The organism is Paenibacillus gorillae (genome assembly GCF_000513275.1).
GTDB classification, from domain to species: domain Bacteria; phylum Bacillota; class Bacilli; order Paenibacillales; family Paenibacillaceae; genus Pristimantibacillus; species Pristimantibacillus gorillae.
Map to the genome: position 1 here is coordinate 115,344 of NZ_CBVJ010000095.1, position 57,671 is coordinate 173,014.

Sequence of the window (57,671 nt, forward strand, 5' to 3'; positions counted from 1 at the left end):
GCCTTCCACCATCTTCTCCGAATTATATGTGACGCTAGGCAGACCGCTCGGCGTCTCTTCGCCAAAGCTCAGATAGCCTTTGATCTTCTTGTCGGCAATGGCTGCCTTCAAAGCCTTTTCCGCTTCTTGCGCATTTGCCGCCTTCGCAACCTCAATAAATTCTACCCCTGGATTCTCCTGGGATGCAAAATAGCTTTTCAACTGCTCGGCAAGCTTCGTTCCTGCAGGATCATCGGCTTGCGCCGCATAACCAATTTGAATGGTTTTGCCGCTATCGCCTTTATCAAATAGAGAGATAATAGCTGGAAGATTAACTCCGATCGACATAATAATCGCCATAATGAGTGTAGTAATGAGAAAAGATTTAGCTCTCAATTTATTACGAACCGTAAAGCCGACGACTGTCCAAAATTTATTCATGTCTCTCACCTACCGTTTTTATAAAGATTTCGTTGAGCGTTGGCTCCAGCACTTCAAAACGTTGAATGTTCGTTTGTCCAATTGCTAGTCGCAAAATCTCTCCTGCCGCTTCCTCTTTGGCAATATGAATCTCATAGCCGTATTCATGACGATTAGCTTTCGTTACGCCGCTGATGGCATCCAGCCCATTAACGTCTCCATCTGTTTTCAGAATGACGCGTTCACGCGGATAACGGCTCTTAATTTCTTTCAAGCTTCCCTGCACAACAGCGTTGGAGCGGTGAAGAATCGTTATGTTCCGACAGAGCTCCTCAACATGCTCCATACGGTGCGTCGAGAACAGCATCGTCGTACCGTTATCACGCAGCTCTTTTACCGTAGATTTAAGCAGCTCTACATTGACCGGATCAAGACCGCTGAACGCTTCGTCCAAAATAACAATTTGCGGATTATGGATGACCGAGGCGATAAACTGGATTTTTTGCTGATTGCCCTTCGAGAGCTCTTCTACCCGTTTGTTATAATACTCCGGCACTTCAAATCGCTCTAGCCAGCGCTTTAAGCTGCTGTCTGCGTCCCGCTTACTCATGCCGCGAAGCTCAGCCAGATAGATAAGCTGATCGCTGACCTTGATACGCGGATATAGCCCTCTCTCTTCCGGCAAATAGCCGAGCAATTGCAGCTGCTCCTTGGAATAAGGCTTGCCGTTGTAGAGAACCTGCCCCCCATCCGGAAAGATCAACCCGAGGACCATCCTCATCGTCGTTGTTTTCCCTGCGCCATTAGCGCCCAGCAGTCCATATATTTCCCCTTGTCCAACCTCGAAGCTGATTCCGTTTACCGCTGATTTTTTCCCCATATTGCTTATAAATTTGATCGACCTTTAAAGGCTTCATACTACCCAATCTCCCCTCAGCATTCTATATAAAATGATTACATCCTGCTATGACCTTACACGCAGCCGTTCCTGCTCGATGAGCACTGCCAGAATATCGTCCAGATTGAGCGGCTGGCGGCCAACAAGACGCAAACCTGCTTGCTCTAGCCATTGCTCGGCGGCAAGTGCCTCCTTGCTCACGACTCGAATCGTACCGCCGCCGGTCTCTTCAATGACGCATTGCCCCGGAATGGATTCGGCATCCTTTCTTGTAACACTATGAATGTAAAAGGCATGCCAGTTGCTGAATAACTCATCCTTCTCGTATACGCCAAGCACCCGCCCATGCCCCATGAATACAATATAATCGGCGAGCCGCTTTACCTCCTCCACAATGTGGGAGGCCATTAATATCGTCCGCTCTCCGCTGTCCATAAAGCGATGCAGCACATCCAGCATTGTCCGCCAAGCGAGCGGATCTAGTCCGGATGAAGGCTCGTCGAGCAGCAGCAGCTCCGGATGATGCGCCAGGGCGAGAGCAAGCTCATACTTGCGCCGTGTCCCCTTGGACATGCTGCCCAGACGCAAGCTGTCATCAACTTCGAATACACGCAGAAGCTCTCGATAGCGGTTCAAATCCCACTCCGGGTACCAGCGTCTGTTGAACGCTGTTTTGTAGGAACCTCGCATCCCCTTGTCATGCACACCGAACAGCTCCGGTACATACCCGATTCGCTGCTTTAGCTTCGTATCCTCCCCATCACCATACCCAAGCCGATGACCAAGAATCGTAATGTCACCCTTATCCGGTCTCGCCAACTCAAGCAAGAGCCGGAACGTTGAGCTTTTGCCTGAACCGTTGGGACCCACGATTGCTGTTACGTATCCTTTTGGAATATCGAGCGTAATGGGCCCAAGCTGAAAATGAGGACGGCTTTGCTCGACATGACTCAAACGAATTGCAGCTTCTTCCGACATCCCCTTCACCTCGTTGTCCTGTTATATCGATCTAGTTCCCGTAATGTTTATCCAGCGCCTCGCGGAACAAATCCGCAAGCTCTTCCTTAGAGCATTGTACAAGCTTCCCTGCCGCTACCGCTCCTTCAATTGCATCAATGACAGCTTCCAATCGATGACGATCCATCTCTCTTTGTTCCACCCTCGCTACATAGGTTCCGGTTCCTTGTCTTGTCCGCAGCAATCCTTCCGACTCCAGGTCCTGGTAAACCCGGCGAACGGTAATGACGCTGCATTTCAGCAGTTGAGCCAGTTCCCTTATGGATGGAAGCAGCGTTCCTTCGGAAAGCTGTCCGCTCACAATTAATGCCCGAAGCTGCACCTCAATCTGATAGTAAAGCGGTTCGGCGCTTTGTTCGTTAATTTGTATCGGCAGCCACACGGCTTCACCTTCTTTATTAAAGACTTGAATTCAATCCATCTGTTTTCTGAATTATCCCAGCTTGATGCTCTCCTTATTAATAAAACTGCGCTTCCTGAGCCTTTTCACAATGATCGCGTAGCCTGCTGCCAGAGAAGTTACGGCGTATAGTATAGCACCAGCCGTATACCACCAATGTCCAGCTTGAAGCTCTCTTAACAGCCCAAGTACAACATTGACACCAGCCAGCTTAATCGCTATTAATAGAGAGCCCACGATAATCATCAATACAATGCAATAAATCGAGTACAATCTGCTGGAATAGCCAAGCTCAAAGAAAATGTAAGTAACAGCAATTCCGATGGCAAAACAGAACCAGAATAGTGCGAACAAGCTATAAGCGCCAAGATCGATGTTTTCACGCAAGCTCGCTACGGACAAATACTGAATAGAGAAAAACAACACGACCATCGGCAGCAAAATAATGAAAAACTGCAGCATACGTCCCAGTATCAAGTCCTTTAATGGAATTGGCATCGATCTCCACTCCGCCAGCTTGTCAGTGAAGCCATCCTCTTTCCATGCGCGCATTGTCGTCCTGTTGAACGCGAAACCAAAGTTTGGAAAAATAAGGATGAATGTATAGTCCAAAAACCAAATCACCGAATCAGGTACTTTCTCCTCAAATTGAAAAAATCCCATCGTAACGATAGCCATGTATACACAAAACGCGATGGTGAAAAGCAGGCCGTATTTATCTCTTACCAGCTCATGTTTCGCAATGTGCCATGCACCCTGCCAAGCGTTCAATCCGCTATCCCCTTCCTGTCTTCCTTCACTCTGTATATACTGTATATATCTTTATACACAGTATAGTCACACCTCTATAAAGTGTCAACCATTTCCATCAAATTCTTTTTAAAGCTTATCCCGCATAAAAAAAGAGCTTCCCTGACCGCCGTATAACGGCTTAAGGAAAGCTCTTAATTATCTTACCAGCCAAATATCGCATCGATGACCGGCCTCGTATGGCCGCCTGGATACATCAGATAAAGCAATACGTAGACGGCAACGCCTGTAATCGCTGTGAAAAACCAGATGATCGAAGTAATTCTGCCCCACTTGCGATGCTTGGCGTATTTGCTCTTAAAGCCTAGCACAAGCGTTGTAATACCAAACACTGCAGCAACGGTCGCAAGCACGATATGGAACAGCAGGAAGGTCAAATAGTAAGGCTTCAGACTATCTGGCCCGCCCCATGCCGTATTGCCGATGATCACCGTCCGGGAAGAATAAATAATAAAGAAGATAATCGCTGCAATTGCAGCGGCAATCATCACTTTCTTATGCGCATCGAGCCTGCGCTTGATCGCGAGGCCCCAGCCGATCGCAACCAGCACCGCGCTGATGACGATGAAGGTAGTGCTGACTGTAGGGAAAATAAAATACCAATCCAATGTTCATCCCACCTGTACCGATAATTATAGTAACAAACTACGCCGTGCCCGGGTTTGAGTTTGGAAGCTCGTCATCCTTATGCTCGCGTTTAAACCAGTGAGTAAAAATATAGCCCAAGATGATTCCGTACATGAGCTCCTGAACAAGCTTCATCACGATGCCTCCGAGCTGTTGATCCTCAACAGGGCTCATCAAATTGAAAAACTGCGGCCCGTCGAACAGATCCAGCAATCTCGAAGGGTCGCCCGATACGCAATAGCCCATAGCCTGTACCCAAACTAGCGGATCGCTATAAATCGCGTACATAGGCGAGCTGGCAAAAATAATCAACGCACAGGCAGGCGTAAGCAGAATGCCATTAGCAAATACGTAAGCCAGCTTCTTCAAATCCGTCAAGCGATTCCACTCCGGCACCGGGCAGGCAATCTGCCACCACATCATAGAAGCTGTGATGAACAGAATCAAGTAGTACAACCGGTGAACGAAGAAATTTGTCATCACATAATCATGAACCATAGGGACATGATAAATGGAGAACAGCAAGTTAAACAGAATCAGCGTCGAGATCGGATTCATCAGAAACCGCAATTTGCTCCATACGGGACGCGAAAATACTTTGCGCCATACGAAAGCCGGAATGGACAGCAGCAGCATCGGTGGCACAATGAGATAAGAGATGGACATGTTCACCATATGGAACGTAAACATCAAATGTCCCAGCAGGTTCAACGGACCTCCGTGCGAGAGATATAACAAGAGCGCCGACGCCACGAACATCAACTTTTGCAGCACCGTTGCTGAAGGCTCTGCAGCCGCGTGCTTCTCCCTCCATGGCCCTATTACATAGAAGTAAAGAATGACGAGAGCCGCCATCCCAAACAGGAACCACGGGGTCCACACTTCTTCGAAGCTGAAATATTGTAAGCCTAGCATTTGTGGAAGCTCCTTTCACACTCATCTTGCAAAAGAGGAGGGACCCAGCCTTAGGGACCCTCCTCTTTTTAGTTGAATTTTTACCACCAAGCCCAGTATTCCGCCATAATCACGCAAGTGAATACGATGAACACACCGAACAGGATAGCAACGGTTGCATAAGCATGGCCGCGGTCTTTCATATGCATCCATACAGCCATCTGTACGAATACTTGCAGAATCGCACAACCGATAAGAATGATGTAGATAAAGTCGGTGTTAATCTCGCCGGAAGCGACTGTCGCGAAGGCAATCAGCGTCAACAAAACGGATAGAATAAACGATACGATCGCTTTCTGCGGCCCCTCAAGCTTATGACGAACGGGGCGTTTTTCTTCAGCGGAATGATTGCTTGACATGGATTAAACCACCTTTCCCATCAAGTAAACGACGGTGAAGATAAATACCCAGACTACGTCGATAAAGTGCCAATACAGACCCGCCACATACGCCTTAGGCGCAGTAACGACCGTTAGGCCTTTCTTAGCCAACTGGCCGATCAGAAGCGAGATCCACACGATACCGAGTGCTACGTGAGCACCGTGGAAGCCGACAAGCGTATAGAACGAGGAGCTGAATGCACTCGTTGTAAAGCCGTGGCCTTCATGCACATAGTGATAGAACTCATAAATCTCCAGACACAGGAAGCCTAAACCGAGCAAGACCGTAACAATAAGCCAGGTAATCAGCTTCTTGTTGTCGTGGCGGTGCAGCGCCTGAGTAGCGAATACACTCGTCAACGACGAGGTTAGCAGGAGCGCTGTAGCAATCGCTACGAGCGGCAGTGAGAACAGCTCATGAGCCGGAGGCCCGTCGAGAACTTGATGGCGGAGTGCCAGGAACGCCGAGAACAGCGTTCCGAACAATACCGTTTCACCGCCTAGGAAAAGCCAGAAACCAAGAACTTTATTGCGTCCCTCAAGGGTCGCCTTTTCGGGCTCATGAGGCAATTGCCCTTCTACGTGTGCACTCATGCTTTTACCCCCCCGTCATGCTGATCTTCAGGCTCGATATGGAAACCATGATCATCGTATAAAGAACGAAGGATCATACAAGTAAATGTTACGAGCAAACCAACTGCTCCAATAACGTATCCCGTGTCGATACCTGCAACGCTGCCCCATGTGCCATCGGAGTAAAGCAAGCCGAAGCCTGTAATGAACAAGCCAAGCGACATGAAGAACGGAAGAATCGAAGGTGAAGGCATATGGATCGAACCGATTGGCTCGGCAGGCGTCATGCCTTTTTTGCCATCCATTTTCTCTTTCCAGAATGCATCATAACCGCGAACGAGCGGCGTTTGCTGGAAGTTGTACTCTGGCGGCGGCGAAGGAATCGTCCACTCCAGCGTACGTCCGTCTTCCCAAGGATCGTTTACAGCATTTTTCGGTTTGAAAGCTGTAATCGTCACGTTCAGAAGGAAGAAGATCGTGCCAAGACCCATCAGAATGGCGCCAATTGTACTAATCAAGTTCATTTCATTGAAGCCCAGTCCGTCCAGGTACGTCCAAATCCGGCGCGGCATGCCGAGCAAGCCAAGGAAATGCTGTACGAAGAACGTCATATGGAAACCAATGAAGAATGTCCAGAACGTCAACTTGCCGATCGTTTCGTTCAGCATGCGTCCGAACATTTTCGGCCACCAGTAGTGCAGGCCGGAGAAAATACCAAGGATCAAACCGCCTACGATAACGTAGTGGAAATGCGCGACAACGAAGTACGAGTCATGGTACTGGAAGTCGGCAGGCGCGGCTGCCAGCATAACGCCGGTAACGCCGCCCATTACGAAGGTCGGGATAAAGCCGACTGCAAACAAATTCGCTGTCGTGAACTTAATGGAACCGCCCCACATCGTAAACAGCCAGTTGAAGATTTTAATACCAGTCGGTACTGCGATCAACATCGTCGCAATGGAAAAGAGAGAGTTCGCTATCGGTCCAAGACCGGTTGTGAACATGTGATGCGCCCATACCATGAAGCCCAAGAAACCGATCAGAATCGTAGCGAATACCATGGAGCTGTATCCGAACAGACGCTTTCTTGAGAATGTACTAATAACGTCGGAGATAACGCCGAATGCCGGCAAGATGAGGATATAAACCTCAGGATGTCCGAATATCCAGAAAATATGCTCCCATAGTACGGTATTGCCGCCGCCGGAAGGATCGAAGAAATTCGCATCGAAGATCCGGTCGAACATCAGTGCCGCTAAGCCTACAGTCAGTGCAGGGAAAGCGAACAGGATCAGCGCCGAAGTAATGAACGACGCCCAAGTGAACATCGGCATGCGCATGAAAGTCATGCCTGGCGCACGCATGTTGATAATCGTTACGAGGAAGTTGATGCCCCCGATGAGGGTACCAATACCTGCGATCTGCAAGCCGATAACATAATAGTCCATACCATGTCCGGGACTATAAGTCGTTCCGGCAAGCGGAGCATATGCTGTCCAGCCAGCTTCAGGAGCACTGCCAGCAAACCAGCTGACATTAAGAAGCACTGCACCGAAGAAGAAAGTCCAGAAACCAAGTGCGTTAACAAAAGGGAATGCAACGTCGCGCGCGCCGATCTGCAGCGGCACAATCGCATTCATCAAAGCAAAGAGCATCGGCATCGCTGCCAGAAAGATCATTGTCGTGCCGTGCATTGTCAATAGTTCGTTGTATGTATCCGCGCCTACGAAATCGTTAAGCGGTTTCCATAATTGAATCCGAATAAGCAACGCTTCCAAGCCGCCGACAAGAAAGAAAAAACCGCCGGCGATCAAATACAAGATGCCGATTTTTTTGTGGTCAACCGTTGTCAGCCAATCCATCAGGCCGGTATGACGTTTAACCGCATGTCCATGAGCCAAGGTAGGTACCTCCTTCAATCACCGATGATTTATTGTTGATAGTCAAGCGTCAAATCAGACAAATATTTTGCAATGCCATCGAGCTCTTGTTCTGTCAAGTCGACTTTAGGCATTTGGTTGCCAGGTTTGACAGCTTGAGGATCTTTAATCCAACGATGCAGGTTTTCTTCAACCGAACCTTCGTTGGAATATTTAGGATCGTCGGTGTTGACAAGGATACCGCCTACAGTCTGACGACTGCCGATACCTGTCAAGTTAGGGAAAGCAGGACCGCCTTGATCGCCTACAGCATGGCAAGTCAAGCATTTGCTTACAAAAGCTTCTTTAACGGCAGGATCGCTAGGAAGAGCAACGGGTTCTTGCAGAGCTGCTGTCCAACGATCAAACGAAGACTCGTCCACCGATTTTACTTTAAAGTCCATCAGGCCGTGAGAAGGTCCGCAAAGCTCGGCACATTTGCCCAAGTAAACGCCTTCTTTTGGAGCTGAGAAGTACATAATATTTACGTTCGCGCCAGGGTTTGTATCAATCTTGCCGGCAAGCGACGGAATCCAGAACGAGTGAAGCACGTCTGCCGATTTCGCTTCGATCGAGATTGTTTTGCCTGTAGGAATGATTAGTTCCTGCGCAGTTTTAATGCCAAGCTCCGGATATTCGAATTCCCACCAGTATTGGTGCGAAGTCACGATTACTTTAACCGCATCCGGGTCCTTCGTGTAGTCCTTGGCTAAGTTAAATACCGATTGTACCGTCGGTACGCCAAGAATGATAAGCATAATAATTGGAATTACCGTCCAGATAATTTCCAGCTTGTGGCTGCCTTCCACTTGCTTTGGAATCGTTTTGTCTCCGGGACGACGGCGGAAACGAATAATTACGTAGAAAGAAATCGCAAATACGACTACAATCACGATCAACATGATTGAAATCGCCAGCTTCATCAGTCCGAATTGCTCTTGCGCTACAGGACCTTGGGGATTCAACGTGGACAAGTCACTTCGTCCGCACGCCGACAGCACCAGAACCATCAAGGCCAGAAGCGGCGCAAGCCGTTTTACAAACTGCCACCGATTCATTAATTAATCAACCCCACTTTTGACGTTTTCGCAGCTGAAAAATTCGCATAATTAAGCGATAAACTGCGTGTTTTCACAGATGTTTTGACAACTCCTGCAACTTAAATCACTTTATTAAATATAAAGTTGAAGCCCTTATTTGTCAATGTTCCACAGAGAGTTCACAAATTGTTCGCAAAGCTGTCAAAAACGTTCATTTTCAAGGCTTTTTTGCTTCTCGAAGGACTTGCTTTTATCGTTTTTGGCATCTCGCACAGCTGCCCGTACGTGATGTCAATTCCTATCCTACATTGTGCACCAAACCCATGGTCAATTATGTATGGACTTCAGAGCGTATATTTAATCGTTCCCTACAGAAGCTATTCCTATAACTGCCCGAATGGAGGCTGATTTCAATGAACAAACACATTGCCGGAACTCTTGCCCTCACTCTGCTGCTGCTCGTCTCCCTAACGACTGCATGCGGCTATGAGAAGCGTATCCAGAACAGTGATCACGATTACGGCAGCCGTAAGGCAGGTGATCCGAAGAACGCCCTTTCTGCCAAGATGTATGGATCAGGGGCAGGCAAAAACAATCTCAAGCAGCATGACAACGCCTTTTTCGAATACAGCAATACACTCTCTAACAAAGTGACCCAATTAAACGGTATTGGCACCGCCATCGTGATGCTTACGGATAAGAATGCCTATGTCGGACTTGCGCTGGACTGGACGGCTGTCGGTACGAAAAGTACGGGCCGCACCAATGAGCAGAGCAATGGCGATGCTGTGTACAATACGGATACAGGCAGCAACTATTGGGACAATCGGCAGTTGATTACGCCTTACAACTCCTACTTCTCGGTCAACGATCATTCACAGCTTTCTCATGAGCTGAAACAGACGGTCGCTACGCGGGTCAGGGAATATGCTCCCACCGTTCAAGAGGTGCATATTTCGGCGAATATGGACTTTGTGAATCAGCTTAATGAATACGCCAAGCAAGCATGGATGAACCGCTCTCTTGTGCCTTGGACTGAAGACTTCAACAACCTGGTGAAGCATCAGTTTGCCGGCGGAGACAAGATGCCTTCGCAAATTATCGAGTATGAAAAAATGCGGGCAAAAAGCCGTCGCGGAGAGTCCATCATTCCCTATTCGCGATAGAAGAATTTGACGGCGGCGACAGGTTTTATGACAAAAAATTCAATTTTAAAAAAATCTCTTCCTATTATATAGCGTATATTTAGAATTAGCTTCATAACCGGTTCAGCTAGCTGCAAAAAGCTGTTTCTCTCAGGCCCGTTGTTAAAGGCCTTGGAAACAGCTTTTTTCACTCTATATTTACCCTCTCGCTTTAGGATGGCGGCGGATAGAAATGCATGGCCTCCTTCAGCTTATTAATAGCATCGCGGTAATCTATCTTATCATCCTCATTCATCGCGAATCTCTCCAGCATATACAGCTCATCCTCGTACTGCTTCAACAGTTCAGCAATTTGATCCTTAGGCTTCGTTGACGGATTATGGGCTTTGCTTTCCGTACCGGTCTGGATGGCCAGCTGTCCTTGCGAATCAAGCTGAGCGAGAAAGACATCTTCCATCTTGACCCTTTGCTTCTCAAGCTGCCTTTTCAGCCAGTTTCGGTCCTTGCCAGCAACCTCTAGCGCCCGGTCCACAGCATGACCGTCCATCACTACGGTTTGCGGCTCTATTTCTTGAGGCAGACGCCAGCCCAGCATATCGGGAGTCAGCGGCTGATGCTCTTTTTTAAGCATGACATTAATTTCTCCGCTTTGCTCCATAATAGCAAATTCCACATCAGCTACCCGGTACACATCTTTTTTCCGAAGCTGCTCCAGCATCTCGTCGAGCGTAATCCTCTCCTTGCGCATGTTTTTACGAAGCAGAACACCCTTGTCGATAAGCACAGTCCCTCTCCCGTCAACAACATCGCGGATTGATTTGCTCTTTAATGTAATAAACTCCATTGCAACCGAAATGCCGACCCATACAACCAAAGAGACGATGCCGAGGTACCAGTCATTGTCCAGATCAAGGGAAATATATGCCGCGATATTACCCATTGTAATCCCGGTTATGTATTCGAATAGAGACAATTGAGATATTTGTCTTTTGCCAAGAAGCTTCGTTATGATGAACAAAATCACAACCGAGGATAAGGTGCGAAGCGATATTTCTAACCAATCAGGCATTGCAATTCCTCCTAATAGTGTGCTATAATAGATCTCGTGTTATATTTAACCCCGCATATCCCTCAAGAAAACTAGATTATTTCCTCGGATTTTGATTTTCTTTTCCGTTAATTTCACAACAAGGTTAATCCAGCAAGCAGTTTCTTTGATTCACACTGGCGCGGTCATCGGAGCCGTAAGGACGGAAGAGAGGCAGGGCTTCCGTTGTTTTGAAGTATGCGAAGATTTGATGGCAAGAGCTTTGCTCCTCTGGCCATAATTAACAAGGGGTATCAAGCGTTATCGCTTCTAACACGAACCTTCCCATGATTGGAAGGGCATCGGTTAAATATAAGTCACATTCGACGGCATCCGTATACGGGTGCCGTTATCCATTTTCTCTTCTGCATTAACCCGCTGAACTTAAGCTTCCTTCATTGTAGTCTGCCTATATTCTCGAAGGCTGAAGTAGATACACATCAATAGGAAACATGCATATACAACTCCGCTGACAATGCCATAATACCCCCTCACAGAGCCATAGAAGGTTCCAAAACCTATCGCCAGCAAGCAGCCGATTAATCCAATCCATACCCCCGTCCCATAGCCGCCCGATTGTTTATCATCTGCTATGCTTCTTATGCTTGAACGTCTTATTGCCAGAGCAATGACCAAGCATCCGAAGAATACAATTTGCACGCCAATTGAAATCGTCATAATGCCATAATTGTTGAACATGACCACTTCATCCATATTGCTGAAAAGTATATCCGTTAGCATGGCAATCAGCAGGCCTGTTAATACGTTGATCGAATCATAATTTTTCTTCTTCGTATACGAAGCTAAACCGGTCAGCATGCCCGTGTATAAAATAGCAAGCTTGATCAAAATGACAGGCACATATAGTGAAATAAGAAACAAATCGACCCGGTCCAAGAAATCCGTAATATGAATTTGTTGAACAACAATCCAGCCTACATAGATCATCCGCGACGCAATGAGTGGACTAAGCACGCTTACGACACAGAACAACCATATGGTTAACATGAACGCAGAGAAAATGACGCCTGTTTTGACGGCAAAATAAATATCTCTAGGCTTCCTGACATGGTGTAAAAAAGCGCCCATAACGATCAAATCGCCAAAGAGTCCTACGGCCAGCATCCCTCCTTTAAGAGGCGGAAGAACACCGTTGCTCAAGATCGGCTCAAGCTTCTGCATGTCGATTTCGTTAAGCAGAAGAATCGGCAGCGAAATATAGAACAAGATGAAGACTGCGACAAATACGACGTTCGCGCGGGCGAGATGCTCTGACGATCCGGTCGCAATGTACATCAAGAGCACGACAGTCAAGAGTACGACATACTCAGAGGGTGTCCGGAGCAAAATCGATGCGCTGAAAAAATCACCATACAAACGAAGCTGGCTAATTAAGTCTAGCGCCAAATAGCCAATCAGCAATGCATTTAGCAAGCCTCCAAACCATTTGCCGCCAGCAAGCTTCGCCATTTCAAACACATTTTTACCAGGCATCGCTCTTGCAAGCCTCCAAAATAGATAGGCCATTCCAATCCCATAGGGAATCGATAAAACAAAAGAGAACCATGCATCCTGACGAGAGCTCTCCGTCAGTGCCATTGGCAAGCTCGTCATATTGGAGGCCACGAGCAGCGAACAGACAAGCAGCATTAATTGCATCGTTGAAATCGTCATTTTGTCCTTCAACCAGAGTCACCTCTTCATCATTCTCATGATCTCTTTCACGCAATAGTAGATGAACGCATTTTCCATCAATGATATTTCAAGCTCCATCTCGTGAAGCACCAGCAGCCCAAGTGCAAGACAGACCAGCAAGTAAAAAAACAGTTTATTGGCCCCGCCTTTTAACTGCTTCCGCTTCACTGCTACCGTAATCACAACAATGACAATAATGATCAACGCATAGGCACTATCCATTTTCTTCCTTATCCTTTTTCGCTAAATTTTCACGGTTCATGCCGATTCGGAAAAGGTCTGCATCCACTTTCACTGTAAATTCGCATTTCGGAAATACCGTCTCCCATTGCGATTTCCATTCTTTTTTCCATTTCCCCGGGTATGCCCGGTTCAAATACCGCCCAAATCCGATGACATCGGTATCGGATTTTTGCATAATGGCGATGGCCTTCTTAATATCGTTTTCTGCTTTTTGCTCAAATAGCTTCTCGATATGTGTTCTTTGACCGATATCATTATAGTTTCGATTGAGATCGGAATCCTCGTTGATGCTGAATTGAATATCCGTTCGAATATCGAAACGGGCAATCCCGTCGATCATTGTGGATTTAACTTTTAGTTTGCAGGTATTGACCGCAATTGTAATCGCATGATTGCCATCCACGATGGTCTCCCGATAGGGGCGGAATTGATTGCTGAGCAGCCGGACACCGTTAGCAGCATCATCCTTCGCCGCCGTTTTCATAACTCCGTTATGTGTCAGCGCAAAACCAATTACATCAATATCTTCTGATTCGTGCCCCTTCAGGTTTGTCTTCTTCTTCTGCAAGTAAGGCAGCATGGCATCTTCCCCTGCCGCAACGATACTGGAGGCAACGTCCTTCAACGACACTCGGATACTGGAATCGGACTGCAGCACTTCCCTGATCGATTCCACCGAAAACCGCTCAAGCCGAACATCAGCATTCATTACATCAAGTGCAGAACCTTTGGAGATGGCAACAAAAGCAGTCAATCGGTTTTCAGGCATTCTTGTGATCGCATCGATAATTGGCGATAAGCCAACTGTCTGTGCGAGCCGGTCGCTAATAACGAGGACGCGGCGATGTCCGAAATAGAGCCAGCGCGGAAGACTTTTTTGCAGCAAGTCGATCGCTTCCTTGATCGTTTTTCCGCGTGAAGTTTTGATCGTGAACGGTTTTTGCCCGCCACCGCCACCGCCGCCTCCTACCGCGCCTCCCATATTGCCGGGAAGAGGAATAAGAACGGACACCTCGAAATCACCGTCTTCCGTAATGTCAAGACCGCTGCCGAGCACGAAAGCCACGTCATTGATTTCGCGCCGATCCCAGCAGCCGGTGAGCAGCATACTTATACAAGTCACTACTATCGTTAGGCATAGGCTTTTTCTCCAGCTTCTTCTCAATTGCTGCTGCCTCCTTTCTTGTTATTCGCTCGGTCTCCTACTTCTGCCTGGTTCTGTCCTGCGGATACAAATAGGCTGGTCTGCGCTTCATCTTGGACCAAGGGGCTCTAAATAATACATCCTTCCAGTCCGAGGCCGAGATCGGTGATGCCGGAGCAACATAGGGTATACCAAAGGAAGTGATTTTGGATAGATGCGATACGATAGCGACAACTCCAAGAATGATGCCGAGAAGACCAAAGATGGAAGCCAGCAGCATTAATGGAAAGCGGAGCAGACGAATGGCAATTGCCGCATTATATCTTGGCAGTGTGAACGAGGCGATGCCTGTGATGGATACGACAATGACCATCGCCGCCGACACGATACCCGCCTGTACAGCCGCCTGCCCGACGACAAGCGCACCCAAGATACTGACCGCTTGACCTACTGTCTTCGGGAGCCTAACACCCGCCTCACGCAGCGCCTCGAACGAAAGTTCCATAATAAGCGCCTCTACAACGGCAGGAAATGGAATTGATTCCCTCGAAGCAGCAATGCTTAGCAGCAAGTTGGTCGGAATCATTTCGGGATGATAGGTTGAGACTGCAATATATATCGCAGGCGCCATCAAGGCGAGAAACAGACAGACCATTCGCAGCATCCGGGTAAGGGTCGCAACGATAAACCTCTCGTAATAGTCCTCGCTGGCATGCAGCCATTGCCAGAATCCAAACGGTGCAACAAGGGCAAACGGTGTACCATCGACCAGTATCGCTACCCTTCCTTCCAGAACGGCTGCCGCTACTGTATCCGGCCTTTCCGTATTTTGAATTTGCGGAAACGGCGACATGACTTGATCCTGTATAAGTTCTTCGATATAGCCGCTCTCCAAAATGCCGTCAATTTCGATGGCATTCAGTCTTCGCTCTACTTCCTCTACCAGCTTTGGATTGGCGATGCCTGCCATATAGGTCACAACAACGTTCGTATTCGTCTCCGTCCCAATTACGAACGGCTTCATCTTAAGCCGCGGCGACTTGATCCGGCTTCGTACTAATGCGGTGTTAGTGCGCAGCCGCTCATTAAATCCTTCGCGAGGCCCGCGAACGACGGTTTCGGTCTCCGGTTCGGTAATGGAACGACGTTCCCCGCCCCTTAGTCCGAGGCAGACCGCTGTTTTCCCGCCTTCTACAAACAGTCCGCAATCGCCGGAAAGCACGTTGACAAGCAGCTCGGAATAAAACTGTACCTGCAGCGTTTGACCAACAGGAAGCGTTTGCTCGCATATCGCATCGACGGTAAACGCTCCGCCTTCAAACACCATCAGTGCTTGGAGCGCATCGTCTACCATACTGGAAGTTACCATGCCGTCTACGAAACAAATTAACGCTTTGGGTCCGTGTTCAATCTGAAATTCGCGGATCACAATGTCCGAGCTGTTCTCGAACAACTCCTCCAGCAACTTCCGATTCGCTTTGACTGTATTCTCGATCCGCAAATGCTCTAGCTGACTGATCGCGTTGTAATCCAGTCGGCCATCTCCTTTGGCCGTTGATCGGATTCGCATCGTTGATTCACCTACTGTCGGATTTTGCGGTTAGGTTTTCCTGTTTGGCCGAATTTATGCCAAATTGTTAAAGAAAGCATGGGCCAGCGTTGAGGGCCATGGTTGAGGGTCGCTGCGCGTTGGCTGCTAGTGTGCTGGAGTGCAAGGTCGCTGTGCGTTTTGACTGCTAGTGTGCCCGAGTGCAGGGTCGCTGCGCGTTTTGACTGCCAGTGCTGGAATGCAGGGTCGCTGCGCGTTTTGGTTCATGCTGCCGTTCTTGATTCCATTGCCCATCGCTTACACGATGATAATGGATAGAATCTTCAAAATGTCATCCTGAACTCAAAACGCTCCGCTCACCTTCACCTGCCCACAATAGGCTAACTGACCAAAACTGCTGGTAAACACATTGATGATTTCGGAATGATTTGAGCACCGTCATTCTGCGGATTAGCAGCCGTCACAGGTGAGATGGTTGCATCAAACCAACACATGCAACGCAGGGTACTTGAGCAACATGCTACTCAATATGCCACCTGCCACTCCGGAAGAAATTTTGGCTAACTAGAAAGGAGGTGCGTTGGCGAACATGGATGGTAATTGGAGAAGGGGGCTAGTTGGAGATTGGGCCGAGACTAGTTTGAGGCTAGTTCGAGGTTGGGTCTAGGTTGGGTCTAGGTTGGGTCTAGGTTAGCTCGAAATTAGTTCGGGATTAGTTCGAGATAAGTTCGAGGCTAGTTCGAGGCTAGTTCGAGGCTAGTTCGGGATTAGTTCGGGATTAGTTCGAGAGTGGTTGGAGGCTAGTTTGACACTTGTTTCAAATTAGTTCGAAATTAGTTCGAGATTGGTTCTATTAGTCGAGCATTAGTGCCACGTTCGATTCGCTTTATCAACTGATTTTTATACAGGACAGCACTCATTCGCTCGTTTTAGTGGGTCATGGAGTATCGAAGGGATGCCTTTGCTGATCAAAATGTAAAAGTACATGTTGTTATCCTGTTTTTAGGCGATTTATCGCATCAAAATGCAAATGTGCAGGTTGATTAGCCTAAAAAGCGTCGAAAAGGCTGAAATGAGTGATTTCAAATGTATTTTTACATTTTGATCCATTATTCAGGGGATTTTGGGCCAATCAAAATGTACTTTTGCATTTGGAATCATTTTTGGCGGTATAAGAGGATTACATCTGGTGCTCGTAGTGTCACCCAACAAACAAAAGACCCCTTGCGGGGTCTCTACTGTTACTTTGCGGCTCGTATTTGCTAATATTGTGGGGATTACTTGTGTTACTTATTTGCTTACTTATTACTCACTTTACTTACTTACTTATTTACTTACTTACCTATCTATTTACTTACTTACTTATTTACTTACTTACTTATTTACTTACTTACTTATTTACTTACTTGCTTATGTTGCTTATGTTACTTATATTGCCTTTGATACTTGGTGCTCAGGTATTTCACCCTTATTGATTGGGACAGCCGTTCAGAAGATGGCCGGAACGGTTGACCTTGGTCTGTAAATAGTTCTCGTTGTATTCCGAGACGTCGCCCCATAGCGGTATTCGCCCCGCTAATTCCAGCCCCGCCGAGCGCAGCGCATCCAGCTTTTTCGGATTGTTCGTAATGAGTTTCACCGGTTTCTCCCGCAGCGCTCGGAGCACGCGAATCGCATCTCCGTAGTTGCGCGCATCATCCACAAAGCCTAGATTCAAATTGGCTTCAACTGTATCGAAGCCCTGCTCTTGCAACAAGTAGGCCATCGCTTTGCTGAATAGCCCGATCCCGCGTCCCTCATGGTTCGCCAAGTAGAACAACGCTCCTGTACCGTGAGCAACGATCATTTTCAACGATTGATGGAGCTGGAAGCCGCAATCGCAGCGCTTGCTGCCGAATATATCACCGGTGTGGCAAATGCTGTGCATACGAATATACGCATCATCTGCCTGCTCGAAATCTCCGTAGACAAGTACGCTTGATTGCTGCATTTCCGCAAGATTGACTGAGGAGAGTTTATGAATGATGCCTTCGATATCAGTCAAATCCTCCTTGCATAACAGCCAGCAGTACCAGTGAAAAATTGCCGTCTCGCCGTCTAAGTTAATGGGGAGTTGAATAGGTCCGACTAAATAAATCTCGCCCTTTTCGCTGCGAATATGTTTGATTTTATCATCTAATATGGATACAACCTTCTGTTCCATTCACTAATCCCGCCCTTCATTCACATGCACACACTCTATAAATGTAGGGTGCACCGGCGTGACTCAGGCTATGCTTTCCTGCTCCGTCTTCACACAAAGAAGAGCAGTACCCTCAATCAGAGGTCTGCTCTTCTTTATATTTAAGGTTAGGGAGAAATCAAGTTACACCATCCCACCAGCTTCGGCAAAAGCATTCAGCTTCTCTTCATATTGGCCGAGCAGCTTGTAAAGAGCTTTGGTGCTGCGGGCAAGGCCTCCTTCACGGTTGCGCAGCAGCCACAGCCGTTCAAACTCACGGATGATCTGCTTCAGCTGTCCCTTCAACTGAACCACCAGTGCCTGCTCTGCCGTGTCGTCCGGCAAGTCAATCCGGTAGACGTAACGGTGGAGATTAACGCCCTGTTCAATGATAGCGACGCTCAGCTTCAGCTCCTCTACTACCGTATCCGCATCCGGCAGACTAAGCCGAACCTGCTCCAACTCCTGCTTGCGGGAAGAGAGCCAAGCCTGCATTTCTTCATAACGATAATCGAGCAGGAACGGGCCGCCGCGAGCGCCAATTTCCTTATACAGCTCCATCATTGCATTCGTTTCCGTCTCCAGCTTCTCCTGCGTAGACCAGCCGCGGTTCAACAAATAGTTTGTGTAAGTCATGTTGTCCAGTGAACTGTTCTCCAACCGGTAATAGCGTCCAAGCTCGAACAGCAGCTTGCCGATTATACCCGTGCTGTCTTTCAGAATCATATCCGAAATATATTGCTCTGCGCCTTCGACCGCTTCAATATTGCGCTCAGCTTGCCAGCTGGCACCAGCGCCATACACGAAACCAGGATAGCTCGCATTTAGCGTCTGCCAATGACCCGAATCGCCCCAATCTGTAATGATGTAGCCGCCTGCGCCAAAAACCAATCCACAGCGTGCTGCATCTGCGATGTTATCCAGCATATTATCGGTCCGTCCAGTAATCGCCGCCCAAGAGCTTGTGCCCGGACATACGTAATAAGGAACGCCGCTTTGCTGCAGCCTTCTTGCACTTTCTTCGAAGGAACGGTAGTTGTCATAGTTCCAATCAAGCACGGTAACATCTGCAGGAAGCAGCGGCAGCGTCTCCGGATGCTTCGCTATGATGTCGCCCCACATCAGCGTTTTTTTGCCATGCGCCTGTACGAGCCTAATTACTTTATCCGCATACTCCATATACAGCTTGCCGACTCCAATTTGCTCTGCGCGCGCTTTGCTGATGCCTGTGCCAAGTCCAAATGGCTCATCCATATTAATATTGGCGTACTCTGAGGAAAATAACGGCAGCAGCTCATCCAGCATCGTCTTAACCAGCTCGATGGATCGCTCATCCGTTGGACTCAAGGTTGTCGGAGGCAGCTTGAAAGGCAGCGGAATCGGCGGTGTCATACCATCCGGATGTTCCGCAAGCTCCCGAAGCTCTGGCTTCGCCAGCCAATCGCCCATGTGTCCCAAGCAATTCTGATTCGGTACAAGATCGATGAATCGGCTCACCGCATAGGCATCCAGCTCTTCATATTCCTTCGCTGTAATCGGTGTCGCATCCGGAAACAGCCCTGAATAGGCCGAATAGCTGAAGGGGTAGCCTTCCATATAAAGCTGCAGATGGTTGATTTTAAGAGCGGATAGCATATCGATAAGGCTAAACAGAGTATCCATCTTCGGAATTTTATTACGTCCGATGTCCAGCATAACACCGCGGACTGGAAAATCCGGCTCGTCTTCGAGCTGAAAATGCTCCCATACCAATCCGCTGCGTTCCAGTAATTGTTCGATGGCAAGCAGGGCATAGTGCAAGCCAATTTTTGCACTAGCTTCAATACGCAGAAGTCCCCCGTCCCAAGTCAAGCTATAACCTTGCGGATGAATACCAGACGCGAAGGCAAGCTCTGCCTTATTAACAGCGGCGGCCTTCTTTGAGGCCTGACTTAGACTTGCATCTCCCTCTCCAAACCGTTTGAGCGCTGCCGACAGGCGGCGCTCAACGCTGATTTCCCTGGCCCAGCGCTTCGTTTCCTCATCCAATGCCGTCACGGCAAATGCCGTTCCTAGACTAGAACCGCCTCCAGTAAGCTGAAAGCCGCGCGGCCTAGGGTAGAGCTTTTCCAATATGGACATATTAGTTCCCTCCTCTATCAACAGTCGAATCAGATCCGCCGCCGTTTAAGGATGACAGAATATCAGCAATATCCTTCTCCTTGATTGCGCCGCTGCTGAATGATGTCATGCCGCGTATCGGCATCTGGTCCAAGAACGCCCTTACCATTACCTTATGCTCACCCTTCAGCGCAGCAGCGAACGGAAGCTGTGCAATGAGCTTATCTACATGTTGCTGGCCGCCCTCAGCTTCGCTTATATCACCAAGTGTAGAGTTTCGATCAAACGTTCTTTTGACAGGATGAACGGCACGTACTGTGATTGTTTCCTCCAGCACGATATCCGCCGAGGAGCGTCCGATCAATAGCTTGAACTCGCCCGATTCGACCACCCAATCGGATGCCTCTATGTCATAGTAAGCAAAACTTCGTTTATCCAGCAGTATCGTCACCGTTTTCGTCTCGCCAGGTTCAAGCTTCATCTTACTGAAGCCCTTAAGCTCCTTCTCAGGCCGAATAACACGGCTGCTCACATCGTGCACATATAGCTGTACAACTTCCTGTCCGGCAAAAGCTCCCGAGTTCGTCACATCGACCTGTACCGACACCGTATCCTCATCCGTAATGGAGGAACTATCAACCCGCAGATTCGAGTAAGTGAATGTCGTGTAGCTGAGCCCATGCCCGAACGGGAAAAGCGGCTTCAGACGTTTTTTATCATAATAGCGATATCCGACAAACAATCCTTCCCGGTATTCCACACGGTCACCTTCGCCCGGGAAGAACAGATAGGACGGATTGTCGCTAAGCTGTACCGGGAACGTCTCAGCCAGCTTGCCCGACGGGTTCGCAAAACCCAGAAGCAAGTCGGCGAGCGCACCCCCAAGCGCCTGTCCTCCCAAATACGCTTCCAGCACCGCTTTGGCTTTGTCCAGCCAAGGCATTTCAACCGGTGCTCCGTTGCACAGCACAACAGCCAGATTAGGCTGTACGGCGGAAATCGCCTCAATCAGTGCAATTTGGTTAGCAGGCATTCGCAGATGCTTACGATCAAAGCCCTCCGACTCATAGCTGTTTGGCAATCCTCCAACCAGTACAACCGCCGAAGCCTCTGCGGCAAGCGCGAGCGCCTCCTCCGTCAACTGATCATCGGTATGCTCCTGGTTCAGCGCATAGCCCTGTGCATATACGATTTCTGTATCGGCTCCAGCAGCCTGAACGAGCTCCTCAATCAAGTCATCAACCCGGGTGGGCTTAATCTGCGAGCTTCCGCTGCCTTGATAGCGAGGCTGCTTGGCTAATTCACCAATGACGGCAATTTTGCCGCCACGCACCAATGGCAAGACGTTGTCGTCATTTTTCAGCAAAACCATGCTCTCTCTAGCAATTTCACGCGCCAATTGATGATGGTCGTCTGGATTGACGATTGTATCCGGTTTTCGTTCATCGACAGCACGGAATATAATTCGAAGCAGCCTTTCGACCGCATCATCCAGCTTCTCCTCCGGCAGCGTCCCCTGCTGCACAGCTTCAATAATTTGCTGCTCTCCCGCGCCATAGCTGGACGGCATCTCCAGTTCAAGACCTGCTGACAATGCTGCAGCACGCTCATTCACCGCTCCCCAGTCCGATACGACGAATCCGTCATGGCCCCATTCCTGCTTCAACACCTGGGTCAGCAGTTTCTCGTTCTCAGAGGCAAACTCGCCGTTTACTTTGTTGTACGCGCACATAACGGTCCACGGCTGCGCTTTTTTGACCGCTCCCTCGAAGCTGGCCAAATAAATTTCGCGCAGTGTGCGCTCATCAATGACCGAATCGGAGGTCATCCGGCGATGCTCCTGATTGTTCGCGGCAAAATGCTTCAAGGAAGTGCCTACACCTTCACTTTGCACACCCAAAATATGATGAGCAGCCATCTCCGCTGACAAATAAGGGTCCTCGGAGAAATATTCAAAGTTCCGGCCGCATAGCGGAGAACGCTTGATGTTCGAGCCTGGACCAAGCAGTACAGCCACATCCTCCGCCTGACATTCCCGGCCAAGCGCCTGTCCCATCCTTTCAATCAGCTCGCGGTTCCAAGAGCTAGCTACCCCCGCAGCAGACGGAAAGCAAGTAGCCGGCACGCTGTTGAAAAGCCCGAGGTGATCGGCCGAAGCCTGCTGCTTGCGCAGTCCATGGGGACCGTCAGTCACCATTACAGAAGGTATCCCGAGCCGTTCAATTCCCTTGGTATGCCAAGTGTCGGCTCCCGAGCACAGGCTCGCTTTCTCTTCCAGCGTCATTTGTGCAATAATCTCTTTGATGTTCCGTTGTTCGCCCATGTTGTCCATATCCTCCTATTATCTACTTAGTCATGCAGCTCAAATTCGGCTGACAATGTATCTCTGCTATTAGGACCGGCATACAGCACAAACGATCCGTTCTCTGCGGTTTCTCCCTCACCCGTCGTCCAGAAAGCCAATTCAGATCGTGTTATCCGGAAAATAGCCTCCTTGCTTTCACCCGGCTCTAACGCAAGCTTCTGGAATCCCTTAAGTTCCTTGACCGGTCTCACGGTGCTGCCGTAGCAATCTTGTATATACCATTGCACCGTTTCTTCTCCGGCTGCTTTCCCCTGATTCGTTACGGTAATGCTCGCTAGCAGCTCTCCAGAGGCCGATAGTTTGTCCGAGGAAAGCCGCAAATCAGAATAAGCAAAGCTCGTATAGCTGAGCCCATAGCCAAATGGATAAAGCGGATCGTTAGGCCCATCGATATATTTGGAAATAAATTTTTCATGCTTGTTGGCAGCTGTAACTGGGCGCCCCGTATTGTAATGATTGTAGTAGACCGGCACCTGGCCTCCATGGACAGGAAAGCTCATGGTCAATCTGCCCGACGGATTATAGCTGCCTGTCAGCACATCGGCGATCGCATGACCCGCCTGAGAACCAAGAAACCATGATTCTACTATCGCGTGGATATTAGGATGCGTCTCGAACCACTGAAGCACGAGCGGACGGCCATTGGTCAGTACGAGAATCACCGGCTTGCCAAGCGCAGCTACTGCCTCAGCCAGCCGCATTTGTGCTTCGGGAAGCTCGATGCTCATTCGTGATGCCGCTTCTCCCGACATCGCGCTGCTCTCCCCAAGTGCCAATAGGACAACATCGGCCTGCTTGGCTTGCGACACAGCCTCTTCAATACCGCCCTGGAGAGGTGCATTCACCTCACAGCCTTGGGCGTAAAGCAACTGATCAACTGTAAAGCCTTTGTCTGCTAAACCTTCGTATAACGTGACGGTCTCGTGCTCATAACGTGAGAACTGCCACGGTCCTAGCAAATCACGGCTGTCTGCGAAAGGCCCGATGAGCGCGACCTTTCCACTGCCGGCTGTCATAGGCAAAATACCGTCATTCTTCAGCAGCACAATCGACTTGCGTGCCAGCTCCCGGCTTTCAGCGAGATGATCGGGATGGAAATGATATTGCTGTTCCTTATCCGGACGTACATAGCGAAACGGATCATCCATGAGGCCAGTTTTGTACTTAAGCGTCAGAATACGCCGCGCAGCAGCATCAATCTGCGACTCCGACAACTTCCCTTCATCCGCCAGCTTCGACAGCGCCTCATAGGAACGGGTTACCATCTCGATATCCATCGTGGCGTTGATCGCAAGCCGCGCCGCCTCTTCGTTATCCTTGGCGTTTCCATGGTACACAATCTCGTCAATCGAGCCGTAGTCCGAGATAAGTACGCCATCAAACCCTAGCTCATCACGCAGCAGATCCTTCAATATAAAACGATTGGCAGCGACAGGTACACCCTGATAAATGTTGAATGCATTCATGACCGAGCCGGCTCCGGCTTCGATGCCTGCACGAAATGGCGGCAGGAAGACGTTACGCAGCGTACCCTCCGAAATATCGACGGTGTTGTAATCCCGGCCGCCTTCCGCTGCGCCATATCCGATAAAATGCTTGAGGCAGGCAACAAGCGTCTCCTGATCGGACAACATGCCGCCCTGGAAGCCTTCCACTTGAGCCTTCGCAATAACTGAGCCAAGGTAAGGGTCCTCGCCGGCTCCTTCCACTACGCGCCCCCACCGGGGATCGCGGGTAACATCGACCATCGGCCCGTGATTGTACATAATGCCCGAAGCCGTCGCTTCCTTCGCAGATATCGCACAAGCGCGGCGAATGGCGTCCTCATCCCAGCTGCAGGACCATGCGAGCGGTACGGGAAAAATCGTCTGCGAGCCGTGGATAATGTCCGCATTGAACAGAAGCGGAATGCCATGCGGAGATTGCTCGACGGCAAGCTTTTGCAGCTCGAACACCCGGCTTATGTCAAATGCGCCTAGAATCGAACCGACTCTTCCTTCCGATATAAGCTTCTCCGGCGGATCACTGGCTACAGCGCCGCCAAACGAGAAATTTGACGCCTGACACTGGAACATCTGGCCAATCTTCTCTTCCAGAGACAGCTTCTTTAACCATTCATCTACAGCCAGACGAATTTCTTCGTCGGAGCGCTCGGGAATGGGGGAGGTACGACGGTAAGGCTCCAGCTGCGACGTTATCGCTTCAGACAACAGCGGGCCGCTTCCGCGCTGACCTTGCAATGGGAACTTGCCAAACTTCGGCACATACAGCTCTCCCTCGAAGGTGTCTTCCCTGAACGTCAGCCGTACCGTCCAGTTCTCATCGGGGCTCCAGAACACGCGGCCAACGCCGCGAACTATATTTCCCTCAACTTCCATGCTCGTTACCTTCAGCGGCAACGGCAGCGGGGCGCAAGCGACATCTAACGTATACGAAGATCTTTTTGCCAGCTTGAATTGCACCTTTATTTTCATGCCGGGCTGTTCAATCATGGCATGCCATAATCCGATCATGAAGCTCACTCCTCGTTAGGTTCTCAACAATGGATACAGAAATCAGCCCTTAACAGCACCGATTGTCATCCCTTTGACAAAATACTTTTGGAAAAACGGATATGCAGCCAAAATTGGCACTACACCGATAACTGCAATGGCCATACGGAAAGTCTCGCTCGGCATCTGCGACAGGCTTTCGCTAACGCTGCCATTGCTGTTCGCGCTCAGAAACTGGATATCACTCATAATCCGGTTCAACATGTTCTGAAGGCTGAACAGATGGGGCTTCGTGACGAAGACCAGGCCATTATTCCAATCATTCCAATAAGCAAGCCCTTGGAACATACCTACGGTAGCCAGAATAGGCAGCGACAGCGGCATGACGATTCGGAAATACGTCTTGAATTCCCCCGCGCCGTCAATGCTTGCGGATTCCAGCACGGCGACCGGAATCGTTGTTTTGAAGAAGGTCCGCATCAGCAGCACGTTGAAGCCGTTCATCAGCAGCCAAGGCACAATCAGAGCAAATAGCGTGTTTTTCACATCAAGCAGCTGAGTGTACACCATGTAGGTCGGTACCAGGCCGCCATTAAACAGCATGGTGAAAAAGACGATGAATGCTATCGCTTGCCCGCCCGGCATATCTTTGCGGGACAACGGATAAGCGAGAAGAGAAGTGATAAACAGGCTGCACGCAGTGCCGATGACGGTCACGATAACCGTAATACCATAAGCCCGCAGTATCTGATCTGCCTGCATCCATAAATACTTGTAAGCCTGAAAGCTGAACTGCGTAGGAAAAAACGAGTAGCCTTCCGAGACGATAGCCTTCTCGTCTGTGATAGACGCCATAAAGAGAAGGATAAACGGCAATACACACAGCAAGGACAACGCGATCATTATGGTATGGGATGCCCATTGCCATGCTCGATTTTCTTTATCCACAATCATCACTCCTTTAGAACAAGGCATTTTCTTTGTTGAATTTCCGAACAATTGCATTGGCGCCAAGCACCAGAATGAAGCCCACAATCGATTGATAGAATCCGGCTGCGGACGACATGCCGACATCGCCTAATTGCAGAAGGCCGCGGAAGACGTAGGTATCAATAACGTTTGTCGTCTCGTAGAGCGCTCCCGAGTTCATTGGCACTTGATAGAACAGTCCGAAGTCGGAGTAGAAAATGCGCCCGACACCCAGCAGCGCCAGCATCGTGATGACCGGTGTAATCATAGGCAGCGTAATAGTGCGAATCTGCATCCACTTGGAGGCTCCGTCCAGCCTTGCAGCCTCATAATACTCCGGATCGATGCCAATGATTGCGGCCAGGAAGACGATACAGGAGTAACCCGCTCCCTTCCATAAGTGAATAAACGTCAAGATGTACGGCCAATATTTCGGTTCGCTATACCAGGAAATCGAATCGATGCCGAGCATCGGAAGCAAGGTCTTGTTCACGAAGCCGGTATCGATGCTCAGCATCGCGTAGACGAGGTAGCTGACCAGAATAATGGAGATCAGGAATGGTAAAATAATCAGGCTCTGATACAATCTCGCTGCAAACTTGTTGCGAATCTCGTTCAGCAGAATCGCAATCACTACAGCAATGCCGAGCCCCAATACGATAAAGGCTCCATTGTACAGCAGCGTGTTTCTCGTAATAATGAAGGCATCCTCTGTTTTGAACAAAAATTCAAAGTTTCTAAAACCGATCCAATCACTTGCCCAGATGCCCTTGCGGTAATCAATATCCTTAAAGGCGATTGACAGGCCAAACATCGGCAAATAATTGTTGAGTACCATGTATGCCAATCCCGGTAACATCATCAGGTACAGCGGCCAATACCGCCAAATTTTCATCCGCTTTCTGCTTTGCGTAAGTGCGCTCACGGCATTCTCCCCTTTCTGTACGGCTTGTGATCGCCGCGTTCTTCCTTTATGTTAGCGAATAGCAGAGGGTCGCCACTACCGCCAATCCGACCTCTGTCATGCGTTTTCCCGACTACTCGAACGCCATTGGCAACCGAAAGAGGGACACAAAAAAATCCGGCCAACGGGGTTGGCCGGATTCACATATAGATATCGTCTTACTTGCTGCCGCCGGCTTGCACCCAGGCGTCCAACTGCTTTTGCTTTTCTTGAATAATCTTATCAATACCTGCAGACTTCAGCTTGTTAATAAAATCAGGAAGCACCTTGTCCGGATCAACGCTTCCCGTCTCCAGCGCAAGCTTGTATTGCGTAATGACGTTCGTGACCGCAGCATACTCTGTTTTTACCGGAGCAGCGTCAAAGCTGAATCCGAGCGCTTTGGAATGTGCCGCATTTTTATTAAAGGCATCCATCTTGTTCCAAATATCCGCATCTTTACCCTTCATCACGTACGACAAGAACTGGTTGCCGAAGAGCCAGCCAAGCGGCATATTATAGCCTGTTGTCTGTGCAGTTACACCCTCCGGGTAGTCGATAACATTGTCTTCTCCTGGCACCTTCACATAGTGCTTGCCCTCAATGCCCCAATCGAACAGATTGATAATATCTTTATCTTCATACATCAGATTGAGGAATTCCATAGCCTTGCCTTCCAGCTTCGTATTGACAGGGATGCCCCACATTGCGCCAGTAACCGTACTTGTTGTCGCGATCGGCGACAGCAATTCCTTCGTAACGACCTGAACGCCCGAAGCCTGCGATTCCTGCTCTTCAAAGCCAGGCTTCAGCGCTGCGAAATAAGCAAAGCCTTTGCCGCCTCTCAGCAATTCGAACGTCGACAGCTTGTTCGTTGCAGAATCCTTCATAATATAGCCTTTCAAATACCAGTCCCGGATACGCTTCAGCTGCTCTTTGTACGTATCGGTCTCATACAAATTAACAATCTTCAAGCCGTTGTCATAGTCCGGAAGAATACCGATGCCGTCACCAAGACGATCATAGGTCAAATAGTTCTCCAGATACGTTGCGCCGACTCCGGAAGGAATAAGCGGTGTGAAATCGCCGCCTTCTCCGTCCTTAATCGTCTTGAACGCATGTTCAATATCTTCCATCGTATTCAGCTTGCTAACATCGATGCTGTACTTGTCTGCCAAATCCTTGCGGAAGGTGATTCCGTAGCTGGTCGCCAGATCACGAATCGTTGGCACAGCATAGATTCCATCCTTTAACCGCGCAACCTGAAGATAATCGCCAAGAGCTTTAGTGATGCCGCCGCCGTATTTGGAGATCAGCTCATCAATAGGAATCAGCTGGCCTTTAGCTACCATACCGCTGTACAAGCTTCCGTTGACGAACATCAAATCCAGCTTCTCATTGCTTGTGAACAGCAGGTTGGTCTGCTGCTGCCATTCCCCTGCACTGATTGGCATAAATTTGACCCGCGCTTGAATTTTTTGCTCTGTAATCTTATTCACTGCGTCTTCAACAAGCTGAATGTCCTGCTGTGCCGATGAGACCATCGGGAAAGCCACTGTCAGCTCCTCAATCTTGCTCTCCGGCGCATTCGAAGCTTGGCCGCCGTTTTTTGTCCCGCCATTGCTGCTTCCGCAGGCTGCCAAAGCCATTGAACAGGCAAGCAGCATAACTAACGCTGTAAAACGAACTTTCTTCATTGTAATTCCCCCGCCTTTAATTAGGATGCAATAGTAAAGCCTAATCCCATTGTAGAAAGATCAGGCGTACCTAACTGCTCCATTTACGACCTCTCACTGCCACTTTCCCGACTTTTGGACTTCCTTCTGTCCTGCTGTTCCTGCCGGTACTCAAGCGGATTCATGTTCATATACTTCTTGAACATTCGGGAGAAGTGCGAGAAATTCCCATAACCGATCTTTGACGCAATTGCGCTGATCGACATGTCTGTGCTGCCCAGCAGCTCTGCTGCAATGTTAAGCCGATGCTTCAGTACATACTCCGAAATCGAAAGTCCGGTCTGTTTTTTGAAAAGACGTGTTAAATAATCCGGGTTCAGAAATACGTGGCTGGCAATCTCCTCACGGGAAATGACATCCGACAGATGCTGGTGAATATACGCAATCGCTTTATCTACAACGTTGGGAGAATGCTCCACATCGGCTGCGAATGTCATAGAAGTGCTGATCAGATGCTTGAGCCATAGCAGCGCATCGGTTGCCGAACGGGTCGCTCGTGCACTCAATTCCATGGAATGGCGATCACCGAACAGCTGATGCGCCTGAATCCCCTTTACTTGGAGTACATAATACACCGTCTGCTGTACATCCTGCAGAAAAGGATTCAGCGACTCCGGCGTCAGCTCGCCGGAATGAATTCGCCGCTCGATGTAAGCCTCTGCTTCTGCCAGCACCTTCTCTATTGAGCCTCCTTCGAGCATCGCTGCCCATACGGTCATATCCAGCATCGGCTGCTGGGAGGCGAGAGCCGGGACTTGTTCCTGCCCAAGCCGGAACACTTTACTGTCATAAGCAACATTGTTAGCGTCAAGTGCCAGCAGCCTGCCGTACATAGCCGCCGTCTCATGCCCGCGCACATGATCGCCAATGTAACAGGAAACATCGCAAGCAAAGTAATCGCGGCAAGCTCTAATATACGTTTCACTAAGCTCATACAACGAAGCGGATTCGGGCTGAATGTCTTCTCCATTCAGCAGTACTAATAGAAATCCGTCTCCGACAGAGATAACCAGCCCGCTCTCCGGTCTTGCGACGACCATCTCCTCCGCCGATTTCCTGATTGCATACTCCATAATCTTCACATCGCGTAGTGAATAGGATTTATGCCAGCGGCGAATATGAATCAGAATCGGCAGAAAGCACATGTCCTCCGAGTAGGGAATATTGCGTTCCTCCGCAACTCTCGCCACCTCGCGCGGATCACTCGGGATCGACTGCTTCAATATATCGAGCCAGAACCGCTCGATGAGCAGCGGCTGATGCTGCATCCAATACTTTCCGAACTGACTGAATTCATTCAAGCGCCGGTTTTCATCAATTTTTTGCAAGGCACGCTTTACAACAGCTTCCAAATCAGCATACAGCACCGGCTTCAGCAGGTAGTCAAAGCTGCCCAGTTGAATGGCCTGCTTGGCATAGTGAAAGTCAGCATGACAGGTCAGGAAGATCGTCTCGGCAGCAGGATGATGCTCCCGTACCCACTCCAGCAGCTGCAATCCGTTGCCTTGCGGCATCTCAATGTCGCAGAGCAGAATGTCGATCGGCTCACGGCCAAATATCTCCTTCGCTTGCGAAGCGTTGTATGCCGTGAACACATGAGAGATGCCCAGTTTCGTCCAGTCAACAGCATGCTTGATTCCTTCTGCGGTAATGAATTCATCGTCTGTTATCAGCAAGCGGCGCATGGGAACTCATCTCCTTTTCTTCCGGTACAGGGTTTAATGGCACTGTAATTTCCGTAACTGCACCTTGAGGGTCATCGTTGTAACATTCCAGCCACGCCAGATCTCCATACTGAAGCCGGAGACGCTCGCGTACGTTCCATAAGCCAATATGCTCGCCATTATCGTCCACAAGCCGTTTTCCTGAACGGACAGCTTCCAGCGCTTCCTCCGAATAGCCTTCGCCATTATCACTAATCACAAGGCATACCATCGGCACCTCTGCCAGATCGTCTACATCCGCTTCAATGGAGAGCGTAATCGGCTTATCCGTCTTCAACGCATGTTTAATCGAATTTTCAACGACGGTCTGCAGCATAAGAGGCGGAATCGGCGTATTTCCCAAATAATCAGGCACTTGAATATTCACGTTCAAATAATGAGGGAACCGCAAGCGCTGTATGTTCAAATAATTACGGACATGCGCTAATTCATCCTTAAGCAGTACAAGCGGGTGATTGCTCTGGAACAAATACCGGAAATAATGAACGAGATGCATCGTCAGCTCTTGAATCAACTCAAATCGTTTGTGCTGGGCCAGTGTGTACAAGATATTTAGTGTATTCATAAAAAAATGCGGATTAATTTGAAGCTGCAGCTGCTTCAGCTCAACCCTTTGCTTGCTGAGCTGCTCCTCATAAACATGAATTTTCAGCTCCTCAATCTGTGAAACCATCCGGTTAAAGGTTTCGTTAACGAGACGAAATTCATCTGCAGCCGATCCCGTTTCCATACGAAAATTAAAATTTCCATCTCCGGTTCTCCGCATCGCTGACACGATACGCCAAAGGGGAAGCAGCAGCACTTTACGCAGCAGCCAGTAGCTTAAAGGAAGCATGAACAGTGCGATCAGCACGACTAGCGAAGCCGCTTTATTCAAGTAAGGCAAGCTTTGCAGCAGCGTCTTGTCCGACATAACCGCAACAAGAGCCATCTCTCCCCTGCCCGATTTCTCTCCGACTACGAGAAAATCTTTCTTTTCTCCAGATAAGTAATAGCGGCTAAAATCGTTCTTGAAGTTCAATCCCTTCGCATCCAGCTTCCGTGTTGCGGCGAGCTTCTCCCCTTCCCCATTTACAAGAAGCACCGCGCCAGACGGTCCGGTTTGAACCGAATCCAGCGGTCCCAGCAGCTTGCTTGCCTTCGACCACGCGCCAATATATAAATTCCCGTCTTTAATAAGACGGAACAGGTAGGCATCGTCTCCATCCTGAATCGTCCTCCATCCGCTAGTGCGCTGCGAAGGCCGCTCTTCAAGATCGCGTATTGCCGACATAAAGATACCCCGTAATTGGGATAGACTCTCGAACGACATAGAGGGCCGGTAGGCGTCCACAACATCATCCTTCACCAATGAATAGACATAAAAACCATCCATAGCAGGATACAGCGACAGATCAGCACTCAATCGCCTGGATACGCCGCTCTTCGCCAGCATATATTCATCCTCTGTTCTTGGAGCGTTCATCTGCTGGACACTCGTCTCCGCAAATGCCAGTCCGGCGATATGCCGTTCAGCTTCGGCAAGCTGTCCGTCAAGGAGATTCATATAGACGGATATCAGGTTCTGATTAGACAATGCTACCTGCTTGTGTACGACATTGATGCTGTATTGACTGTTAACCAGAAGAAGAACAATAAGCGGAACCGTAACGCCCAGCAGGCCCAGCACAAGCTTGAATCTAAGCGAATTCCATGGCAGCTCCAACAGCCTCTTTCGCATTTGTCTCCTCCATTTACCGTTCGTCCGTGTCTATCCGGCGTTAATTTATATAGAATAGCGTTTCTCTCTTCCATCCGCTACTGACTTTACGACTTATCCTTTGCAGTTTGCCGACCGATTGTCCCCATTCAAAGGAATAGAAAAGGATGTCACTTGTGAACTGGTATTAGCAGTTCATAAGTGACATCCCCTTAAAACTCAAACGTTGTGGTCATTGTATCAAATTAAATCGTCAATGAAAAGAAGCCTGCCCGATTCATTTTACAGCATTATAAATCCGATAGATCAGTACGGCCGCTTCTGCTCTCGTGGCTATGCCGAGAGGATTGATTCCCTCGCCGGAACCTTGGACAATGCCGCTCTTCACAAGCGTGGCTGCACTTTGCGCAGCATACGAAGCTACATGGTCCTGATCCTTGAAGACGGCCAAATCGGCTGCCGATCCGCGCTCCAAGCTATGCTCTGCAGCAGTCATAGCCAGATCAATCATAACCATCATATCCTGTCTCGAGATGGATTGCTCCGGATTGAATTGACCGTTGCCCACACCCGCTACGATGCCCAGCTTTTTGGCGACAGCTACAGCATTTGCATAATAGGCATCGGATGGAACGTCAGAGAAAGAACCGCCGGATGCTGCATCGCCGCTTAAACCAAGCGCTCTCACGAGCAGTAAAATGAAATCTGCCCGTTTGACTGGTGCCGCAGGCACATAATGATCCCCCGACACCCCGTTAATAACCCCTTTGGAAGCCATCACTTCGATGGCCTTCTGGGCCCAGCCATATTCGTTAATGTCATTAAAGCTTTTATGAACATAGCCTACTGCAAAGGTGCCCGCCACTGTCGTCTTGAACGTTACAGTACCTGTCGCCGGATCATACTTCCCTGTCGGGATAACATGCCGTTTGCCTGCCCCGTCGATTTGCCATACGACGATATGCTCGGCGTCTGCCAGCTCCGCGGCAGCCGGAACATAGGGAATCGATACGGTAATCGGAGAAGCCAGATTACTCCAAGTTGTAGCAGCCCCATCCACTTGGATGCTAAGCTTCACAGCAGGCCTGCTGCCGATATCAGACTGTACGGAAGCATCCATGGCCGTTTTATCCGCATTGCTCAAGATTAGCGTCACATGCTGGCTGCCGGACGGCACTTCTCCCTTAAGCATATCGGAGGTAACCCGAATAGTTCCTGCCTTCGTGACCAGTTCTATGCTTCTGGCAGCTGCTCCAGCGGCAAAAGCTGCTGCCGGCAATTGCACAGCATAGCCTTTAGCTCCGGATTTAGCTGGTACTTCAATGCGAATCAGCTTAGATGCATCTGCAGCCTTCTGGAAGGCAGCTGCATCAATGCTCGTTGTTGCCAGTCCTGCCGCGTCGACAGTTGGCTCTGGCGCTTTTACAGCACCATTTTCGCCCCCAGGTTGCAGGGCCTCCAGAATTGCTGCCATTACCATTACCATTGCCATTGCCGTTACCCGTTCCCGGACCGCTTGAACCTCCCGGACCGCCGCCGGAATCATTTCCCGCAGCAACGATATGATACTTCATGCCCTTCGTCGTATTGAAGGTATACGTGACTTCTTCGGCATGGTTAGGCGCCGTGCCGGCTGCTGCCGGAATGATGCTGCCGTTTGCGTCTTTCACGACAATTCCGCTCGCCCAAGGCGAAGCGATCGTAACCGGCTGACCGACTTCACTCGTTAGATCGACATACTCAACGGACTGTGTATCCGCCCGATAGGCAGAGGATACGACGAAGGCTCCTTTGGCGCGAAGATTTTTAAACTCCGCATCCCTTTCTTTAAGCCAGTTCGGGAATACCTTCATGACGCCCAGATTGCTGAGAAGCATCATGCTGTTAATCGCTTCCGTAGCACCGCTTTTCTCGGCACCGTGGAAGTCAGAATCATCTTTGATCGTCAAGTTTTGCTGCATCTGCTCTTCAATCGTCAGCGCGAAATTGTCGACGATTTCCTGCGCCGGATATCTTACCTTCACCGCATTGGCGAAAATTTTCGGGAAGTTGTTGTACTGGCTCCAAGCGCCATTTTTCCCGCCGCCAATCGCTTCATCCACAAACACCGATATCGTATTGTGAGCGACCTGCAAGTCGGTCTCCGGCGAGTAGTAGCCCATTTGATCACCCGGTACAACATTTTCCATCGGAAGAATATTGCCATCCCAAGGGATTGGTCTTGCAAGATCCTCCCATTGGTTATTGTTCCAATGCTTCTCCGCCAGCGAGAAGATCGTCTTGCCTGCATAATTGGCCGTTGGCTGCGGAGCAAGATTATCGAGTATCGTTTGCCATTGCTGGCGTTTGTCCGCATCGATGTTCAATTTAGAGCTTGCTTTTATCGCGTGGGACAGCGTGTTTTTGAGTACGGACAGCTCTACCGCCGAGTTTCTGCCCCAAGACCCTTCGTTATACGCGCTATAAAGCACATATTTGCCATTCTCCTTCTCCAGCCATGCTTCATACAGGGCAAGACATTGCTTCAAGTAATCGTACATGACGGGAAGGAAGCTCTCGTCTTGCGTATAGTCGTAGTACTCAATCAAAGTATAAGTGCTGAAAATCGCGTCGAGCAGCTGCCCGTAGTAGCTATAGCCTCTCTCCAGCTTCATCCCCCACGGGCCAATGCTTACCGGATAAAGCAAAGCGTTCGGTATGCCATTCGTTGCATCAATATCGCCCTTGGCAATCTTGGCTTCTACGAAATGACGCACCTGCTCGCCATGCGCGCCTTCGCCGATATTCAGCAAATGCTCCGTTGAAGCCGCGTTTTTCTCCCCTTCACCAGCGTAATCTAGAATCGCATCAATTGCGGGAAGTCCCATCCACGCCCGGTTGCTGGAGTTAACGCCATAGAAGGTAGAAATAAAGTTGTAATTCATATGATAGTCCGAGCTCCACTGCGAGCCGTCTGTCGTATGCCATATGCTGTATAGGCCGGGAGCGACCTTATCCTCGCGAATGCTGCTGCCGAGTACATATTGCGCGGCATAATAGTATTTCATCAGCGTGTCCAGCTTCGAATCGGTAGTATCCATGCTAATGTAAGAGGTTAGCCAGAAGTTTTTCCACCAATCCAGATGCTGGCCGTGCAGCGACTCTATATCGGCCAAACCGGCAATATCGTGAAGCAGGCCAGAAGCTTGAACCTCCGGTTCCGCAGCTTGCAGCAGCGTGCCTTCACTATTGTAGGTGCGTCCTCCGCCTCCGACAGCCGTTACAAGATAGACGGTCTGGCCGGGCTCAAGCGCAAACTCAAACGTGCCTGTTGCCTTATCTGTATCCGAGCTGACAGCAGCGCCATCTGCGCCGATTACTTTCATTGTCATCGCCGCCTTGGAGACGTGCGCATTCGCATCCCCCTCATCTCTGCTGTCAATTGTCGTCTGGCGGGTGACAGTAGCGCTGCTGCCATCGCTAGTTGCCGTAACCGGAAGCTGGGCATTTCCAGACTTCGCCCATAACTGAGCTTGCAAAGCAACTGGTGCTGCGCCTTGCGACGTCAATTCGGTAACAATGACGTTCTCCGTTGCCGAAGTCCACGTCTTCATAGACAGAGGAGCTCCGCCGATCTCCGTCTCAGTCTGTACTTCAGCATCCAGAATGTTCTGGATTTCATGCAGCTTTCCTTCCGGCTTAAAACGATTTAATCCCGGTGTTTCAAATGCGGACAGCTGCAGAATCGTTGAAGCCGTATCCGCCGTCACCCGAATGTAACGTGCTGTGAAAGAATCAGTCGTTACATCTACCAGTTTCTTGCCATTGCTGCTGATTTGCCCTCCGATTGTCTCCCATGTCAGACCGTCCCCGCTTGCTTCCACCTCAATCGATGAAGCATGTCCGAGTCGGACGACGTACCGGGATAGATCGAAGCTGCCGCCAAGATCATAAACCTTGGAATTTCCTTCCGGTTGCTGCGGCACTTCACCGCCTGTGTCCGGCTCTTCATTAAACAATTCGAATTGGCCAATTCGAGCTCTTGGATAGAGCGCCGAATCATCAGTCGTTCCTTGCGTTCCGGTTGTAATGTAAAGCCGGGCATACCTTGCCGTGACCGGCTCTTCTAGTCTGATGTCCGTCGTGGCGCTTGTGTTGCCTTCCACCCGATAAGCGGTCTGCCACTCTTCGTCCGCCGTATTTCTCGTTTGCAGCTCGAAGTCCTTCGTATTGTTGGCGGATTGATCCGGCCTTGCCGCTCCGTCATGCTGAACGACGAAACGGTTAAAGGCTTTTGCTTCGCCCAAATCGACCTCCAGCCACCAAGGCCCAGGCTGACCGTCGCCATAATAGCCGCTAGTCCAGCCTTCATAGCCGGAATTAGGACTCCACGCTCCATTGACCGCCCGGTCAGGAGTCAGCGTGTAGTGCGATCCGCTTGCCGCAGCCGTTTTGTTCAAAGTGAGAGATGCCGGCTCTTCCGGCTGCTCCGGCGTATTCTGCTGATCAACCAAGTCCGGATTGTTGTACAATTCGAACTGACCGATCCGGGCCCTCGGATTTTGTACCGAATCCGACGTCGTCTCCTGCGTACCTTTCATAATGTACAGTCGCGCATACCTTGCCGTCACAGGAAGAGGAAGCGTAATATCCGTGATTGCATCATGATTTCCGGTCACCGTATACGTATCCGTCCAGTTGGAACCGTCAGCACTTGTCTGCAGTTTAAAGCTTTGCGTAATATTAGCCGTTTCGTTAGGCCGCGCAGCTGCATCATGACGCACGACGAACCGGTTGAAGGTTGTCTCTGCCCCCAAATCAACTGCCACCCACTGCGGATTGCCTACCGGCGAGACCCAGCCTTCGTAGCCGCCGCCCCACTGTCCGTTCACAACACGCTCAGCAGAAAATCCCGGATGATCAGCGCTTGAGGTTACCGGTTTTTGATAAGCGAGCGATGTCGTCTGCGGGTCGGACGCTTGCGTACCACTCGGTTTCTTCTGAATCGTAACGCCGCCAATTGGCATCGGAGATCCTCTATACGCCCAGAAATCCCCCTTCGAAATATAAAAGGTTTTTGATTCGGCGTCTCCGCCGGAAGTTACGCCAACATCGCCATTCCCTAATAAAGCTGTCTTGGGCATCGTTGAGACGAATAACCCCTCGTAGGAAGTATCCGTCCATTCGCCATAGTATTTGGATATCATAGTTCGAAGCTTACCCCAATCTCCGTCTTGCTGTACAGCAGTTTGCGGTGCGGGGGCCGCCCCTGCGAGTCCCGCGCCTACCAGAGATAGCGACAACGCTAACGGCAGCGTCCGCTTCAACAAGCTCTTTCGATTCATTCTGTTCATCCTCCCATTCAAGACAATTTCTTCAGCCTATACTCGTGTTTTTATTGCAACGCTCGCTTTCGTCGCGCGATGCGAAAGATAGCGCTTACAATCGCCTTGAAAAAAAACCGCTTCAGACACAAATGACTTCTGTATCAAAATATAGATACAGTTTCACTGATACGTATCATTTGTAGCGTCATTTTATACTCAAATTCAATCTTATGTCAATATATATTGATAACTATTAATATAAATTAATACAGATGACACAAATATCGATATAGCATTTCAGATTTTTAAAATTCATTCGAACCTCAGGCGATTCGATAGGTTTCCACATTCCCGTCATGATACACTGTTAACAAAGGGATGCTATGATTTGCAGGTGAGAAGGCTACGGATCATAAGGGAATAAGGGAGGAAATTATACAATGGCAAAGCTAGTTAATTATGCCCATAGAGGGGCATCCGGCTACTGTCCGGAAAACACGATGGCGGCATTCTCCAAGGCGCTGGAGCTTGGAGCGACGGGCATCGAAACCGATGTGCAGATGACGAAGGACGGACGCCTCGTCCTGATTCACGATGAGAAGCTGACCCGGACCGCAGGACTGGATGCCTATGTAGGCGCCGTCGATTACAGTGATTTGAAGCGGCTGGATGCAGGCAGCTGGCATAGTGCCGAATTTTCAACTGAAACCGTTCCTGCATTGGAAGAGCTGCTCGAACTGGTGAAACAAACGGATACCATCGTTAATCTGGAGCTCAAAAACGGCCTCGTCCAATATCAAGGACTGGAGCAAAAAGTGATCCAAACGGTACGGGACTATAACCTGTCCGACCGGATCATTATTTCCAGCTTTAATCATTACTCGCTGGTCGAATGCAGCAGGCTGGCTCCAGAGATCCGAACAGGTATTTTATATATGGAAGGGCTTTATGAGCCTTGGCGTTACGCCCAATCGATCGGGGCAAGTGCCTTGCACGCTCCGAATTATGCTGTACTGCCGGAATGGGTCGCGGAGGCCTCGCGCAACGGCGTTGATTATAATCCGTTCACCGTGAATGAACCGGAAGAAATGAAGCGGCTGATTGGAGCAGGAGTAGCAGGAATTATTACTGACTTCCCGGACCGGCTGAACGCGTTGCTATAGAACTGGTGTGATGAGATGAGAGGGGCACTGATGGCGAATGAAAAAAACGTGGCTGCTCGGTTTCGGATTTTTCAGCATCAGCATTACATGGGCGCTTTATAACGGTTTCGTACCTTTTTTTCTTGACCGGTTTATAACGAGTACAGCGTTGATTGGCTTTATGATGACGATCGACAACTATTTCGCCTTGTTTCTCCAGCCCTGGATCGGCAGCCGAAGCGACCGCACCAGCACCCGCTTCGGCAAGCGGATGCCTTACTTATTGATCGGCATGCCGCTCGCTGCGCTGTTCGTCGCACTTATTCCTTGGTACACGAGCCTTATCACGCTCGTATTGTTCATGGTGCTCATGAACCTGTCCATGAGTCTCTATCGTTCGCCGACGGTTGCACTGATGCCGGATATTACGCCGGAGCCGCAGCGCACAAAAGCGAATGGCATCATTAACTTTATGGGCGGCATCGGGTCCATTCTTGCTTTTGCCGGAGGATCCTACTTGTACAAATCACATCCTGCCTTGCCTTTCGTGACCGCTGCAATTCTTACCCTGATTTGTTTGCTGATCTTGGTCAGGTCCATTCGAGAGAAACGGGATGCCTTGTCTCCTAACATAGCTGCGGCAGGGAAGTCTGCTTTTTCCTTCAAAGGCGAATGGACGCGTCCGACGATCTTCCTGCTGGCAGCGGTTTTCTTTTGGTTTTTCTCTTATCAGGGCGTGGAGGCCCTCTTCTCTCTTTACGGCAAGCATCAGCTAGGACTTAAAGAGAGTGACGCTGCCTTCTCGCTCGCCTTCTTCTCACTCCTGTTTGTCCTTGCTGCGATACCAGCAGGCTGGCTGGGGCACCGGTTCGGAAAAAAGAGAATCATTCTGATAGGCGTCGCCGGTCTTACCGCTGTTTTCGCCGCAATCACAATGGTTGAAACGCTGCTGCCGCTCCGGCTTTTGTTAGTTGCAGGAGGCATTTGCTGGGCGCTCATTAATATTAATTCCTATCCCTTCGTCATCGGTCTTGGCAAGGAGCAGAGCATCGGAACACGTACCGGCATGTACTACCTGGTGTCTTCCCTTGCCGCAATCTCCTCTCCCCCTTTGATGGGATATCTGGTGGACTTGTTCGACTACTCGGCCGTGTTCTACACCGCCTCCGCAGGGATGTTAATTGCACTTCTTTTATTGCTCGGCGTTAAGGATAGAGGGTTGTCCCGGCCAAGCGGCCCGGAGCAATCCATTACAGATACAGGAACTGCTTCCACCGGTCAGTGAAGCAAAAAACCTCCGTACGGCGACCTGACGGGCCGCTATACGGAGGTTCTTATCTATTAGGGTGTGTCTGAGAACGCTAAGGGCAGCAAATTTAGCCGAATTTTCGTTCCATGCAAGGCGCGTTTGTGAAGGCGTACCCGGGGGTACGTCAAGCAAACGGAACGAAGCAGGGGGCGGAAAGGCGGTGAAAGGTGCCACTGAACGAGTTTTCAGACACGCCCTAGTCTATTAATGAATTTCCCGCTTCGAGAAATTGCCGCCAAGCACGTCTGATACATGCTCGATTGCGATAAAAGCTTTCGGATCGATCTCTTGAACGATACTCTTCAGCTTGGCAACCTCCAGACGGTTGACTACGCAATAGACCATTTGCGTTTCTTCACGCGAGTACCCGCCCCGGGCTTGAATGTAAGTCGTGCTGCGGCCAAGACGTGTCATAATCGTCTCGGAAATTTCCTCATAATCCTGGGAGATAATCGTCACCGACTTCGATTCCTCGATACCTTCGACTACGATATCCATTACCTTGGTCGCCAAGTAGTAAGTAACCATGGAATACATCGCCGAATCCCATTCAAACACAAAGCCTGCAACGATGAAAATAAAGACGTTGACGATCATAATGATCTGTCCGACCGGCATGCCGAACTTTTTCGATGCAAGGATCGCGACAATTTCCGTACCATCCAGCGAGCCGCCGTAACGGATGACAAGTCCTACCCCTGCACCGAGCAGAATACCGCCGAACAGTACCGCAAGAAGCTTCTCCTCCGTGAAAGCATGTACATGATGCAGCAGCTGCGTCGTTGCCGACATCACTACGATACCGTAGAGGGTCGAAAAGGCGAAGGTTTTACCAATTTGCTTAAATCCGATAAACAAGAATGGCAAGTTGAAAATAAGAATAAATAGTCCTAATGGCAGCTTGGTCAAATAAGAGGCCATAATCGCGAGGCCGGTGATGCCTCCATCGATGACGCTATTATTAACGAGAAATAGTTCCAAGGCTACGCCCATCAAGATGGCGCCGATCGTAATAAATACGATCCTCTTAATTAATTCTAGCTTTGAAATCTTCCGGTGCACTTTCGCCATTCTTTCCTCTGTCCTTCCGTGCTTTTTCTATAAGACTAGCATAGAAGGGCGTTTTTTTCAAAAAAAGGAACGCTAGCATTCTACTATATTAATAGGAAACGGGAGTGCATCGCTGCACTCCCGTCCCTGTTAATTATTCGTAAATGACAGCCTTGATTTCATCGCTGTCAATGTTGGATTTATCATACCAGTAGAATCCCGTATCAATTGTCGATTCAACTTTCTCGCCGCGAATCGCTTGTACGGCAGCTTTCACCGTTTCATAGCCGATGCCAACCGGATTTTGCGTAATAGCCCCGGCCATTTTGCCGCTTTTAATCGCGTCGATTTGCTGCTTGCCGGAGTCGAAGCCGACAACTACGATTTGGCCTTCCTTCTTCAGCTCGGTAACGGCATTGATTACACCGATTGCGGAGCCTTCGTTGGCGCCGAAGAAACCTTTTACATTCGGATGAGCTTGAATGATCGCTTTAGCAAGGTCAGTCGACTTCAGATGGTCGCCGCCGCCGTATTGAATGTCAACGATTTTGATGTTCGGGTATTTGTCTTCAATTTGTTTCTTGAAGCCGTCGCGGCGGTTCGCACCGGTTACGCTCGTCTGGTCATGAACGATCATGCCGATCTCGCCTTCTCCGCCAATCAGCTCCGCCATCTTGTCAGCAGCGAGTGCCGCAGCAGCCAGGTTGTCAGTCGATGCTGTCGCGAGCGGAATGTCACTGTCTACGCCAGAGTCAAAGGCAATGACAGGAATGCCAGCATCCTTCGCTTTTTGCAGCAGCGGAATCGAGGCTTGGCTATCCAGCGCCGCAAAGCCAAGCGCACTAGGCTTTTTATCTAAAGCGGCTTGCAGCATTTCGATCTGTTTATCGACTTGGGACTCGGTTTCCGGTCCTTCGAACGTAATTTCCACGTTGAACTCTTTGGCTGCTTTTTCAGCTCCTGACTTTACCGCCTGCCAGAACTGATGCTGAAAGCCTTTCGAAATGATCGGAATGTAGATTTTCTCCGCACCGGGATTCGTTGATCCTTTGCCTGCAGCTTCTTCTCCCTTGCCTTCATTTCCCTTGGAAGCACAAGCGCTAAGCATCGCAATCGTAAGCAGCATAACCAGCATCGTTACCGTAATCTTTTTCACCGAAATCTCCCCTTCGTCTTTTATCATCTATAGAAGCGGTCTGCCCGAGACATCCGTAGAACGTAGATGCGCATCATGGCGACGATTCTAACAAGGTTAACTCTTACTTCTTGCGGCGGCGTAAAATATCGGCATATACAGCAAGTACGATAACGATACCGACGACGACCGTCTGCCATTCCTGCGGAACCGAGAGGATGCGCAAACCGTTGGTTAATACGCTCATGATGAGCGCACCAATTACCGTGCCAACAATCGTTCCCTTGCCCCCGCTTAGTGACGTGCCTCCGAGAACGACAGCTGCGATTGCTTCCAGCTCATAGCCCGAGCCAAGCGAAGGATGCGCCGAGTTTAGACGCGAAGCCATCAGCACACCGGCAAGACCCGTAAAAGTACCCGTAATCGTATAGATCACAATTTTCCAATAGTTGACGTTAATGCCCGATAAACGTGTCGCTTCTTCATTGCTGCCGAGCGCGAAATTGTAGCGGCCTACAATCGTCTTCGAAAGGATGATGCCCCCGATAATAGCTGCCCCGAAAAAGATCAGGACGCCGTTCGGAATGTCAAAGCCCGGAATGAGCTTGCCGATCGCAGAGTCCAGCGCCAGCTTGGAATAGCCCGTCTCTTCCTTGAAATAAATCGGCTTAGCGCCAGAGATTACTAGCGCAAGTCCCTTGGCGATCATCATCATCGCCAGAGTCGCGATAAACGGCGGTATTTTCATTTTCGATATAATCGTACCGGATAGAAGTCCGCACACGGCGCCCGTCATAATGCCGCCAACGATGCCAAGCGGTACCGGCAAATCCCAATAAGTAATGAATACGCCCGTCATAATAGCGCTGAGTGTCATCACCGTTCCGACGGAAAGGTCGATGCCCCCGGTAATAATGACAAATGTCGAGCCAAGCGCCAGAACGCCGATAACGGCTGTAGACAACAGGATGCCTACGATATTCGTAAATTGAAAAAAGTTAGGCGATGAGAATGAGAAGACGAGCACCAGGATGACCAGACTGGCAAATGCAAGCACCTGCTGCATCGCTCCCGGTTTAATAATGGGCACAGCCCGCTTTCCGCCGGTTTGGACGGCCCCGGTATCATTTTGAATTGTCATGTGTTACCCCTCCGAATCTTCCATCTGTCTGCTGCTTCCGCTGTCGCTAGACCCGCAGCGTTGCAAGATGCATAATGCGCTCCTGCGTCGCTTCCTCCTGGCTGAGCTCTCCTGTAATACGGCCTTCGCACATGACGACGACACGATGGCTCATCCGTAACACCTCCGGCAGCTCCGAGGAGATCATAATAATTGATTTGCCGCTGGCCGCAAGCTCATTGAGCAGCTTGTAGATTTCGCTTTTGGCTCCAACATCGATGCCGCGCGTCGGTTCATCGAAGATCAGGATGTCGCAGTCCCGTGTCAGCCATTTTCCGATGACGATTTTTTGCTGATTGCCGCCGGACAGAAACTTCACTTCCTGATCGATGTGAGGCGTCTTTACCTTCAGCATTTTCACAATGCCGTCTGCTGCCTCGGCAATTCGCTTCCTCCTGACCCAGCCTACTGGATTCGTGAACCGGCCCATGGAGGCTGCCGCTACATTCATCTTCACATCCATATCGACGATACAGCCGAAGCGCTTGCGGTCCTCCGACAAATAGCCGATACCGGCTTTTACAGCATCATGCGGCTGCCGGGGCTTCAGCTTCCTGCCCTTGACGGTAATTTCGCCGGAATCGAACATATCAGCGCCAAAAATTGCTCTCGCGACCTCGGTTCTGCCCGCTCCTATCAATCCTGCAAAGCCAAGAATTTCACCCTTGTGAAGACGGAAGCTAACGTCCTTCAGCACACCCTTACGGTTCAAGCCGCTTACTTCAAGGACCGGCTCTGCAGCGCCCGTATGTCTCGCCGGCTTCGAGGTATCATAGATCTCCCGGCCGACCATCATCGATATAATTTGATCGTTCGTAACGTCCTTCGTGGCAACTGTACCGATGTAGCAGCCGTCTCGCATCACCGTTACCCGATCTGTTATCCGCTTCAATTCATCCATCCGGTGAGAAATATAGACAATGCCCACTCCACTGCTGCGAAGCTGACGGATGATGACGAACAGTTCGTCGATTTCGGTATCGCTTAGCGCCGCTGTAGGCTCATCCATGATGAGCACCTCGGAATCATAAGACAGTGCTTTGGCAATTTCGACGAGCTGCTGCTTTGCCACCGGCAAATTGGCTACCAGCTCATTCGGATCGAGATCGAGATGCAACCGTTCGAACAGCCGCTTCACTTTGCGGTGCAGCTCCTTCTCCTTCAAGAAAATCCCCAAGGATTTCGGCTCGCGGCCGATGAAAATATTTTGCGCCACCGTCAAATCCGGGGCGAGATTGAGCTCCTGATGAATAATTGCAATGCCCTTGTCCTGCGCCGCCTTTGCATTCGGAACGATTAACTCGTCTCCATGGAAGGTCATCATGCCCGCATCCCGCTGATATACACCGGTCAGCACTTTCATTAATGTCGATTTGCCGGCGCCGTTTTCCCCCATCAGAGCATGCACTTCGCCGCTGAGCAGCTCGAACCGGCAGTCTTTGAGCGCTTGTACGCCGGGAAATTGCTTGTCGATGCCCTCCATCTGTATGAGCACTTCACTCATGATTGCCTTCACCTCATCGCTTTGACCCTGCACGCCGCCAGTAACGAACTGTGCATTCGGCCTATGTTGCTTTGCTTGTGTTTATTGTAAGTCGGAGGCATGCCCTGCCAGAATCGAATATCGTATCGTTATAGTTGAAAAATATACAAAAAAAGCTACTTTCCCACAAAGGGGAAAAGCAGCTTTTGATTTTGCTCCGTATACATATTGCTTTTGGTAATGACGACCGAGTCCGTATCGATCCGCTTCTCAATCCGTTTGCCATTAACTGCTTCAATCGCGGCCTTCACGCTCAAGTAGCCCATATTGTAGGGTTTCTGTACGATCGTCGCCTGAATGATGCCTTCCTCCAACTGCTTCACCTCATCAATGGAGCTGTCGAAGCCTACGAGCTTCACTTTGCCGCCTAGCCCAAACTCCTTGATGGCAAAGCCTGCGCCAACGGTAGACGGCTCGTTCAAGCCGACAATTCCTTTAAGATCGGGATGCTCCGTCAGCAGCTGCTTCGTAATCGTATACGCTTTGTCGACTAGGCCATCGCTATAATACGTGCCGATAACATCGAATCGGCCTTCTTCCTCCAGACGCTGGCGAACGCCCTGCTCCCGCTCCAATTGCGTCGAGGTTCCCTGAATATAGCTCATAATAGCAACCTTCGCATCGCCATCGAACAGCTTGGAGAGTTCATCTCCGGCTTTCCGTCCGGCAGCCAGATTATCAGTTGCGATAAAGCTTAGCGCATCATCGCTATTAATACTGGAGTCTACCGTAATCAGCTTAATGCCTGCAGCCACAATTCGCTCAGCTACAGGAATAAGCCCATTATAATCCGTCGCGGCAAGCACGATCGCGTCAGGCTTGTCGATAATCGCCTGCTCCAGCTGTGCAATCTGGACATCAATCTCACTTTCCTGCGGCGGACCGATCACCTTCGCTTTGGCGTCGAACTCGCTCGCCGCGTCGTTCACCCCGTCAATGAGCACCTTCCAGAAATCGACGATCTGTTCGGTTGATTTGACGGAAACGATAATCTGCGGCTGCTTATCCGGTTTGACGTTAACAGCCCATTGAAATACAGCGTAAACCGCAATACTGGCCGCTAGCGCAAGAACGGCAATAATAACTGCCAACGGAATCCGCGGTGTCATGCGTTTCATTGCGCTTGTCCCCCTTTTTCGAAGGAAGCGTCAATGACGGCAATTTTTACGAGGACGGTCGTTCCCTCCCCCGGCCTGCTCTCATAGAACAGTCCGTATTCCTTGCCGAAATAGAGCTGGATCCGCTCATGCACATTCACGACGCCCACTCCTTTGCTTTCATGATCACTCTTTCGCGGCTCCAGTATCGTACGGAGGGTGTCCCCGTCCATGCCAACGCCGTTATCGCTGACGCGAAACCAGATCGAGCCTTCGCTCTCGAACCCAGAGACGATGATCTCACCCGTCCCGACCTTGTTCTTAATGCCGTGATAAATGGCGTTCTCCAGCAGCGGCTGCAGCAGCACCTTCAACGTCCGGTATTGCATAATGCCGGGTTCGACGTCAATGTGGAAGTCGAGCTTATCGGTATAGCGCATCTTTTGAATCGTTAAATAGTTGGCGACATGCTCGATTTCCGTGCGTATCGATACGAGCTCCTGCCCGCGGCTGATCGATGCGCGGAACAGCTTGGCCAAAGCGGAGGTCATCAGTACAACCTCCTCCGATTTTTTCCCCTCAGCCATCCAGATAATCGAATCGAGCGTGTTGTATAAAAAATGCGGATTGATCTGCGACTGCAGAGCGCTCAGCTCGCTTTTCCGCTTAAATTCCTGTTCTTGCACAACCTGGTTCATCAGTTCTTCGATTCGGACGACCATCAGATTAAACGAACGCGCCAAGCTGGCGATTTCCTTCGGATTCTCGATCGGAACACGAATGTTGAAGGTTCCCTTCTCGACTTTTTTCATATGCTCCTGCAGCTGCTTGATCGGCTTGGACACATTCCGCGAGATGAAGTAGGCAAGCAGCAAGCCAACCAGCAGGCAAAAGATACCCGCCGCGACAAAAGAAAGCTGCATCTCCCGCTCATTCGCGATAAGCTCAGCGGTGTAGGAGACGCCGACGATTTTCCAGCCGAAGCCGGTATCCTGAACGGTATAGATGCGTCTTTGCCCGCCTTCGTTAAGCTCGAAGCTTCCGCTTCCCTGCTTCAGCACCTCGTCAATTCTCTCAGTCTTCAAATTGCTGTACACCAGCTGCTGCTGCGGATGATACACGATATTTCCTGCCGAATCGACGATAAAGACATAGCCGCGCTTGCTCAGATCGATATTGTTCAGCGTATCGTTAATAACGCTAAAGTTCAGGTCGACTAGCAGCACGCCAAGCGCCTTCCTTTGATCCTGACTCCACAGCTCGCGGCTGAGGGAGACGACCCACCCGTATTCATCTTTAAACACAGGCTGTACATGCGAAGAGGATACGACAATTCGGCCCGCCGCCTTTTTCGCATTGACGTACCATTCCTGTTCCTTCAGCGATATATTCGGATTCAGCTCAGCGTCCTTCCGGTCCGAGACGAAACGGCCGTTATAGCCGAACACATTGATGGAGGCAATGTCCTTGCGCGAGACGATGATGGATTGGAAATAGTCCGATACTTTGCTGCCCTTATCCTCAGCGGCGCTGCTGTCGGCAGCGACAAACGCCCGGACGTCCTCGTTGTTCAGCGCCAGCTGCGATATATTTTCCATGCTTGTAATGTAGGTCTGAATGTTCGCATTCACCTGCCTGATAAGCTCGGCTGTATAGTCTTGGGCCGTCTCTCGTACGGAAGAAGCTGACAACTGGTAGGACATAACGCCAAGCAGAACTGCCGTCAGCAAAATCAGACAGGCGATAGCTGCCGCAATGTTGGTCTGAATGCTTTTAAATTTGAAAATATCCATAGCCGCCGATCACGCTCGTTCCGCGGACGTCTTCTGCCGATATTCAGTCGGGGAGTCGCCGGTATGCTTTTTGAACAATACGCTAAAATATTGCGCGTCGGGGTAGCCGGATTTCGCCGCGATTTCGTACGTCCGCAGTCCGGTAAACTTCAGCAGCTCCTTCGCCTTGTCCATCCGCACTGCTGTCAAATATTCAACGAAGGTTTTGCCTGTATGGGATTTGAATGCAGCGCTGAAATAGCTGACGCTCATAAGCACCTGCTTGCTCACCGTTTTAACCGACAGCTCGCTCTCTCCATAATGATCGTGAATATAAGCGAGCGCCTCCTTCATCTGCTGCCGGCACTGGTCGTCACGTGCTTCTGCTACGCTGTTCACGGCCCGGCGGCACGCTTCCTTAAGCCAATCGCTTATTTCATCCAGCGTGCGGAAAGAGTAGATCGCCGTTAAAGGATTGACGCCGGGGCCAAACACGTCTGCCTCCTCGCAGCCCAATTCCTCCAGTGCCTGCATGACTGCAATTAGGGTGCGCTGCAGCCGGATGTAGCTCTGGTCGATGGTGAGCATAGCCGTGCGATGCCGATTGATCGCCGTATCAACGGCGTGGTCCACTTCGTCGGCTGTACCCGTCTTAATGCCTGCGACTAGCAGCCGGTCATATTCCTGCGAATAGTCAGCCTTACGCCCGCTTCTCGGCTCCATGTCGGAAATGCTAATGACGCGATTGCCGCCAAGCAGCAGCCGGTACTCCAGCGCCGATACGGCGGCTTGGCAGGATTCGCTAATATGCCGGAGGCTGACAGCAGGTGTTCCTATGCCTACCGATACCGTTCGCCGCAGGAATTGCTCAGCAGCGAGCCGAATTTTGTCAGCCAGCTCCTGAGCCCGGTCATGCAGCTCCGGCTGGTTACCCGATAGTACCGCCATCACCTTTTCCTCACGGCTGCGAAAAACTTCGGATACCGTATCATCCTCGCTAAGAAGCTCCTGCGTCACATTATAGATGGCAAAACGGAGCAGCTCCCGATCGGCAGCGGCTGTAGGCCCGGCTCCCCGCTCCAGCAGATCAAGATCAATCGCGAGCGCTTCATAGTCCGGACCGGGCAGCTCAATCCCGAAAAAGGTAAGCCGTTCTGCCAGCTCTCCCTCTCGAATTGAGGATGTTGCCAGACGATCCAGAAAACGCTCCTTGAGTACAGGCATACTTTCCCGAAGCTGGCGCTGCAGCCGGTCCAGCTCCTCCCTATCCTTTCTCTGCTCATCCAGCTCCGCTTTTATTTTTTGCAGCACGGCCGTTAGTTCAGCAGCCGTAATCGGCTTCAGAATGAAATCATTCACCTTGAGCTTAACGGCGCGCTGCGCATAATCGAAATCATCGTAGCCGGTCAAAATAACGACCTTCATTTCCGGATGCTTCGCTTTGACCGCTTGCGTCAGCTCAAGCCCGTCCATGAACGGCATATTGATGTCGGTCAGTACGACATCGGGCTGTATGCGTTCAATGGCATCCAACGCTTCAACGCCATTCTCGCAATCCGCCGCGCATTCAAAGCCTAGCGTCTGCCATTCTATTCTGTCGCGGATGCCGACACGCACAACCGCCTCGTCATCGACCAGCACGATTTTATACACGATCATTCCCCCGTTATTCCGTTCCGGTTTGGTAATGTATGCGCTTTTATTATAGCATTCGGCAATAACGCGGCAACTTAAAAATAACAGGGAAAAGAAAAAGCGAGACTGTCAACTGCCCAGCTCGCTTAATGCCCATTTGCAAAATTGAAGATTCGCTTCCACATCCATGACCCGTTTCTTGATGAGCAGATAACGTCCGAAAAATTTTTCTCCGCCTTCTCCGGCTCGTTCCTTCTCCACACCATCCATCAGCAGCTGATAGCGTTCCAGCTCACTTAAGCAAAAAGCGGCGCGTGCCTGCAGCAATTGTCTCGCCTTATCAGGCTCGGCCAGCCAGATCGCATACAACTTAATATGCAAATCATCCTTAAGCACCGGCATGCCGGCAGACTCACCGGCCCATTCGCTCAGCTTAGCCAGTCCGGATTCTGTAATGGTGTATTCCTTCTTGTCCGGCTTGTCCGATTGCTCGATCAGCTCAAACGTAATATAGCCGAACTGCTCCATCTGCGACAGCAGCGGATAAATCTGGCTATGGCCCGCTTGCCATAGCGGTTTGACGCGTTGGGACAAATCATAGCCGGTGCGCGGCCCAACGCTTAGCAGTGCCAGAAGGCCGTAAGATAGAGTATTCATTCGTTAGAGAGCCTCCTATGCTTATTAATCCGTTTACATGCGAAATTATATTCATATGTCAAAATTGACATAACGAACGCACAGGACTACGATAGATACATCATTATTATATGTATAAATAGACATATCATCAATCAGGCCGTCAGGGAGGAAAAACTTCGTGTCCAACAGCAATTCAGCCTCAACCATTCATTTCTGGCCGATTATGATCGCCATCTTCTTCGGCACCTTCGTCTCCGTGTTAGCGACCACAACGATTAATATCGCGGTTCCGCTCTTAATGGATCATTTTAATACTGGATTAGGCACGATGCAATGGATGGTCACCGGTTTCATGCTGGCCACTGGCGTAACGGCTCCATTAACCGGCTATTTAGGCGGAAGATTTAGTTACAAACGGCTGTATTTATTCGCACTCGTCGGCTTTACCTTCTTCTCTTTCCTATGCGCTGTAGCTTGGAGCGCACCTTCCCTCATCGTATTCCGCATGCTTCAGGGTGCATGCAGCGGATTGATTATGTCCAGTACGATGACGATTATTTTTCAAGTGATTCCGAAAGAACGCAGGCCTTTCGCCGTTAGCCTCTGGTCGTTATCGGCAATGGTTGCTCCAGCCATCGGTCCGACTTTCAGCGGCTGGCTGCTGCAGAATGCCAGCTGGCATTGGTTGTTTCTCATTAATATACCTGTGGGTATCATTGCCGTCCTTTTGACAAAAACTTTAATACCCTACTACCGGATGAACGTCCCGAAATCATTGGATCTAGCTGGTCTGTTAACTGTAGTACTCGGAAGCTTGGCGCTGCTGACGGCATTCAGCCAAGGACATAGCTGGGGCTGGGCTTCTGTAAAAACATTGGGCTTGCTTGTTGGAGGCGCTGTACTGCTCGCTTTATTCGTCTGGCGCGAGCTGACGGCGGAGGTGCCGCTGCTGAACCTGCGGGTGTTCCGCAATCGGCGGTTCACGATTATGCTGTCCATTTACAGCCTGATTACAGTTGCTATGTACAGCGGGACGTATCTTGCACCGCTGTTCCTTCAAACCGTACGAGGCGCAACGCCGCTGGAAACAGGATTGATTTTGCTGCCCTCCTCGGTGCTGCTGGCATTGCTCAGTCCCATTGCCGGCAAGCTTTATCCGAAGCTCGGTCCGGTCAAAATGATTTCGCTTGGCATCGCCTTCATCTTTGCCGGCCTTTTCCTGATGAGCTGGCTTCGGGTCGACATCTCGTACAGCTTTATTCTGTGGGCGATGGTGCTTCGCAATATCGGCATCGGCTTCTCTTCGGTACCGAGCAGCACCGCTTCTATGGAAGAGATTACGCCGGAGTGGTCAGGTCATGCCACTTCAATCAACAATTGGATACGTAATGTGCTTAGCTCCTTCGCCATCGCCATGTTCACCTCTATGTTGTCGAGTAGAGCAGCCTTCCACTCCCATGAAATTATTCGTGCAGGAGGCGCTGCTGGTACGGCATCTGCCGATTCGGTGCGGCTGCTGTCGTTCACGATGGGTGTGAACGATGTATTTGTCGCCGGCGCGCTTGTCGTGCTGCTGGCACTTCCGCTGCTGCTGCTCGCCCGCCGCAAACGACTGCCGGTTAACGCTCTGCAAGGTGTATAGTATTCGCAACTAAATTGCCTGTTATAGAATATAGAAAAACCTTTCCCGCATTGCGGAAAAGGCTTTTTTTGTAGTGTCTCTTCTAAGGCCTCAACTGCCACAGGGCTGCAGCGTTTGCCGGCTCCCAGCTTACGATAGAGGTATGATTTTGCAGGCATGTATAGGTTTTACCGCCATAGGACACGACATCTCCCGGCTTATACGTTATGCCGGCTGCCCACGCTGCCGTATTCCCGGTATTAGAATTCGCCGTCGTCGTTGCACTCACCGCTGAACTGGGTGCAGAGACGTTGCCTGCCGCATCCTTCGCAGCAACTGTGAACGTGTACGCTGTATTCGAAGTTAGGCCATTCACAACTGCTGTCGTGCCAGTTGCTGCAAGCGATTGCGCATTGCCGTAAAAAACTGTATAGCCAGTGACACCAACATTATCAGTCGAGGCGTTCCAGCTTAACGTAATGGATGTCGTGCTTACTGCCGAGGCTTGCAGCCCGGCCGGTACGGAAGGGGCAGACGTATCTGCCGTTCCGCCTCCACCGCCGCTGCCGCCGCACACGCCAATAAGCTTCCAGACTCCCCATTCTCCGCTCAGATCAGGACGGTCGCCCTGTGTCCACCATTTTGCTTCGTAAAGCTGGCCGTTATAAGATGCCCGTTGGCCCCCCGGGAATACGCCCGTTGCCGTCCAAGGCGTTGCTGTACAAGCTGGTACTGCTGAGGTCTTCACTGTCAGCGCTGCGCTTGCACCCGAGACGTTGCCTGCCGCATCTGACGCTCTAACCGTAAATGTGTATTGCGTGTCGGCTGTCAGACCGGAAATCGTTGCTGATGTTCCTGTCGCTTGCACCGAATTGCCTGCTCCATACGAGACTGTGTAACCTGTTACACCGACATTGTCTGTCGATGCCGTCCAATTGAGCGTGATGCTCGTTGCATCTACTCCAGATGCCACTAGACCCGCAGGTACACTAGGCGGTGTCGTATCCACGACAGGTGCTGTCGTCCTCACTATGAGTGCCACACTTGGGGCTGAGACGTTGCCTGCCGCATCAGCAGCTCTAACAGTAATCGTATAATCCGTATTCGGTGTTAAACCGTTAATCGTCGCGGAGGTTCCATTCGACACAAGCGTACCGCTGCCGTAGGAGACGGTGTAGTTTTTAACCCCTACATTGTCCGTCGAAGCCGTCCAATTGAGCGTAATACTCGTCGACGTTACATTTACCGCATTCACTCCAGAAGGAACGCTTGGCGCGATTGTATCAGGCGGAGCTGCCGGCCCTTGCAGGTCAGCTTTCAGCTTAGCCAGCAGCACCGACTGCCGGTCGCCGGAGAACTCCCAGAACATCGCACCGCCAAGCCCTTTACTTTTAATAAAATCAGTTTTATGTCCGAATGATTCCACATCATCATAAGAGATAAAAAGTCCGTTGCTCGGATTGTACAGGTAAGGCACCTTCGCTACATTGTTCCAGTAACGGGTGTAACCGTTTTTATTAATATAGTTGGCTGCCAGATCAGAATAGTCGAACGAGCCTGCCTCGAACGTACCAACCGATGCTGGTCCTGTACAGTTTTTGTACTGTCCGTTTCCGGCTGATTGACAACCCTGCCAGCCTCGGCCGTAGAATGGAGTGCCCATGACGAGCTTGCTTGGCGGTACACCTGCATTCAAGTGGCCGTTAACTCCGGCCTCTACATTGTAGACCGTGGCGTTAGGCACGCCTGCAGTTGCTGCTGCGGGATCATTGTACAGCGGCGCATTATGACCGCTGATCGTTTGCCAGCCGCCATTAAAGTCATAGGTCATAATATTGATCCAGTCGACGACCTGAGCAATCGCGCTAAGCTCTGTATTCGTAACAAAGGATTGACTCGCACCCGATGCGATAGTCAATAAATACCTTTTGCCGTCCTGTGTACCCGCCGCATCCAGCTTTGTCCGGATGGCATTGAGCAAAAGCGTATAATTTTGCTTATCCTGAGGGCGGACGCTATTGCCGTCAAGACCGCCGCTTACCGGATACTCCCAGTCCAGATCGACACCGTCGAACTGATATTTGCGCAGGAAGTCTACGGCCGAATTCGCAAATACCTCGCGAGTAGCTGCGGTGGCCGCCACATCGGAGAAGCGGTTTGACCATGACCAGCCGCCAACCGAAATGATGGTTTTCAACTGCGGGTTGGCTGCTTTCAGCTTAATAAGCTGCTTGAAATTACCACGGAGCGGATCATTCCAGTTGTCTCCCGGATTCGTTTTTTGAGCGTCAATAAAAGGATCTCCCATAACAATCGTCCCATTTGGCGCATTCATTACGCCGTTCTCGTCTTGACAGGTCCAGGTTTGAGGATTCGGACTGGAGGGGGATGAATTGCCGTGAATGCCGTTCCAGCAAATATCCGCGAATGCGTAATTGATATGCGTCACCTTGGAAGCGTCCATATCCCATACCTGATAATTGCGCCCGTAGGCTCCCCATGCCGGATAGTAGCCGATGATTTTGTAGGACGATGCGTCAGCCGCCTCCGCCTTTGATGCGCCTATTCCCGGAACCGGTACAATCGACAATACTAGAGCCAATAGAATAGCAAACAACACCATACGCCTCATGACATACAAACCGCCTGTTTTCAAATCATTACCTCCTTATAAAATGGGTTTGATATAAAAATTTTCGATACCGTAAGCACCGAAAATACTGTAAACCCTGTGTGTCATCACCCTCTTCTCAGCCCTATTATCTAAAAATGGCAGCGCCTATTAAAAGGATAACTTTGGACGCTTAAGGGATAAAAACATCCAAAATCAGTAAAATATGAGTCTAATTTCATATAAAACCCAACTGCCGGTTCGACACGCACTGAAAAATGGTTCCTTCGGCCCCTGCCTTCGACATAAACCTCGGAAGTGCTGCACAAAAAAAGAGGTCCGGCGCATAAAACGCCGAACCTCTTTCGAGGATTTAGTATTCAAACGAATTGCTCGTTTGATGTCGAACAGCGCTGCCTGCAAAACTCCGCATAGTTGCAGGTAGCGAATCTGCTTCGCTATTTCGCGAAATAACTTCGCTCGGAGGCCGTCTGTAACCTCGAATGACCCTCATAGCGAACCTGCTTCGCTATTTTACGAAGTAACTTTCGCTCGCAGGCCGTCTGTAACCTCGAATGACCCTCACAGCGAACCTGCTTCGCTATTTTGCGAAGTAACTTTCGCTCGGAGGCCGTCTGTAACCTCGAATGACCCTCACAGCGAACCTGCTTCGCTATTTTACGAAGTAACTTTCGCTCGGAGGCCGTCTGCGGAGGGTGTTATTTGTAACAGCGAACCCAATTTCGCTACTCATGAACCACGGTTCACCAATTGCGAAATTTGGTTCGCTGTAGCTCTACACTGGTCTATAACCGCCGCTTATAACGCAATTGGGTTCGCTAAATTGAGAACCTGCTTCGCTAGAGCATCACACCCTGCCGGAGCGTAACAACGCAGCCAAACCAATGTTAGTTAAAACCTAACCTCATACTACCTGCCACCACGCATCATTATACTCGACTGCAGCATTTTACCCTGACGTATCAGCTTCACTGTGCACGTGGAACCGCTTAGTAAACACACTTCGGCGAAGCAGCAAGCCCCTATTAGTTGAACCCCGGGACCTTCAGCCAATATGCAACATCCCCTCGCACGAACCGTCTCTACCCTGCAGTCAGTGGGCTTCCTCTCCCCGTACTTCCTGTCATACAAAGCCTAATCCGCCTCAACCGGAACTACGGCATGGTCGAGCTCGGCTTCCAACTGCGCGGCGTAGGCTGCACTTTGCTCCTCCGACCAGCCGAAGACTTCGGCCATGTAAGCATGTACAGTTTCCTTCCAGCGGATGACCCTCGCCCGGTCAAATAATAAATTGCCCGTACGGCGAATCCAGAAATCGACCGGCTTTACCGTCATCTCATAACGAATTGCATACAGTAATTCAGCCATGACACCCATCGGAATGCCGCGCTTCATTCCCTCCGCCTGCGCTTCTTCCGACAGCTCCAGCACCTGCTTCATATTGGAGCCAAAACGCCCAGCTAACCGCTTAGCCTCATCTGCCGAGAAGCCTTTCCCCATTGCTGCTTTTGCCATTCCTGCTGCATAACTTTCATAACTGCTGGAACCGCCAACCTCTCCTCCTGACATCGGAAGCGTCTTCGTCCGGCTTGCCCCGATGCCGCTAATGCCATTCGCCGCCAACTGCGCGACAGCTTTGTCGACGGCAGTCTCGGCCATTTTCCGGTAACCTGTCAGTTTGCCTCCCGCCATCGAGATCAAGCCCGATTCCGAGACGAAAATCTCGTCCCGACGCGAAATTTCCGAAGGGTCCTTGCCCTCCTGATGGATGAGCGGCCGCAACCCGGCCCAGCTGGATTCTACATCCTCCGGTCTCAGACCAAGCGTCGGAAACATATCGTTCGCAGCTTTCAAAATATACTGCAGATCCCCTGACGTCATCCGCGGATGAGCAATATCCGACTTGTAGTTCGTATCCGTCGTACCGATATACGTCTTGCCCTCACGCGGTATCGCAAACACCATTCTGCCGTCCGGCGTATCGAAGTAAATCGCTTGCGTCAGCGGAAAACGGCTCTGATCGAAAACCAGATGAACGCCTTTGGTCAAATGCAGTGTTTTCCCCTTTTTCGAACCGTCCTTCTCACGCAGCTTATCGACCCATGGACCCGCGGCGTTGATGAACGCCTTCGCACGCAGTTCCCCAACCGTTCCCGAGATGCTGTCACGCGCATGAACGCCCGCGACCTTCCCATCCCCGCCATAGATGAATGACTCTGCTGTCACATAAGGTATCGCATCCGCTCCCAGCTCCACCGCCTTCTTCAGCACTTCGATTGTCAGTCTCGCATCATCCGTACGGTACTCTACATAATAGCCGCCGCCCTTCATTCCTTCACGCTTCAGCAGCGGCTCTTTCGCTAAAGTTGCGTCAACGCTCAGCATTTTGCGGCGTTCCTTTCTCTTCACTCCGGCCAGAAAATCGTAAACCCGAAGTCCAAGGGATGTGCTGAACCGCCCGAAAGTGCCTCCCGCGTAAAAGGGCAACAGCATCCATTCCGGCGTCGTCACATGCGGCCCGTTCTCATAGACGATTGCCCGCTCCTTGCCAACTTCGGCTACAACGCCGATTTCCAGCTGCTTCAAATAACGCAAGCCGCCATGCACCAGCTTCGTCGAACGGCTAGACGTGCCCGCCGCAAAATCCTGCATGTCGATCAAAGCGGTTCGCAGCCCCCGTGACTGCGCATCAAGCGCAATACCGGCTCCCGTTATTCCCCCGCCAATAATAAGCAGATCATAGGTATCCCCCTGCATCCTCTCCCACACTTCATTTCTGTACAGCGCATTAAACACCGATTCATTATTCCGCACCTTTTCACTTGCATTTCCCATTATGAATCACCCGTTTCTTCTATAGTGACGGAATGCAAAAAAGGAGAAGCCGCAAACACCTCTTGCTTCTGCTTACGCAAAAAACGAGAGGTTATTACGGTTTCTCCTAATCTCCGACCGATTATAAACTTGTAAGGCCATCTTACCACACAACGTCCTGTAAAAGCCAGCCCGGATCTCGCCGCTTGCAGCTCCATGTAAAGCATTGTCTGACGGTGCTCAATCCGTTCCTGCAGCCGTTATCGACCGGAACGGAAGGCGGTTGTCTACCGGAATGCCATCGCAGCTTTGACCGCTTTCTTCCAGCCCGCGTACAGCTCGGCAGTGCGCTCCGGATCGATCTCGGGCTCAAAGACGCGTTCCGTGCTGCGCTGCCCTTCGATCTGCTCCCGGCTGTCCCAGTAGCCGACAGCGAGGCCCGCCAAATAAGCAGCGCCTAGCGCCGTCGCTTCGCTAATGGCCGGCCGCTCTACCGGCACCTGAAGCAGATCGCTTTGAATTTGCATCAGCAAATTATTGCGGATTGCGCCGCCATCGACGCATAGCGTTTTCAGCTGCATACCGGAGGACTGCTCCATCGCCTCCAGCACATCCTTTACCTGATAAGCAATCGCTTCCAGCGTAGCGCGGACAAAATGCTCCCGCG

41 protein-coding genes and 1 pseudogene (2 of these 42 cut by a window edge) are annotated in these 57,671 nt (G+C 50.3%); 4 read left to right on the plus strand and 38 right to left on the minus strand.

Features of this window, described 5'->3' with window-relative positions:
* From TY10_RS17365 to coxB, 11 genes and pseudogenes are all read right to left on the minus strand, one after another.
* Positions 1-420, minus strand: partial view of an ABC transporter permease gene (locus tag TY10_RS17365; RefSeq protein ID WP_042166094.1) — the 5' portion only. It extends 897 nt beyond the left edge of the window; only the first 420 of its 1,317 coding nucleotides appear in the window; its start codon is at positions 418-420; its stop codon lies off the left edge, out of view.
* Positions 413-1,316 (minus strand): annotated as a pseudogene (locus tag TY10_RS17370) (ABC transporter ATP-binding protein). Before TY10_RS17370 ends, TY10_RS17365 begins: the two are co-directional and overlap by 8 nt.
* A 47-nt stretch (positions 1,317-1,363) precedes the next feature.
* Positions 1,364-2,275 (minus strand): ABC transporter ATP-binding protein, encoded by a 912-nt coding sequence (locus TY10_RS17375; protein ID WP_042166096.1) that lies wholly within the window; start codon positions 2,273-2,275, stop codon positions 1,364-1,366.
* Positions 2,276-2,306: 31 nt separating this feature from the next.
* Positions 2,307-2,696 carry a GntR family transcriptional regulator gene (locus tag TY10_RS17380; RefSeq protein WP_042166098.1) on the minus strand — a complete coding sequence of 130 codons (390 nt, stop codon included), beginning with the start codon at positions 2,694-2,696 and terminating at the stop codon, positions 2,307-2,309.
* A 51-nt stretch (positions 2,697-2,747) separates the two neighbouring features.
* Positions 2,748-3,485, minus strand: a complete 738-nt coding sequence (locus TY10_RS17385; RefSeq protein ID WP_042166100.1) for a hypothetical protein — start codon at positions 3,483-3,485, stop codon at positions 2,748-2,750.
* Positions 3,486-3,667: 182 nt separating this feature from the next.
* Positions 3,668-4,132 carry a DUF420 domain-containing protein gene (locus TY10_RS17390; RefSeq protein WP_042166102.1) on the minus strand — a complete coding sequence of 155 codons (465 nt, stop codon included), beginning with the start codon at positions 4,130-4,132 and terminating at the stop codon, positions 3,668-3,670.
* Positions 4,133-4,169: 37 nt separating this feature from the next.
* Entirely contained in the window at positions 4,170-5,066 is an 897-nt protein-coding gene (gene ctaG / locus TY10_RS17395) for a cytochrome c oxidase assembly factor CtaG (RefSeq protein ID WP_042166104.1), read from the minus strand.
* An 80-nt stretch (positions 5,067-5,146) separates the two neighbouring features.
* Entirely contained in the window at positions 5,147-5,464 is a 318-nt protein-coding gene (locus TY10_RS17400) for a cytochrome C oxidase subunit IV family protein (RefSeq protein WP_042166106.1), read from the minus strand.
* A 3-nt stretch (positions 5,465-5,467) separates the two neighbouring features.
* Positions 5,468-6,079 carry a cytochrome (ubi)quinol oxidase subunit III gene (locus tag TY10_RS17405; protein WP_042166109.1) on the minus strand — a complete coding sequence of 204 codons (612 nt, stop codon included), beginning with the start codon at positions 6,077-6,079 and terminating at the stop codon, positions 5,468-5,470.
* Positions 6,076-7,920 (minus strand): cytochrome c oxidase subunit I, encoded by a 1,845-nt coding sequence (gene ctaD / locus TY10_RS17410; protein WP_042166204.1) that lies wholly within the window; start codon positions 7,918-7,920, stop codon positions 6,076-6,078. Before ctaD ends, TY10_RS17405 begins: the two co-directional genes overlap by 4 nt.
* Positions 7,921-7,988: 68 nt before the next feature.
* Positions 7,989-9,035, minus strand: a complete 1,047-nt coding sequence (coxB, locus tag TY10_RS17415) for a cytochrome c oxidase subunit II (RefSeq protein WP_042166111.1) — start codon at positions 9,033-9,035, stop codon at positions 7,989-7,991.
* Positions 9,036-9,430: 395 nt separating this feature from the next.
* Between coxB and TY10_RS17420 the strand changes: the two genes are divergently transcribed.
* On the plus strand, positions 9,431-10,183 hold the full coding sequence (locus tag TY10_RS17420) for a hypothetical protein (protein ID WP_042166113.1): 753 nt from the start codon (positions 9,431-9,433) through the stop codon (positions 10,181-10,183).
* A 190-nt stretch (positions 10,184-10,373) separates the two neighbouring features.
* Here TY10_RS17420 and TY10_RS17430 read toward each other — a convergent pair whose 3' ends face one another.
* The 16 genes from TY10_RS17430 to TY10_RS17510 all read right to left on the minus strand — a co-directional run bounded on the left by TY10_RS17430 (position 10,374) and on the right by TY10_RS17510 (position 37,453).
* Entirely contained in the window at positions 10,374-11,231 is an 858-nt protein-coding gene (locus tag TY10_RS17430; protein WP_042166118.1) for a DUF421 domain-containing protein, read from the minus strand.
* A 402-nt stretch (positions 11,232-11,633) separates the two neighbouring features.
* Complete coding sequence (locus TY10_RS17435) at positions 11,634-12,935, minus strand: GerAB/ArcD/ProY family transporter (RefSeq protein WP_042166120.1); 1,302 nt, start codon at positions 12,933-12,935, stop codon at positions 11,634-11,636.
* 6 nt (positions 12,936-12,941) lie between these two features.
* Positions 12,942-13,166: a hypothetical protein gene (locus TY10_RS17440; RefSeq protein WP_042166123.1), complete on the minus strand. Its 225-nt coding sequence runs from the start codon at positions 13,164-13,166 to the stop codon at positions 12,942-12,944.
* Positions 13,159-14,352, minus strand: coding sequence for a Ger(x)C family spore germination protein (locus TY10_RS17445; protein WP_238327742.1), 1,194 nt, complete (start codon positions 14,350-14,352; stop codon positions 13,159-13,161). Before TY10_RS17445 ends, TY10_RS17440 begins: the two co-directional genes overlap by 8 nt.
* Positions 14,353-14,389: 37 nt before the next feature.
* Positions 14,390-15,901: a spore germination protein gene (locus TY10_RS17450; RefSeq protein ID WP_042166126.1), complete on the minus strand. Its 1,512-nt coding sequence runs from the start codon at positions 15,899-15,901 to the stop codon at positions 14,390-14,392.
* 1,447 nt (positions 15,902-17,348) lie between these two features.
* On the minus strand, positions 17,349-18,083 hold the full coding sequence (locus tag TY10_RS17460; protein WP_042166130.1) for a GTP cyclohydrolase II: 735 nt from the start codon (positions 18,081-18,083) through the stop codon (positions 17,349-17,351).
* 162 nt (positions 18,084-18,245) lie between these two features.
* Positions 18,246-20,222 carry a beta-N-acetylhexosaminidase gene (locus TY10_RS28990; RefSeq protein ID WP_052350607.1) on the minus strand — a complete coding sequence of 659 codons (1,977 nt, stop codon included), beginning with the start codon at positions 20,220-20,222 and terminating at the stop codon, positions 18,246-18,248.
* 1 nt (position 20,223) lies between these two features.
* On the minus strand, positions 20,224-22,524 hold the full coding sequence (locus TY10_RS17470) for a beta-glucosidase family protein (RefSeq protein WP_042166133.1): 2,301 nt from the start codon (positions 22,522-22,524) through the stop codon (positions 20,224-20,226).
* Positions 22,525-22,550: 26 nt separating this feature from the next.
* The gene (locus tag TY10_RS17475) at positions 22,551-25,079 is read right to left on the minus strand and encodes a glycoside hydrolase family 3 N-terminal domain-containing protein (protein ID WP_052350608.1); all 2,529 of its coding nucleotides are present in this window, start codon (positions 25,077-25,079) and stop codon (positions 22,551-22,553) included.
* Between the two features lie 42 nt (positions 25,080-25,121).
* On the minus strand, positions 25,122-26,006 hold the full coding sequence (locus TY10_RS17480) for a carbohydrate ABC transporter permease (protein ID WP_081735336.1): 885 nt from the start codon (positions 26,004-26,006) through the stop codon (positions 25,122-25,124).
* 13 nt (positions 26,007-26,019) lie between these two features.
* The gene (locus tag TY10_RS17485) at positions 26,020-26,922 is read right to left on the minus strand and encodes an ABC transporter permease (RefSeq protein ID WP_042166211.1); all 903 of its coding nucleotides are present in this window, start codon (positions 26,920-26,922) and stop codon (positions 26,020-26,022) included.
* Between the two features lie 227 nt (positions 26,923-27,149).
* Complete coding sequence (locus tag TY10_RS17490; protein WP_042166139.1) at positions 27,150-28,667, minus strand: ABC transporter substrate-binding protein; 1,518 nt, start codon at positions 28,665-28,667, stop codon at positions 27,150-27,152.
* 83 nt (positions 28,668-28,750) lie between these two features.
* A complete protein-coding gene (locus TY10_RS17495) occupies positions 28,751-30,391 on the minus strand; it encodes a helix-turn-helix domain-containing protein (protein ID WP_042166141.1) in 1,641 nt (546 codons plus the stop codon).
* Positions 30,363-32,150 (minus strand): sensor histidine kinase, encoded by a 1,788-nt coding sequence (locus tag TY10_RS17500; protein ID WP_052350609.1) that lies wholly within the window; start codon positions 32,148-32,150, stop codon positions 30,363-30,365. The genes TY10_RS17495 and TY10_RS17500 overlap by 29 nt, the downstream gene beginning before the upstream one ends.
* 256 nt (positions 32,151-32,406) lie before the next feature.
* Positions 32,407-33,615, minus strand: coding sequence for an S-layer homology domain-containing protein (locus tag TY10_RS31685; RefSeq protein ID WP_238327750.1), 1,209 nt, complete (start codon positions 33,613-33,615; stop codon positions 32,407-32,409).
* A complete protein-coding gene (locus TY10_RS17510; protein WP_042166144.1) occupies positions 33,500-37,453 on the minus strand; it encodes a discoidin domain-containing protein in 3,954 nt (1,317 codons plus the stop codon). Before TY10_RS17510 ends, TY10_RS31685 begins: the two co-directional genes overlap by 116 nt.
* 422 nt (positions 37,454-37,875) lie before the next feature.
* Here TY10_RS17510 and TY10_RS17515 point away from each other — a divergent pair, with 422 nt between their 5' ends.
* Both TY10_RS17515 and TY10_RS17520 read left to right on the plus strand, forming a co-directional pair.
* On the plus strand, positions 37,876-38,598 hold the full coding sequence (locus TY10_RS17515) for a glycerophosphodiester phosphodiesterase (protein ID WP_042166146.1): 723 nt from the start codon (positions 37,876-37,878) through the stop codon (positions 38,596-38,598).
* A 37-nt stretch (positions 38,599-38,635) separates the two neighbouring features.
* The gene (locus TY10_RS17520) at positions 38,636-39,862 is read left to right on the plus strand and encodes an SLC45 family MFS transporter (protein ID WP_042166147.1); all 1,227 of its coding nucleotides are present in this window, start codon (positions 38,636-38,638) and stop codon (positions 39,860-39,862) included.
* A 228-nt stretch (positions 39,863-40,090) separates the two neighbouring features.
* On the opposite strand, the gene TY10_RS17525 is transcribed toward TY10_RS17520, so the two are convergent.
* The 8 genes from TY10_RS17525 to TY10_RS17560 all read right to left on the minus strand — a co-directional run bounded on the left by TY10_RS17525 (position 40,091) and on the right by TY10_RS17560 (position 49,955).
* Positions 40,091-40,957, minus strand: coding sequence for a YitT family protein (locus tag TY10_RS17525; protein WP_042166151.1), 867 nt, complete (start codon positions 40,955-40,957; stop codon positions 40,091-40,093).
* Positions 40,958-41,090: 133 nt separating this feature from the next.
* A complete protein-coding gene (locus tag TY10_RS17530) occupies positions 41,091-42,092 on the minus strand; it encodes an ABC transporter substrate-binding protein (protein ID WP_155985926.1) in 1,002 nt (333 codons plus the stop codon).
* A gap of 103 nt (positions 42,093-42,195) precedes the next feature.
* Positions 42,196-43,137: an ABC transporter permease gene (locus TY10_RS17535; protein WP_238327752.1), complete on the minus strand. Its 942-nt coding sequence runs from the start codon at positions 43,135-43,137 to the stop codon at positions 42,196-42,198.
* Positions 43,138-43,258: 121 nt separating this feature from the next.
* Positions 43,259-44,755: a sugar ABC transporter ATP-binding protein gene (locus TY10_RS17540; RefSeq protein WP_042166157.1), complete on the minus strand. Its 1,497-nt coding sequence runs from the start codon at positions 44,753-44,755 to the stop codon at positions 43,259-43,261.
* 155 nt (positions 44,756-44,910) lie between these two features.
* A complete protein-coding gene (locus TY10_RS17545; protein ID WP_042166159.1) occupies positions 44,911-45,912 on the minus strand; it encodes a substrate-binding domain-containing protein in 1,002 nt (333 codons plus the stop codon).
* Positions 45,909-47,684 carry a cache domain-containing sensor histidine kinase gene (locus TY10_RS17550; RefSeq protein ID WP_042166162.1) on the minus strand — a complete coding sequence of 592 codons (1,776 nt, stop codon included), beginning with the start codon at positions 47,682-47,684 and terminating at the stop codon, positions 45,909-45,911. The genes TY10_RS17545 and TY10_RS17550 overlap by 4 nt, the downstream gene beginning before the upstream one ends.
* A gap of 9 nt (positions 47,685-47,693) precedes the next feature.
* Positions 47,694-49,316: a response regulator transcription factor gene (locus tag TY10_RS17555; RefSeq protein WP_042166165.1), complete on the minus strand. Its 1,623-nt coding sequence runs from the start codon at positions 49,314-49,316 to the stop codon at positions 47,694-47,696.
* Between the two features lie 111 nt (positions 49,317-49,427).
* Positions 49,428-49,955 (minus strand): PadR family transcriptional regulator, encoded by a 528-nt coding sequence (locus TY10_RS17560; protein WP_042166167.1) that lies wholly within the window; start codon positions 49,953-49,955, stop codon positions 49,428-49,430.
* Between the two features lie 160 nt (positions 49,956-50,115).
* On the opposite strand from TY10_RS17560, the gene TY10_RS17565 reads away from it, so the two are divergent.
* Positions 50,116-51,579, plus strand: coding sequence for a DHA2 family efflux MFS transporter permease subunit (locus TY10_RS17565; RefSeq protein ID WP_238327744.1), 1,464 nt, complete (start codon positions 50,116-50,118; stop codon positions 51,577-51,579).
* Positions 51,580-51,661: 82 nt separating this feature from the next.
* On the opposite strand, the gene TY10_RS17570 is transcribed toward TY10_RS17565, so the two are convergent.
* The 3 genes from TY10_RS17570 to glpK form a co-directional block, all read right to left on the minus strand.
* A complete protein-coding gene (locus TY10_RS17570; protein WP_420329417.1) occupies positions 51,662-54,181 on the minus strand; it encodes a glycosyl hydrolase family 18 protein in 2,520 nt (839 codons plus the stop codon).
* Positions 54,182-55,324: 1,143 nt separating this feature from the next.
* Entirely contained in the window at positions 55,325-57,025 is a 1,701-nt protein-coding gene (locus TY10_RS17575; protein ID WP_042166169.1) for a glycerol-3-phosphate dehydrogenase/oxidase, read from the minus strand.
* A 266-nt stretch (positions 57,026-57,291) separates the two neighbouring features.
* Positions 57,292-57,671, minus strand: the 3' end of a protein-coding gene (glpK, locus tag TY10_RS17580) for a glycerol kinase GlpK (RefSeq protein ID WP_042166172.1). 1,117 nt of this gene lie beyond the right edge of the window; only the last 380 of its 1,497 coding nucleotides appear in the window; the start codon falls outside the window, past its right edge; the stop codon is at positions 57,292-57,294.

Coding starts and splice junctions, on each gene's coding strand:
- TY10_RS17570 (WP_420329417.1), bottom strand. CDS start 54,181: ATGGTGTTGTTTGCTATTCTATTGGCTCTAGTATTGTCGATTGTACCG.
- TY10_RS17500 (WP_052350609.1), bottom strand. CDS start 32,150: ATGCGAAAGAGGCTGTTGGAGCTGCCATGGAATTCGCTTAGATTCAAG.
- TY10_RS17575 (WP_042166169.1), bottom strand. CDS start 57,025: ATGGGAAATGCAAGTGAAAAGGTGCGGAATAATGAATCGGTGTTTAAT.
- TY10_RS17430 (WP_042166118.1), bottom strand. CDS start 11,231: ATGCCTGATTGGTTAGAAATATCGCTTCGCACCTTATCCTCGGTTGTG.
- coxB (WP_042166111.1), bottom strand. CDS start 9,035: ATGAATCGGTGGCAGTTTGTAAAACGGCTTGCGCCGCTTCTGGCCTTG.
- TY10_RS17560 (WP_042166167.1), bottom strand. CDS start 49,955: ATGAATACTCTATCTTACGGCCTTCTGGCACTGCTAAGCGTTGGGCCG.
- TY10_RS17460 (WP_042166130.1), bottom strand. CDS start 18,083: ATGGAACAGAAGGTTGTATCCATATTAGATGATAAAATCAAACATATT.
- TY10_RS28990 (WP_052350607.1), bottom strand. CDS start 20,222: ATGTCCATATTGGAAAAGCTCTACCCTAGGCCGCGCGGCTTTCAGCTT.
- TY10_RS31685 (WP_238327750.1), bottom strand. CDS start 33,615: ATGGTAATGGTAATGGCAGCAATTCTGGAGGCCCTGCAACCTGGGGGC.
- TY10_RS17535 (WP_238327752.1), bottom strand. CDS start 43,137: ATGCAGCAGGTGCTTGCATTTGCCAGTCTGGTCATCCTGGTGCTCGTC.
- TY10_RS17375 (WP_042166096.1), bottom strand. CDS start 2,275: ATGTCGGAAGAAGCTGCAATTCGTTTGAGTCATGTCGAGCAAAGCCGT.
- TY10_RS17550 (WP_042166162.1), bottom strand. CDS start 47,684: ATGGATATTTTCAAATTTAAAAGCATTCAGACCAACATTGCGGCAGCT.
- TY10_RS17490 (WP_042166139.1), bottom strand. CDS start 28,667: ATGAAGAAAGTTCGTTTTACAGCGTTAGTTATGCTGCTTGCCTGTTCA.
- TY10_RS17520 (WP_042166147.1), top strand. CDS start 38,636: ATGAAAAAAACGTGGCTGCTCGGTTTCGGATTTTTCAGCATCAGCATT.
- TY10_RS17475 (WP_052350608.1), bottom strand. CDS start 25,079: ATGATCGGATTATGGCATGCCATGATTGAACAGCCCGGCATGAAAATA.
- TY10_RS17525 (WP_042166151.1), bottom strand. CDS start 40,957: ATGGCGAAAGTGCACCGGAAGATTTCAAAGCTAGAATTAATTAAGAGG.
- TY10_RS17405 (WP_042166109.1), bottom strand. CDS start 6,079: ATGAGTGCACACGTAGAAGGGCAATTGCCTCATGAGCCCGAAAAGGCG.
- TY10_RS17540 (WP_042166157.1), bottom strand. CDS start 44,755: ATGAGTGAAGTGCTCATACAGATGGAGGGCATCGACAAGCAATTTCCC.
- TY10_RS17485 (WP_042166211.1), bottom strand. CDS start 26,922: ATGAAAATTTGGCGGTATTGGCCGCTGTACCTGATGATGTTACCGGGA.
- TY10_RS17470 (WP_042166133.1), bottom strand. CDS start 22,524: ATGGGCGAACAACGGAACATCAAAGAGATTATTGCACAAATGACGCTG.
- TY10_RS17450 (WP_042166126.1), bottom strand. CDS start 15,901: ATGCGAATCCGATCAACGGCCAAAGGAGATGGCCGACTGGATTACAAC.
- ctaD (WP_042166204.1), bottom strand. CDS start 7,920: ATGGATTGGCTGACAACGGTTGACCACAAAAAAATCGGCATCTTGTAT.
- ctaG (WP_042166104.1), bottom strand. CDS start 5,066: ATGCTAGGCTTACAATATTTCAGCTTCGAAGAAGTGTGGACCCCGTGG.
- TY10_RS17515 (WP_042166146.1), top strand. CDS start 37,876: ATGGCAAAGCTAGTTAATTATGCCCATAGAGGGGCATCCGGCTACTGT.
- TY10_RS17400 (WP_042166106.1), bottom strand. CDS start 5,464: ATGTCAAGCAATCATTCCGCTGAAGAAAAACGCCCCGTTCGTCATAAG.
- TY10_RS17510 (WP_042166144.1), bottom strand. CDS start 37,453: ATGAATCGAAAGAGCTTGTTGAAGCGGACGCTGCCGTTAGCGTTGTCG.
- TY10_RS17420 (WP_042166113.1), top strand. CDS start 9,431: ATGAACAAACACATTGCCGGAACTCTTGCCCTCACTCTGCTGCTGCTC.
- TY10_RS17495 (WP_042166141.1), bottom strand. CDS start 30,391: ATGCGCCGCTTGCTGATAACAGACGATGAATTCATTACCGCAGAAGGA.
- TY10_RS17440 (WP_042166123.1), bottom strand. CDS start 13,166: ATGGATAGTGCCTATGCGTTGATCATTATTGTCATTGTTGTGATTACG.
- TY10_RS17545 (WP_042166159.1), bottom strand. CDS start 45,912: ATGAAACGCATGACACCGCGGATTCCGTTGGCAGTTATTATTGCCGTT.